We start from the raw sequence: 55,300 nt of genomic DNA, 5'->3' as shown, positions 1-55,300 counted from the left end.
CGCGACGCCTGGAGTATCTCGAGCACGGCGAGCCCGGAGGGGCGGCTCAACACCTCCCAGAGCATTTCCGGCCAGTCGGCGAGGCGCGCGCCGCGGCCGGTATCGGCCGCGATCCGTTCATAGGCGCGCTTCTCGCGCTCGTAGACTCTGCCGATCACATCGGCCATCAGCTGCACGCGCGTGCCGAAATGGTGATGCAGCGCGCCGCGGGTGACGCCGGCCTCTTCGGCGATCGCCTCGGTCGAGGTGCCGGCATAGCCCTTGCGATAGAGCAGCCGGATCGCGGCATCGAGCAGTGCCTCCCGCGTTTCCGCGGTACGCTCCGCCTGTGTCCGACGTTTCCTGCCCGCAGCTGCCTCCGCCACCTTGTCTTGTGTCCCTTCCGATCGCCGGTTCCGGCAAAGCAACCCATTTGGCGGGTCGCGGCAAGGTCCGTCAACACGCGCCACGCCATGACGCCCGGATGGCGAAGTTCGGCCGGGGGCTGTGCAGTTTCGGCCGCATCCGCTAAGGCGCGCGCTTCCGCAACCACTGGAACCGTGAATGACGCTCTACGCACGCTTCGCCGCGCATCTGAACCTTGCCCTGGATGCGCTCGTCCTCGCCGGTGACCTGCCTGCGGGGCTGGAGCGACGTGCGGTCACCGTCGAGCCGCCGCGCGACCCCTCGCACGGGGACCTGGCTACCAACGCCGCGATGGTGCTCGCCAAGCCGGCTGGGACCAATCCGCGCGCGCTGGCCGAGAAGATCGGCGCGGAGCTGGAAAAGCTGGACGAAGTCGCCTCGGTCTCCGTCGCGGGCCCTGGCTTCATCAACCTGACGCTCACCGACGCGACTTGGCGCGGCGAGCTGGTGGCGATCCTCGATGCCGGCGACGATTATGGCCGCTCCGCCGTGGGCGCGGGCACGACCGTGAACGTCGAATATGTCTCGGCCAACCCGACCGGCCCGATGCACATGGGCCATTGCCGGGGCGCGGTGGTGGGCGATGCGCTCGCCTCGCTGCTCGAATTCGCCGGGCACAAGGTGATCCGCGAATATTATGTCAACGACGCGGGCGGCCAGGTCGACGTGCTCGCCCGCTCGGCGCACCTTCGCTACCGGGAAGCGCTGGGCGAGACGATCGAGATTCCCGAGGGGCTCTATCCGGGCGAATATCTGAAGCCGGTCGGCGCGAAGCTCGCGGCGGAGTTCGGCGACAAATATGTCGGCGCGCCGGAGAGCGAATGGCTCGTGCTCTTCCGCAAGACCGCCGTCGCCGCGATGATGGACATGATCCGTGCCGATCTGGCGTTGCTCGGCATCCATCACGACCTGTTCTCGTCCGAGGCCGAGCTGCAGGCCGTCGGCAAGCCCGAGCAGGCCGAGGCGTGGCTGCGCGAGCGCGGCTTCGTCTATGACGGCGTGCTCGAAGCGCCCAAGGGCGAGACGCCGGAAGATTGGGAGCCGGTCGAGCTGCCGCTGTTCCGCTCGACGCAATTCGGGGATGATCAGGATCGCCCGATCAAGAAGTCGAACGGCGCCTGGACCTATTTCGGCGCCGATCTCGCCTATCACTTCCAGAAGGCGCAGTCGGCCGACCAGCTGATCGACATCTGGGGCGCCGATCATGCGGGCACCGTCAAGCGCATCGTCGCCGCGGTGCAGGCGCTGACCGGCGGCGAGACCAAGTTCGACGTCAAGCTGGTCCAGATGGTCCGGCTGCTGCGCGACGGCGAGCCGGTGAAGATGTCGAAGCGCGCCGGCAACTTCGTCACGCTCGCCGATGTGGTGAACGAAGTGGGCAAGGATGTGGTCCGCTTCACCATGCTGACCCGCAAGGCGGACGCCCAGATGGACTTCGATTTCGCTAAGGTGGTCGAGGCGTCGAAGGACAATCCGGTCTTCTACGTCCAATATGCGCACGCCCGTGTCGCGTCGCTCCAGCGGCGCACCGCGGAGGCGGGGATCGCCTGTGCCGATGCGGATCTGTCTCTGCTTGATACACAGGAGCTGCGGCTGGTTCAGGCCGCCGCGCAGTTCCCGCGGATCGTCGAGGCAGCGGCATCGGCGCGTGAGCCGCATCGAATTGCCTTTTATCTCTATGATTTGGCGGCTGAGCTCCATAGCCTGTGGAACCTGGGCAAGGACGATGCGAGCCGCCGCTTCCTGATTCCCGACCAGCCGGCGTTGACATGTGCACGGCTTTATTTGGCGCGTTCGATTGGGCAGATTGTACGTAACGGCCTCCGCATCATGGGCGTCGAGGCTGTCCAGGAGATGTGAGGAATGAACATGCGTGGGGGGGAGGCCGGATTCGGCGATGACGATCGCCTTCCCTGGCTGGAGACGGTGGAGGATGATTATCGCGAGGGGCCTTCCTTCGGCCGCCTCCTGCTGCTCGTCGTCCTGCTCCTGGCGGTGCTCGGCGCGGGGGCGTTCGGCTATTACTGGTACCAGAAGCAGAAGAGCCTGTCCGGCAATGGCGAGCTGATCGCGGCGCCGGAAGGCGATTACAAGGTCAAGCCCGACGAGCCGGGCGGGATGAAGGTGGATGGCGAGGGAGACACCGTCTTCGCCACCAGCCAGGGCGACAGCGGCAATTCGAGCATCGACACCAGCGCGCTGCCCGAGGCGCCGGTGGATGGCAAGAAGGTGGCGGAGAAGGCGCCGTCGCTGACGGGCGAGAAGAATGCCAAGGTCGCGATCCCGTCGAGCGCCGCCGCGGCGGAGGCCCAGCCCAGGCGCGTGCCGGTGATCGCCCCGCAGGCCGGGGGCTCGGGCGCGCTGATCCAGCTCGGCGCCTTTCCGGACGAGGGCGGCGCCAATGCCGCCTGGGCGCGCCTATCGAAGCGCTTTTCCTATCTGGCGCCGCTCGGCAAGTCGGTCGAGCGCGGCGAGAAGGATGGCAAGTCGGTGTTCCGCCTGCGCGTCAATGCGGGTTCGAACGGTCAGGCGAGGGAGCTGTGCGGCAAGCTCAAGGTGGCGGGCGAGAGCTGCTACGTGGCGAATTGATGGCCGGCCGCCGCAACCTTGCGATCGTGCTGGCCGTCCTGGCGATGGGCTTTGGGGTGGCCGTGACATGGGCGGGCCCGTTCATTGCGCGGGATCGCTGCCTCGATGCGGGCGGTGCGTGGCGGGATGGCCGGTGCGTGCGCTGATCCGCCGGGCCGGCTGACGGCAAGCCATGCCGCACGGGCATGGCCGATATCGGGGGAGGGGCTTATCCGGCGCCTTCCGCTCGGCTAAGACCGCAGGCATGAAGCCTGTAATCTTCGGTGTATCCGGCCTGTCGCTCACGGCCGAGGAGCGCGATTTCTTCCGTGACGCCGATCCGCTCGGCTACATCCTGTTCAAGCGCAATTGCGAGAGCCGCGATCAGATGCGCGCGCTCACCGAGAGCCTGCGCGAATTGAGCGGCCGGGCCGATCTGCCGATCCTGATCGACCAGGAAGGCGGCCGCGTCAGCCGGATGGTGCCGCCCGAATGGCCGGCCTTCCCGGCGGGCGAGGTGTTCGGCCGGCTCTACGACGTCGCGCCGGTCTCCGCGATCGAGGCGGCACGCGCCAATTACCATGCGCTGGGCATGATGCTGGCCGATGTGGGAGTCACCGTCGATTGCGCGCCGCTGCTCGACGTCGTCACGCCCGAGGTGACTCAGGCGATCGGCGACCGCGCCTTTGGCGGCGAGCCGATGCGGGTCGCGGCACTGGGACAGGCCTGTGTGGAGGGGTTGCGCCGGGGCGGCGTGGTCGGCGTGGTCAAGCACATGCCGGGCCATGGCCGCGCGCTGGTCGACAGCCATCTCGAGCTGCCGCGCGTCCGGGTCGACGCGGCGGCGCTGGAACAGGACATCGCGCCGTTCCACGCGCTCCGGCATGCGCCGATGGGCATGACCTGCCATGTGGTGTTCGAAGCCTGGGACGCCGAGCGCCCCGCCACGCTCTCGCCCCGGGTGATCGGCGAGATCATCCGCGATCGCATCGGCTTTGACGGCCTGTTGATGACCGACGACATCGACATGAAGGCGCTCTCCGGCACGCCGGGCGAAAAGGCGACGCAGGCGCTGGCGGCGGGCTGCGACGTGGTGCTCGACTGCTGGGCGCGGATGGAGGAGATGATCGAGATCTCCGCCCTGCTGCCCGACGCGACGCCCGCATGCATCGAGCGGCTTGACCGCGCGATGGCGACGACGGGCGCGGACGAGCCTGATGCGGACTTCGCGGAGTTGGTCGCCAGGCGCGACGCGTTGCTGGCGCTGGCGTAACTTCTCCCTCTCCCCGCAAGCGGAGAGAGGGAGTTGATGACACCACCCCTCCGACCTGCTTAACTCCTGCCATGGACGTCGAGACACCCGACACCCTGAAGATCGACATCGACGGCTGGGAAGGGCCGCTCGACCTGCTGCTCGCGCTCGCGCGCAACCAGAAGGTGGACCTGCGGCAGATATCGATCCTCCAGCTCGTCGAGCAATATCTCGATTTCGTGAACCAGGCGCGCGAGCTGAAGCTCGAGCTGGCCGCCGACTATCTCGTGATGGCTGCCTGGCTGGCCTATCTCAAGTCGGCGCTGCTGCTCCCGCGCAATCCCGAGGAGACGCCGAGCCCCGAGGAGCTGGCGCTGCGCCTGCAGCTGCGCCTCGAGCGGCTCAACGCGATGCGGGACGCCGGCGCGCGGCTGATGGCGCGCGACCGCACCGGGCGCGACAATTTCTTCCGCGGTGCGCCCGAGGGGCTCCGCGTGCTGCGCAAGGCGCGCTGGGAGGCCGAGATCTACGACCTGATCGCCGCCTATGGCCGGATCAGCGCGCGCACCCGGCCGGTGATGCACGTCGTCGCGCACCGCGACGTGATGACGCTGGAGGCGGCGATCGAGCGCGTCTCGGCCCTGATCGGCACGCGGATCGAATGGAGCACGCTCCAGTCCTTCCTGCCCGAAGGCGCGGCCGGGCCCTATGCCAAGTCGGCGCTCGCCTCGTCCTTCGTCGCCGCGCTGGAGCTGGCCAAGCAGGGCCGGGTGGAGCTGCGGCAGAAATCGGCCTTCGCGCCGCTCTATCTCAAGGCGGCCGGATGACGCCCGAAGACGCGGCTTCGCGCGCGGTGGAGGCCGTGCTGTTCGCTTCCGAGTCCCCGATGACGCTGGACGAGATCCGCGCGCATGTCGGCGCGGAGATCGACCTGCGCGGCGCGCTGGCAGCGCTGGAGGCGCTGTATGCGGGGCGCGGGATCGAGCTGGTCCGCCGCGGCGATCGCTGGCACTTCCAGACCGCCGCCGATCTGGCGCACCTGCTGCGCCGCGACCGGGAGGAAAGCCGCAAGCTCAGCCGCGCGGGTATCGAGACGCTGGCGATCATCGCCTATCACGAGCCGGTGACGCGCGCCGAGATCGAGGCGATCCGCGGCGTGCAGATATCCAAGGGCACGATCGACGTGCTGATGGAAGCGGGCTGGGTGCGCCCGGCCGGCCGCCGCGAAGTGCCCGGGCGGCCGCTGATGTATGCCACCACGGGCGGCTTCCTCACCCATTTCGGCCTTTCCAGCCGCCGCGACCTGCCGGGAATCGACGACCTCAAGGCCGCCGGCCTGCTCGATCCGGTCGATCTCGCCATGGAGGCGCTGGGCGAAAGCGACGGGGCCGAGGCGCCCGAAAGCGAAACTGTCACAGACGACGAATAGGGCGCTCCCGCGTTGGCCATTGCCGCTGCTGCGCGCGAGGCTTAGATAGAGATTGAATCAAGGAGATTTGTTATGGGTATGGGCAGCATCTGGCACTGGCTCGTGCTGGGCTTGATTGCGATCCTCCTGCTCGGCGGCGGTCGCTTCTCGAACATGATGGGCGACGTCGCCAAGGGCATCAAGCAGTTCAAGAAGGGCATGTCCGAGGAGGACGAGGACAAGCCGGCGACCCGCATCGAAGGCAAGGCGGCCCCGGAGCCGACCGTGCAGCGCGAGGCCGAGCCCGCGCGCGAAGAGAAGCTCTGAACTTCCGCGCCGCTCCCGGCTCAGGGCGCCGGGGGCCGCTTCTGGCGATTTGATCGATGCTTGATTTCAACGCGCCTGAATTCGTGGTCGTCGCCATTGTGGCGCTGATCGTGATCGGGCCCAAGGATCTGCCCAAGGCGATGCGCTTCGTGGGCAAATGGTTCGGCAAGGCGCGCGCCGTCGCGCGCCAGTTCCGCTCCGGGTTCGACAGCATGGTCCGCGAGGCGGAGCTTGCCGAGCTCGAGAAGCAATGGGCGGCCGAGAATGCGCGCATCATGTCGGAGCATCCGCCCGCGGCGCTTCCCGCGCCCGAGGCGGAGGTGCATGCTGTCGGCGAGGACGCGGCGCCCGTGATGGTCGAGCAGCCCGCGATCCTGGGCGAGACGCCGGGCGTGTCCGCGCAGGCGCCCACGCCGAAGCGGGCGCGCAAGCCGGCCGCTGTCGCCGCCGAGCCGGTGGCCGAGCCCGCCGCCAGGCCCGCGCCCAAGCCGCGCGCGCGCAAGGCTGCCGCGGCTTCGGCCGAGCCGGCGGCCAAGCCGCGCACCCGCAAAAAGGCCGCGCCGCCTGCCGAGGCGGCGGAATGAGGGACATCGACGATACCCAGCAGCCCCTGCTCGAGCATCTGATCGAACTGCGCCGCCGCCTGCTCTACTGCGTGGCGGCGCTGGTGGTGACGTTCTTCGCCTCCTTCTATTTCTCGAAGGAAATCTACGGTTTCCTCGTCCATCCGCTCGCGGTGGCGGGGCAGGACCAGGTGATCTTCACGCAGATATTCGGGGCGTTCTTCGTCCAGCTCAAGGTCGCCTTCTTCTCGGCGATGATGCTGTCCTTCCCGGTGATCGCGACACAGCTCTGGCAGTTCGTCGCGCCCGGGCTCTACCGGCAGGAGAAGAAGGCGTTGCTGCCCTTCCTGCTGGCGACGCCGGTGCTGTTCATCGCCGGCGCCGCGCTCGCCTATTTCATCGCCATCCCCACGGCGCTGCATTTCCTGCTCGGCTATCAGGGCGAGCTCGGCACCAGCGGCGTCAAGCAGGTCGCGATGCCCGATGCCGAGAAATATCTCGATTTCGTGATGCAGTTCCTCTTCGCCTTCGGCATCACCTTCCTGCTGCCGGTGCTGCTGATGCTGCTCGAGCGGGCGGGAATCGTCACCTATGAGCAGCTCAAGGGCGCCTGGCGCTATGCCGTGGTCGCCGCCTTCGCGATCGCCGCGGTGCTGACGCCGCCGGACGTCGGCTCGCAGCTGCTGCTCGCGATTCCGCTGGTCGGGCTCTATTTCCTGTCGCTGGCGGCGATCTGGTTCACTCGCCGCCGTCGCCCGGCGGCGACGGACGACAAGGACGAGGCCGAGACGGAGGCCGCCGAGGCCTGACGCGAAAAAGCCCTTCCCGCGCGTGCGGGAGGGGCTTTGCTTTCCGCCCGGCCTATTTGGCGTCGTTCGCGGTCTTGGCGACCGTGTCGCCGGCCGAGGACACGTCCCGGCCCATGCCTTCGATCGTGTTGCAGGCCGAGACCAGCATCGCGCCGGCAAGCGCGGCGCAGGCGATGATCTTACGCATACTCACTCTCCAGGATACCGGATCCCATCGGGATCATCGGACCAATGCCCAAGCTCGCGCAAACGTTCCGTTTGTACGACAAGTGCTTGTCAACGCTAGGGAAAGTGCAAGGGCCCCAAAATTTTTAGGCCCGGAAGCGTCACCGGGGGGGGGAGGGTTGACGCTTCCGGGCCCATGTCTTGGATAGCGAGAGCGGGGGGGCAAAAGGTCACTATCCGAAGAGCAGAACGGTCCATGCGATCCCGGGTTCCACGCCCCCCGATTTTTTTCGAACTTTTTTTATCCAGGTTATTGCTCAGGGGCGTCCGGTGATCGCGATGGCGGCTTCATAAGCGCCGCTGAGCGGGTCGTGGTGCAGCTTGGTGCGCAATTGCCGGGCAAGGCCGCCGATCACGCGGCCATAGCGATTCTCCACCAGCGTCTCGAGCGCGGGGCTCTCCACCAGGGCAGGCGAGGTGACGCGCAGGAGCGCCCGGTGCGCATCATCGTCGATCGGCTTGATCGAGATGCGGATCTGCGCGGCCGGATTGCAGTTCATCGCCAGCTCGACGATCTCGGTGAGCAGGAAGGCGACGGCGATCGCCACGTCCTGGTTGACCAGCACCGGCGAAATGTCGAGCGTCACGCCCAGTCCCTGGGCGCGCTCCGGAGCGGTGGCGCGGATATTGGCGGCGAGCTCGCCGATCACCGAGCGGAGGTCGAGCCCGCGATTCTCCTCCAGTTCGGCATAATGGTGGCGATGGACCACCGCGAGCGCGTCCACCCGCCGCTGGATCGAGGCATAGGCCTCGCTCGCTTCCTCGCTCCGGGCGCTGCGCGCGTGGAAGTTGATCAGGCTGGCGATCACCTGGAGATTGTTCTTCACCCGGTGATGGACCTCGCGGGTCAGCTTGGTCTGGCGCACCAGCCCCTCGGCCAGGTCGGCCTCATGCTCCTTCACGGTGCGGCTGATGTCGCGGAACGTGTCGCCCAGCTCGCGGATCTCCGCGGCGGGCATGTCGCCGAAGCGCTTGATGTCGATCACCTCGCCCGGCTTGTAGGCGCCGACGCTCGCGCGCAGGCGGCGCAGCGGCCGGATCAGGAGGATGTCGACGACGAACCAGCTGATGCCCGCGGCGGCGAGCCACATCAGCACCAGCACCACCGTGTTGATGATCATCGGCGAAGTGATCGGCGTGCCCAGCATCGACATTTCGAGCTCGAGCCCGTCGATGCCCAGATTGCTGGGAATGATCTCGCGGCGGTCGAGCGGCCCCGCGCCTTCCAGCCTGCGCAGCACCAGCCGCTCGCCATTCTGCATCAGCGCGGCGCCATATTCGGGAACGAAGCCGCTCGGCTGGATCAGCGCGGCGAGCGTGGTCTTCGAATAGAAGGCGGTCGCGGTGCTGCCCGTCCTGCCGCCGATGCGCAGCGTCATGCCGTCCGCCTCCAGCGTGGTCCGCACCTGGCGGTGCTGGAGCCTGGCCCTGTCCTCCGCGCGGAAGCGCTGGCCGCAGATGACGCGGCCCTCGCCGTCGGCGATCGAGAAACGCGCGCCCGCCGTGGTGGCGAAGGTGCCCGCCAGACGGGTGCAGGCCGGAACGTCGTGCGGATTGGCTTCCAGCGCGGCCAGCGCGTCGGCGAGCTGGCTCACATGGTTGACCAGGATGTCGCGCAGCACGCCCGAGCTTTCGCCGGCGGCGGCGCCCAGCCGGGCGCGGGCTTCGGTATCCGCGTTTCGCGTGCTCTGCAGCGTGGTGAACAGGGCGATCAATGCCAGCGGCAGCAGGCAGAGAATCAGGTAGAGGAAGACCTTGGCGCCGGTGGGCAATTGCACCAGCGCCGCGGCCGGACGGATCCTGGCGCGCGGTTCTTCGTCTGCGATGTCCATGGACTCCGGACTAGTCGAGCTTCTTCAGCAGGTCGAGCAGATCGTCGGGAACGGCTTCGCCCAGCGCCTCGTCATAGGCCTGGCGCAGCGCCACGCCGACATTGCGACCGGGGCGACCGGTTTCCTTCCCGCCATCGGATTTGGGCGGCTTTTTCATTTTCTCATCCGCGGAACGCACCAATTCCCCCCTGCGCCGTAGCGTTACCCACGGCCCGGACTAAAAGCGACCTGTTCCGGATGCAACTTCCGGAATTGAACGAAAGCCACCGGTCGCATGGGGCCGGCGGCTGAGCGGCAACATTACGCAGCATCTGCCATGAAACCAAATAGCGCCTCGTTTGTTCCACAGGCGATGCAATATCCGGGGAGGGGCTCCTTCGGGTGGCACGAAATGAGGATTGCAATAGCTCGGAACGGGGATGAAACAATCCGTTCCGCACTCGTAGGAGAATAGTTCGACCATGTCGCTTGGACAGCAACTCGCGCCGCACCTTCCGTTGCTTCGTCGCTATGCGCGCGCGCTCACCGGCAGCCAGGCCGATGGCGATCGCTATGTGCGCGCGGCGCTCGAGGCGATCGTCGCGGCGCCGGACCAGTTCCCCCGCGAAGTCGATCCCCGGCTGGGCCTGTACCGCACCTTCCAGGCGATCTGGCAGTCGACGCATCTCGAGGAAGAGGATGTCGTCGCCGATGCCGCCAACGAGAATGAGGCGATCGCCCGCAAGCGGCTCGCGCGCCTCACCCCATTGTCGCGCCAGGCGCTGCTGCTCACCACCGTCGAGGGCTTCAGCATCGAGGATGCCGGCTATCTGATCGAGGAGGATGCGGGACAGGTGCAGAAGCTGGTGGGTGAAGCCGTGGCCGAGATCGAGCGCCAGACGCGCACGCGGGTGATGATCATCGAGGACGAGCCGCTCATCGCGATGGATCTGGAGCAGATCGTGCGCGATCTGGGCCATGAGGTGACCGGCGTCGCCGTCACGCGCGACGAAGCGGTCGCGCTGGCGATGGAGGACCGGCCCGGGCTGGTCCTGGCCGACATCCAGCTCGCCGACGACAGCTCGGGCATCGACGCGGTGAAGGACATCCTTGCCGAATTCTCGGTGCCGGTGATCTTCATCACTGCCTTCCCGGAGCGGCTGCTCACCGGCGAGCGGCCCGAGCCGACCTTCCTGATCACCAAGCCGTTCCAGCGGGAAACCGTGAAGACGACGATCAGCCAGGCGCTGTTCTTCGACCAGGCGACCGTCCCGGCCTGAACCATTCGCGAAAAATCCGGCGCGGGTTCCACATGATACGGACCCAAAACGGTCTTCGCGGGTTGTAGATGGCATGGCTGAGAATGACGAATCCATCCATATCGACAGCGAACGGGCCCGCGCCGGCGCTACGCCGCATATGACGCGCTACGTACTGGGCTATGGCCTGGTGCTGGTCATCGTCGCGTTCGCCGTGATCCTTCTCTTCTGACCGCGCACGGCATGAATATGCTGGCAATCGCGGCCACCAAGCCTATCTCTGGAACAGGCCGCTTCCACGCGGCCCACGCAAAAAAGCGGGATCGAATGAGTCAGTCCGAACAGCCCGAGGACAAGGGGACCGAGGCGCCGCAGGAGCATGTCTCGCTCTCCGACCCCGAGTTCAAGAAACAGCTCGCGATGGTCATCCCGCATCTGCGCGCCTTTGGCCGCTCGCTTTCGGGCAGCCGCGACCTGGCCGACGATCTGGTGCAGGAGACGCTGCTCAAGGCCTGGGCGGCGCGCAAGCGCTTCCAGGCCGGCACCAACATGCGCGCCTGGACCTTCATCATCCTGCGCAACCTGTATCTCAGCCAGATGCGCCGCGCGCGCTTCAAGGGCGAATGGGACGATCTGGTCGCCGACCGGCTGCTCGCCGCGCCCGCCAGCCAGGACCGGCATGTCGAGCTCTCGGACATGCAGCGCGCGCTGCTCCACCTTCCCCAGCCGCAGCGCGAGGCGCTGATCCTGGTCGGGGCGGGGGGCTTCGCCTATGAGGAGGCGGCCGAGATCTGCCAGGTCGCCGTCGGCACGATCAAGAGCCGCGTCGCGCGTGGGCGGGTCGCGCTCGAACATCTGCTCAGCGAAGGGCAGCTGCCTTCGCGGCGGCTGGAACCGGGCACCGCCGAAGGCAAGACGGCGCTCGACACGATCATGGGCGAAGTGGAGGATCTCAGCCGCGATCGCGGCGATCTCTCGCCTAAATAGGCCGGGCCCACGCAAAATTCAGGCCGCGTTCCCCGAAGGAGCGCGGCCTTTTCCATGCCGGGAAAGCTCGAGGTTCAGCGGGGCCGGTTGAGCAGGCGAAGCATCGCCGCCATGTCGTCCGGCAGCCCCGTGTCCCGCGCATAGGCGTCGCGCAGCGCCAGGCCGATCGCATCGCTGGCGCGCGGCGCTTCGACCCGATATGCGGGCTGCCGGGCTTCGCTGGCCGGGGCTGAAGTCGTCTGGTTCATGTTGCTAGAACAATTCAATTCTCGTTTTGTTGCTTGACTTTTTGCAATGCACCGTTTCGCAGGTGACTGATTCCGTGACTGAAACCCCTTTGCCCGCCGATCTCGCCGACGCCGTCGCACGTGCTCGGGCCCATGCGCCCTTCCTCGACAATCTGCTCACGCGCGAGGCGGCGCTGGTCGCCGATCTCGACGCCGCCCTTGCGGATCCCCGTGCGGCCGCGCGGGCGATCGCGGGCGAAATGGGCGAGGGGGCGCGGCTGCGCATCGAGCGCCGCCGGCTCGCGCTCCTCGTCGCCCTAGGCGATCTTTCGGGCCGGTTCGATCTCACGCGGGTCACGCACCTCCTCACCGATTTCGCCGATGATGCGCTGGACCGTGCGATTCGCGCGGCGATCCTCGAGCGCACGCCCGATGCCGAGCCGCGCGGATTCGCCGCGATCGCGCTTGGCAAGCAGGGCAGCCGCGAGCTGAACTATTCGTCGGACATCGATCCGATCCTGCTCTTCGATCCCGAGACGCTGCCCTGCCGCCCGCGCGAGGACGTGCAGGAAGCGGCGGTGCGGATCGGCCGCCGCGTGGTCGAGCTGCTCCAGGCGCGCGACGGCGACGGCTATGTGCTGCGCGTCGACCTGCGGCTGCGCCCCTCGCCCGAAGTGACGCCGATCGTGCTGCCGGTCGAGGCGGCGATCTCCTATTATGAAAGCCAGGCGCTGCCCTGGGAGCGCGCGGCCTTTATCCGCGCCCGGGCCTGTGCCGGCGACCTGGCGCTCGGCGGCTATTTCCTCGACGCGATCCGTCCGTTCGTATGGCGCCGCGCGCTCGACTATGGGACGATCCGCGAGATCCGCGACATCAGCCGCCGCATCCGCGATCATTATTCGCAGGCCCAGGCGTTCGGCCCCGGCTATGACCTGAAGCGGGGGCGGGGCGGCATCCGCGAGGTCGAGTTCTTCGCCCAGATCCACCAGCTCATCCATGGCGGCCGCGAACCCTCGCTGCGTGCGCCCGCCACCCGCGACGCGCTCGCCGCGCTGGCGGAGGCGGGGCGGATCGAGTCCGACGAGGCGCGGGACCTCACCCGGGCCTATGTCGCGCTGCGCACGATCGAGCATCGGCTGCAGATGGTCGACGATCGCCAGACCCATCAGTTGCCGGAGAACCCCGACTCCCTCGACAATGTCGCCCGGCTGCACGGGCTGGCGGATGGCGCGGTGCTCACCGATCTGCTCCGGCCGCAGGTCACGCGCGTCGGCGCGATCTATGACAGCCTGGCGGGCGAGGAGGAGCAGCGGCTGCCGAACGAGAGCCTGCCGCTCGAGGCGAAGCTCGGCGCGGCGGGGTTCGAGCGGCCGGACGGCGCCGCGCGGATCGTCCAGGGCTGGCGGGCCGGCACTTATCCGGCGCTCCGCACCCCGGCCGCCCGGGAAGCGCTGGAATCGGTATTGCCCGGCCTGATCGACGCGTTCTCCCGCGCGCCGGACACGGTGCACGCGATCACCCGCTTCGATGCGATGCTCTCGCGCCTGCCCAGCGCGATCAACTTCTTCCGCCTGCTCGAAGCACAGCCCGGGCTCGCCCAGCTGCTCGGCGCGATCCTGGCGCTGGCGCCCACGCTGGCCGAGCAGCTGGGGCGGCGCGCCGAACTGCTCGACGGGCTGATCGACGCGACCGCGCTAGCGCCGGTTCCCGATATCGAGACGCTCGCCGCCGGCATGCGCCGCTGGGAGCCGGGCTCGGACTATCAGTTCCAGCTCGAGTTCGTCCGGCGCTTCGTCAACGAGAAGCGCTTCGCGCTCGGCGCCCAGATCGTCGCCGGGGCGAGCGATCCGCTGGAGGTCTCGACGGGCTATGCCCGGGTCGCCGAGGCGGCGATCGAGACATTGGCCAGCGCGACGGTCAGCGAATTCTCACGCAATCACGGCGTGGTGCCCGATAGCGAGCTGGTGATCCTCGCGCTGGGCCGGATGGGCGGGCAGGCGCTCACCCATGCCTCGGATCTCGACCTCGTCTACCTCTTCACCGGCGATTATGCGGCGGAGAGCGACGGCGCCAAGCCGCTCGGCGCGGTGATGTACTACAACCGGCTCGGCCAGCGCGTCACCGCCGCGCTCTCGGTGCCGACGCCCGCCGGGCCGCTCTACGAAGTCGACACCCGGCTGCGCCCCTCGGGTGCGCAGGGGCCGCTGGTCGTGTCGCTCGACGGCTTCGAGAAATATCAGCGCCAGGATGCCTGGACCTGGGAGCATATGGCGCTCACCCGTGCCCGCCCGGTCTTCGGCTCGCCATCGGCGCGCGCCAGGGTCCAGGCGATCATCGACACGGTGCTCCGGGGCGCGCGGCCGGAGCGCGACATCCGGGCCGAGGCCGTCAGGATGCGGGCCGACATGGCGGCGCACAAGCCGCCCAAGGGACCGCTCGACGCCAAGCTGCTCGATGGCGGGCTCGTCGACCTGGAGTTCGCGGTGCATGTGACCCAGCTCGTCCACCATGCCGGCTTCGAGCCGAGGCTGGGGGCGGCGATTGACCAGCTGGCGGAGCAGGGGCTGCTCCCCGCCGCCATGCGCCCGGCGCATGATTTCCTCACCCGGCTGCTCGTCACCATGCGGCTGGTCGCGCCCGACGCGCAGCCGCCGGGCTTCGCCACCCAGGCGCTGATCGCCCGCGCGCTCGAGCTCGGCAGCTGGGACGAGGTGGTTGCGCAGCTCGACCGGACCCGGCAGGAGGTTCGCGATTGCTGGGCGGCGGTGCGAGGCCCTGCCTGAGGAGAAGACGATGGCTATCGAGGAAGGCGACAAGATCCCCGCGGTCGATCTCGACGGAACCGAGGGAGAGGGGATCGCGCTCGCGGACAAAGTGGGGAAGCCCTTTGTCCTCTATTTCTATCCCAAGGACGACACGTCGGGCTGCACGCGCGAGGCGCAGGATTTCTCGGCATTGCTGCCGGAATTCGCGGCGCTCGGTGCCGAGGTGCTCGGCGTTTCCAAGGATCCGCCGATCAAGCACCAGAAGTTCATCAACAAATACGACCTAACCGTGCCGCTCGCGACCGATACCGAGGGCAAGGCGATGGAGGCGTTCGGCGTCTGGGTGGAGAAGCAGCTCTACGGCAAGCGCTATATGGGCATCGATCGCTCGACCTTCCTGTTCGACGATGAGGGCAGGCTGTTCCGCGCCTGGCGCCGCGTGCGCGTGCCCGGCCATGCGGTGGACGTCCTCGAATCGATCAAGGAAATGCAGGCGCGGTGAGAAGCGTTGCCGAGGCCTGTCGCGCGGTGCTCGCCGCGGCGGCGCCGGCCGACAAGGTAAAGGCGGCCCGCGCCGCCGCGCGCGACTGGCGGCTGGGACGGCTGGCCTTTGCGTTCGACGTGGCGATGCCCGATCGCCCCGCGCGCCCCGACAGGCCGGAGCTGCTGCCGCCCAACCGCATGCCCAAGCGCGGCAAGGGCGGCTCCGAGCGCGGGCGGATCGCGCTGATCCATGCGCTTGCGCATATCGAATTCGCCGCGATCGACCTTGCCTTCGATGCGGCGGGGCGCTTTGGCGGGCAGTTTCCGCGCGGCTTCACCGATGACTGGATGCAGGTCGGCGCCGACGAGGCGATGCATTTCGCCCTGCTCGACCGGCGGCTGCGGAAGCTGGGCAGCCAGTATGGCGCGATGCCCGCGCATGACGGATTGTGGGACGCGGCGGCCGAGACTGCGCATGATCCGCTTGCCCGGCTGGCGGTGGTGCCGATGGTGCTGGAGGCGCGCGGGCTCGATGTGACGCCCGCCACGATCGAGCGATTTCTGGCGGCGGATGATGCGGTTACGGCGCGCATTCTCACACGCATTCTGAACGACGAGGTGCGGCATGTCCGCGCCGGAACCCGCTGGTTCGAATCAGCCTGCCGCGAAAAGGGTTTCGTCCCCGAAACGGCCTGGCAGGCGCTGGTGACCCGACATTTCCGCGGCTTGCTTAAGCCTCCGTTCAACGACTCGGCGCGCGACTCAGCCGGTTTGTCCCGCGATTATTACCAACCTCTTGCCGTGGACTGATTCCTCGGGCCACAAGCCATCGTCCAGAGGCGGAGGGGCTGCTTCCTGCGACACGGGATAATTCGAAGTACGGCGGCCGGGTCGCGTTTCGGTGCTGGCTTCCATGAAACTGCCGGGGAATCATGGCTAAGGCGTCGAACACCAGAACCGCTACCGCAGCTCAGCGGTTCCGTGCTTTTTTCACTACCCGCGATTTTATTTTCCATGACGGCCGCGACCTGAAGCGTTTCAGCGTCGCCGGGCGCACCCAGGCGCTGCTCGCCGGCGTCGCCACCGTCACCGTGCTGTTCTCGGCCTATGGCGTAGCCCAGGCCGCGGTGGGCGCGATCGCGATCAGCGGCGTGACCGGTACCCCCGCTTCGCCGGAGGCGCAGGTCGCCCAGATGCGCGAGCAGGTCGAGAAGATGCAGGCCGATGTCACCGCCGCCAAGGAGGCCGCGCGCCTCCAGGCCGCGCGCGTCGAGCAGCACCAGGCGCTGATCAGCGCGACGCTCACCGGCAAGGGCGATCGCAAGGTGATCGAGCAGCCGCTGCCGGGCGCCTCGCAGCGCACCAGCGCCGTCGCCAACGAAGTCCTCGCCCCGCTCAAGCGGGTCGAGGCGCGCCAGATCGCGCTGGCCGGCAAGGCCCGCGCCGCCGGCGAGGCCCGGTATCAGCAGACCGCGGGCGAGCTTCGCCGCCTCGGCCTTTCGCCCGAGCGCTATGTGAAGGTGCCAGCGATGGGCGGCCCCTATGAGCCGATCGACAACGACAATGCGAGCGGCAGCGACGCCTCAGCCGAGGCGGCCGACGCCCAGTTCCGCGCACTGTTCGTCACTTGGAAGAAGCTCGACATGCTCGAGCAGACGGTGATTTCGATCCCGTCGATGCAGCCGGTCGACAAGCTCACCTTCACTTCGAATTACGGGGTCCGCTCGGATCCGTTCCGCGGCACCGCCGCGATGCACGCCGGCGTCGATATTCCAGGCGCGCTCGGCACGCCGATCTATGCGACGGCCGATGGCGTCATCAGCCATGCCGGCCGGCAGGGCGGCTATGGCAATCTCGTCCAGATCAACCATGGCCGCGGCATCGAGACCCGCTACGGCCATCTCTCGAAGATCCTCGTCGCCGACAATACCCGCGTGAAGCGCGGCCAGCTGATCGGCCTGATGGGCTCGACCGGCCGTTCGACCGGCAGCCACCTCCATTATGAAGTGCGCGTCGACGGCAAGGCGGTGAACCCGATCCCGTTCCTGCAGACCGGCGAGTATCTCGCTTCGGTGCAGGACCGCGTGGCGGGCGGCGTCGGCGGTCCGGCCACCAGCAAGTAACACCGGCTTTCAGAGTCAGGAGAGGAGAGGGGCTGCCCGTGTAGGCGGCCCCCTTTCCTATGTGCCTCCGCCGCTAATGCTAATCGTTCGCGGATCGAACGGGCTTGGACGGGGCGCGGGTTTGCGTCTAGGCTGAAGGCAGGATCGCTATCGGGGGAGCATATGCGCCGGCCGGAATTCCTGCTCCTATCGTTGTCGGCTCCAGGCGCGCGCGCCCATCGAGAAGCCGGCGGCCGATGAGTTTCCCTGCTGCCTGCCCGGAGATTCCGGTTTCCGATCTCGCCGCCGCGCTGGACTGGTACCGCACGCGCCTGGCCTTCACGATCGACTGGTCGGACGAGGCGCTCGGTCTTGCCGGCGTGTCGCGGGGGGCGAGCCGGATGTTCCTGAGCAACACCGCGTATCGCGCGCATCTCGGCAATGCTCCGCCCCTGGTCCTGTGGCTCAATCTGAACGGTCGGGCGGAAGTCGATACGCTCCATGCCGAATGGTCGGAACGGGGTGTCGCCATCGATGGTCCGCCCCGGGCCGAGCCCTGGAAGCTCTATGAATTCTTCGCCGCGGATCCGGATGGCAACCGCTTCCGCGTCTTCTACGATTTCGCCTGGGAAGAGCGTTAGGCGGGGAACGCCCATGGATCGCGGATCTGTCTGAAGATCCGGCCCGCATTTCGTCGCCCCCGCTTTCGCGGGGATGCCGGGGGAAGGAATGAGTATTGGCAGCGACGCCGCCTGTCCGCCGACGCGGCCTGGCGCATTGCCTCGCGGCGTCCGGGCCACTATCTCCACGCCATGGCTACGCTGACCCAGCCCGAAATCGGCCTGACTCCCGCTGCTGCCGCGCGCGTCGCGGCGATTGCGGCCAAGCAGGGCAAGCCCGCGATCCTGCGCCTCTCGGTAGAGGGTGGGGGTTGCTCGGGCTTCCAGTATAAATTCGGTTTCGCGGATGCCGTGGCGGGCGATGACGAGGTCGCGGAGCTGGACGGGGTCCGGCTGGTCGTCGATTCGATCAGCCTGGATCTCGTGCGTGGCGCGCATGTCGATTTCGTCGACAATCTCGGCGGTGCACATTTCACCGTGCAGAATCCCAACGCAGCGTCGGGCTGTGGTTGCGGCACCAGCTTCTCGGTCTGAGCGGAAGGCCCCCTTTGCCCAAGATCGTCACTTATAATGTCAACGGCATCAAGGCGCGCATGGAGCGCCTGCTGGAGTATCTCGCCGAGCAGCAGCCGGACGTGGTCTGCCTCCAGGAGCTGAAGGGCGCCGACGAGACGCTGCCGGTCAGAGAGATCGAAGCGGCGGGCTATGGCGCCGTGTGGCATGGGCAGAAGGGGTTCAACGGCGTTGCGGTGCTGGCCAGGGGCCAGCAGCCCGTGGAGCGCCAGCGCGGGCTGGCCGGCGATCCCGAGGATGTGCACAGCCGCTATATCGAAGCCGAGATCGGCGATCTCATCGTCGCGTCCATCTACCTGCCCAATGGCAATCCGCAGCCCGGCCCCAAGTTCGACTACAAGCTGAAATGGATGGAGCGCCTTGCCGATCGCGCGCGGGCGCTGCTCGCCGAGGAGCGGCCGGTGGTGCTGGCCGGCGACTATAACGTCATCCCCAATGACGACGACACCTTCTCGGTTCGCGCCATGGCGACCGATGCGCTGATGCAGCCCGAGAGCCGGGAGCGCTACCGCGCGCTGCTGGCCCAGGGCTGGACCGACTCGCTGCGCACCCGCTTCCCGGGGGGCGGCATCTGGACCTTCTGGGATTATCAGGCCGGCGCCTGGCAGCGCGATGCGGGCTTTCGCATCGATCATCTGCTGCTGAGCCCGATCGCGGCCGATCGATTCCTGGGTGCCGGCGTCGACAAGGAATATCGCGGCCGCGAGAAGGCCAGCGATCACGCGCCCTGCTGGGTCAGCCTCCGCTAGGTTGAGGACTCATATTCTTCCTTCGTCACCCCGGCCTTGAGTCGGGGCGCTGCTATCTCGCCAGCACAGGAAGAAGCGGGATCCCGGCGCAAGGCCGGATGACGGTGAAAGATCGGAAATGGACCCCCGCTTTTGGCGGGGATGACGGCTATCGGGCACTCCTGGCCCCAAGGGGATAGGCGCCTTCCTTCCTCAGCTGGATTTTCCTCGCCCGCCGCGTGCAAATGGGGGTGGCGATGTTCGCCGACCGAGCCATGCCCCGGGACTGGCCGTTTCCGAACAAGGCCGGTGTCCGCTTCCGGACGGGCGTCTTCGGTAAATCCCAAAATCTGGTGTGTATTGCTGTGTTATGGCACGTCACCACGCTGTCATAATCTGCTAAGTCATTGAACTTGCGTAACTCTCAAACTTGGCACGCGGATTGCGATGCATGGGGCACAGGCGGGAAGGAGCGCCTGTCATGTCTGCAAGTAGAGGAGTTGAGGATATGAACAGCAAGCCCATCCAGTCCGCTTTCCTGGCGATTGCCGCCACCGTCACGCTGGTCGCCGGCGCCGTGTCGCCGGCGCTCGCCCGCGCCAATGATCCGGCCAAGGAGGCCAAGGAGGCCAAGAAGGCCGACGACCAGTCGGACCCGGCGATGCAGAAGCGTTACTGCGTCCAGGGGACGTCGACCGGCACGCTGATGCCCAAGCGCGAGTGCCACACCCGTGCCGAGTGGATCGCCCGCACCGGCATCGATCCGATCAAGGAAGTCCAGAAGAACTGAGCAGACCGCTCCACCGCTCTCCGGCGGACGGGCCGCGCTCTCACCGCGCAGCGCCCTTCGCCGGCAAGCCCCCCAAGCATCGAGGAATTCCCGCAATGACCCGCAAGTCCATCTTCTCCGCCGCCGCCGTCATGCTGGCGGGCGCCGCCTTCGCGGCCGGCGCCGTCTCCCCCGCTGCCGCCGCCGGCAATGATCCGGCGAAGGCAAAGCAGGAGCAGGAACAGTCGCCGACCCGGGCGGCGAAGGCCGACACCCGCAAATACTGCATCGACACCGAGGCGACCGGCTCGCGCATTCTCAAGCGCGATTGCCGCACCCGCAGCGAGTGGCTCGATCTCGGCGTCGATCCCCTCGAGGTGATGAAGCAACGTTGAGGCCCCGGGAGGGCGCCTGCGACGGATTAGTGCAACCGTGCCGTCGCGGCGCGACCTCCTCTGGCCGGTTCCGGCCGGCACCGGCCCGCTCCCCCGTACCCTCGGGAGCGGGCCGGCTTGCCGCCCATGCCGCCCTCAGAGCGGCTTCTGGTAGATCGCATATTCGCGATTCACCCAGGAATCGATCGCATCGGCGATCGCGTTCATCCCCTGGTTGTCGTCCAGGATCCAGCCGATCTCGCCGCGGCTCGCCCCGTAATTGGCCACGGCCGCGCGGCGGATATATTCGATCATCATGAAGGCGAGCTGGCTCGCCATGCGGGAAGCCTGCAGCCGCTTCACCACGCCCATCAGCGGCACGCGCATCGTGCGCGCCTTGGGCCGCCGGAGCCACAGCAGCAGCTTGGCCCAGCCAAAGGGCAGGAGCGAGCCCTTGAGCGGCTTCAATACCTCGTTGAAGTCGGGCAGGGTGACCATGAACGCCACCGGCTCGCCGTCCAGTTCGGCGATCATGATGAGATCCTCGAACACCAGCGGCTTCAGCTTCTTGCCGACATCGTCGATCTCGGGCTGGGTCAGCGGGATGAAGCCCCAATTGTCCGACCATGCATCGTTCAGGATCGCGAGGATGATCGCGGCTTCCTCGGCGAACTTCGCCTTGTTGACCTTGCGGATGCGGATCCGCGGGTTCTTCTCGCCATTCTCGACGATGCGGTTGACCAGCGGCGGGAAGCGCTTGCTCACGTCGAGCTCATAGGTGAGCAGCTTCTTGGCTTCCGTGTAGCCGGCCGCCTCGATCCAGCCCTGATATTTCGCCGGGTGATGGCCCATCAGCACGGTGGGGGAGTGGTCGTGCCCCTTCACCAGCAGGCCGGGCTCCTCCCAGATCGACAGGCTGACCGGGCCGAGCGCCCGCGTCATGCCCTTGCCGCGCAGCCAGTCCTCGGCTGCGTTGATCAGCGCCTTGGCGGCATTCTGGTCCGCGGCCTCGAACATGCCCCAGAAGCCGGTGCCGGGGCCGAAGCCCTGCTCGGGCGGCATTTCGAGCGCCAGGAAATCGATGTGCGCCGAGATGCGGCCGACCGGCTCGCCGTCGCGCTCGGCGAGGAAGAGCTGCGCCTCGGCATGGCTGAACCAGCCATTCTTCTTCGGGCTGATCGTCCCGGCCACCTCGTCGCGCAGCGGGGCGACCCAGTTCGGGTCGTCGCCATTCAGGCGATAGGCGATCTCGATGAACTGCTTGATGTCGCGCTTGGACGAGACGGGACGGATGCTGAGGGGGCCGCTGGGCAAGGGAAAAGCCCTTCTGTTGGTTTGATTCAGCGCAATGCAGTCCTTCGCCACGGGGCCAGTGTCAAGCGCGGCAATTGCGGCGGGCAGGGCGCGTCCCAACCGCTGGAATGCCACCATAAAGCCACTATCTGAGGCCAATGGCGGACATCATGACGAAATCGCTTGCCCTCAAGGTTCAGGACGACGCGCCGGCGGCGGCGCCGGCCAGCGCGCGTATCAAGCTTTCCGGCGTGCCCGACGATCGCGCGATGCTGCGCGCCGCGGCCGAGCTCACGCGCGACCTCCATGCGCCCAATCCGCGCATCTACTGGACCGACATGCTGCTTTCCGCCGGCATCGGCTATGCCGCGCTCGCCGCGACCATCCTCGCCCCCTCGGCGCTGCTGGCGGTGCTCGCCGGCGCGGTGGCGGTGCTCGCCCTTTATCGCGCCAGCCTGTTCATCCACGAGCTGACGCATGTGAAGCACGCGCTGCTCCCCAATTTCCGGCTCGGCTGGAACCTGCTGGTCGGCATCCCGATCCTGGTGCCGAGCTTCACCTATGAAGGCGTGCACAATCTTCACCACGCGCGCACCCGCTACGGCACGGTCGAGGATCCCGAATATCTGCCGCTCGCGCTGATGAAGCCCTGGACGCTGCCGGTGTTCCTGCTCGCCGCGGTGCTGATGCCGGTCGCGATGCTGATCCGCTTCGCCGTGCTCGCGCCGCTTTCGGCGGTGTTCCCGAAGCTGCGCCGCGTCGTCGTCGCCAAATATTCGGGCCTCAAGATCAACCCGGCCTTCGAGCGCCGCGAGCCCGAGGGCGAGCTCAGGACCCAGTGGTTCTGGCAGGAGCTGGGCGCCAGCATCTTCTCGATCGCGCTGCTCGCTCTGGTCGCGACGGGCGTGATCCCGCTGCGCGACTTCGGCATCTATCTCGCGGTGATCGCGGGCGTGGCCGTAATCAACCAGGTCCGCACGCTGGTGGCGCATCTCTGGGAGAATGACGGCGAGCCGCTCACCGTGACCGCCCAGTATCTGGACAGCGTCAACGTGCCGACGCCGGGCTTCTTCGCCTATCTCTGGGCGCCGATCGGCCTGCGCTATCACGCGCTGCACCATCTGCTGCCGAGCCTGCCCTATCACGCGCTGAACGAGGCGCATCGCCGCCTGTCGGACGCGCTCGAGGAAGCCTCGGCCTATCACAAGGCCAATTATCCCACGCTGCGCGGACTGATGCACCGCCTTGCCGCCAGCACCATGGGCGCCCGCTGAACCGGCGGATGCGCTGAAACAGAAAAGGCCGGGCAGCGATGCCCGGCCTTTTTGTTCGATCTGCCATGGGCGACGAAGGTTATCTGGAGCCCCTCAGATCGGCGACCATTCGATCGCCTCCTCGCCTTCGTCGTCGTCGCTCACCTTGCCATGGTCGGTGCCGATCTCCTCGAGCAGCTTGTCGAGCACCCAGTCGACGCCGACGCCGCTTGCGCCGGAGATCGGGATCACCGCGCCGCCGCTCGCCTCTTCCAGCTCGGCGGAGAGCGCGGCGATCAGCTCGTCGTCGAGCGTGTCGATCTTGTTGAGCGCCACCACCACCGGCTTGTCGGCCAGGCCGGCGCCATAGGCTTCCAGCTCGCCACGCACCACGCGATAGCTCTCGGCCACGTCGGTGTCGTTGGCGTCGATCAGGTGGAGCAGCACGCGGCAGCGCTCGATATGCCCCAGGAAGCGGTCGCCGATGCCGGCGCCTTCCGCCGCGCCCTCGATCAGGCCGGGAATGTCGGCGACGACGAATTCGCGCTCCTTGTGCCGCACCACGCCCAGCTGCGGGCGCGTGGTGGTGAAGGCATAGGCGCCCACCTTGGCCTGGGCGTTGGTCACCTGGTTGATGAAGGTCGACTTGCCGGCATTGGGCAGCCCGACCAGCCCCGCATCGGCGAGGAGCTTGAGGCGCAGCCACACCCAGGCTTCCTCGTTCGGCCAGCCGGTGCCGTGCTGGCGCGGCGCGCGGTTGGTCGAGGTCTTGTAGCTGGCATTGCCGCGCCCGCCATCGCCGCCGCGCAGGAAGATGACGCGCTGGCCCTCTTCGGTGAGGTCCAGCAGCAGCGTGCGCTCCTCGTCGTCGGCGAGCACCTGGGTGCCGATCGGCACCTTGACCACCAGATCGTCGCCGCCCGCGCCCGTGCGGTTCGAGCCCGAGCCGCCCTGACCGCGCGGCGCCCGGAAATGCTGCGTGTAGCGGAAGTCGATGAGCGTGTTGAGGCCGGCGACGGCTTCGAAGACGATGTCGCCGCCCTTGCCGCCATTGCCGCCGTCCGGGCCGCCATATTCGATGAACTTCTCGCGCCGGAAGCTCACGGCACCGGGGCCGCCCGAGCCGGAGCGGACGAAGATCTTTGCCTGATCGAGGAAATGCATCGCAGCGCCATAGGCGAGTGTCGCAAATCCGTCACCCCATGGTGAGGGACTATTTACGGCGATGCGGGACAATCGCCCCGGCAACATCTGGGGGCACGGGGCAATGATTCGGACGGCGTTGATCGGCTGCGCGCTGCTGGGTGGCGGCGGCTATTATGTGGTGTCGACTCACAATAATGAGATCGTGCGGACGGTGAATGCCACGCCGCACGACACCTGGCGCAGCTTCGACCTGACGCTCAACGGCGCGAAGGACAGCTGGATCGGCTATGGTCCGGAAAGCGCCGCGCCCGGCAAGGGGATGAGCTGGCCGAAGGTGACCAGCATCGATTCGAAGGAGATCGATTATCGCGTGAGCCAGAACGGCGCCGAGGCCATTCACCTGAAGCTGCGCTTCGCGCCGCTCGAGGACGGCCGCAAGACCCGGCTGTCGTTCGACGCCGATTTCAAGGGCAGGGCCGCGCTGGCCCAATATGACCCGCGTGTCCGCAAGGGACTCGAGCGCCTGATCGATGAATTCATCGTCCTGATCGAGAAGGGCAAGGTGATCGGTTCGGCCAAACGGCTCCTCGATTTCGAGCGCGAGATGGAGGCCAGCCCGGGCTATGCCGAGGTGCAGCGCCACAACGAACAGGCGCGCCAGCACCGGGCACAGGCGGTGGCCGCGATGCCGATGGTCGATCCCGATCGGGAGCGGCTGGATCCCAAGGGGGCCGATGTGACGCCGCGGAATTCCCGCCTGCACTATTGACGCGCAACTTTCCTGCTGGCGCTGCCCGGAACCCGGAGTATAGGCTCTTGGTTCATTGAGGCGGCGCCGGACGCGCCGGCGAGAAGAAACCAAGGCAACCGTCGCGCGCAGATGAACTCGATCGATCGGTACATGGCGCGGCTGATCGCGGTGCCCCTGATCTCGACATTGCTCATATCGGCGATGCTGCTGGTGCTCGACCGCATGCTTCGCCTGTTCGAGTTCGTCGCGACCGAGGGGGGGCCGGTCAGCGTCGTCTGGCGGATGCTCGCCAATCTGCTTCCCGAATATCTGGGGCTCGGCATTCCGATCGGGCTGATGCTGGGCTGCCTGCTCGCCTTTCGTCGCCTCGCCACGTCGTCCGAGCTCGACGTGCTGCGCGCGGTGGGGATGAGCTATACGCGCCTGCTCAAGGTGCCTTTCATGTTCGCGATCGCGCTGGCGGCGCTGAACCTGGCCATTGTCGGCTTCATCCAGCCCTGGTCGCGCTACAATTACGAGCAGCTGCGCTTCGAGTTGCGCTCGGGCGCGCTCGGCGCCTCGATCAAGGTGGGCGAGTTCACCAGCTTCGGCGCGAAGATGACGATGCGCATCGAGGAGAGCAAGGACGAGGGCCGCCGGCTCTCGGGCATCTTCGTCCAGATGATGACCAAGGACGGCACGCCGGTGGCGGTCACGGCGCAGAGCGGCCAGTTCCTGCGCTCGGACGATCCGGACGTGATCATCTTCCGCCTGCAGAACGGCACGCTCGTCCATCACGACCGGAACTCGCCCGAGCCGCGGGTGCTGACCTTCACCACGCATAACCTGCCGATCCCGCTGCCCAAATACGAGCAGTTCCGGACCCGTGGCGGCAAGAATATCGAGCGGACCCTGCCCGAGCTCGCCGTGATCGGCCGCAATCCGCAGGCGAGCGACGAGGATCGCGAGGGCAGCCGCTCGGCCTTCCACTTCCGCCTGGCGGAAGTCGCGTCGATGTTCCTGCTGCCGTTCCTCGCCGTGGCGCTGGGCGTGCCGCCCAAGCGATCCACCTCGGCGCTGGGCGTGTTCCTCTCGATCGTGATGATCGTGACCTATCACAAGGTCAACGAATATGGGCAGTCGATCGGCGAGCTCGGCCGGGTCGATCCGCTGATCGCGCTCTGGGGGCCGTTCATGCTGTTCGCGGGGCTGGTGATCTGGATGTACTATCAGATCGCCTATGTGCCGGGCGGCCAGCCGATCGGCGGACTCGAAAAGGCTTTCTCCAAGATGGTCAAGGCGATCACGCGCCGCTTGCCGGGCCGCCGCCGCCGGCTCCGCCGAGAGGAAGAAGCCGCGGCATGACCTGGGCCAATTTCTTCCCGTCGCGGACCATGTCGCTCTACATGGCGCGCATGTTCCTGACGCGCACCTTCGCCATTCTCGGCGCGCTGGTGCTCATCCTCCAGTCGCTCGACCTGCTGACGGAGAGCGGCGCGATCCTCGCATATGCGGGCAATGGCGATGCGGAGATCTGGCGGTACGTCAGCCTGCGCGTGCCGCAGATCGCCTCGACCTTCCTGCCCTATTCGGTGCTGCTGGGCTCGATCCTGACGCTGTCCCAGCTCAATCAGAACAGCGAAGTGATCGCAATGAAGGCCTCGGGCCTGTCGGCGCACCAGGTGCTCGCGCCGCTGCTGCTCACCGGGATCGCCGTGGCGGCCATTTCCTTCACCTTCAACGATCGCATCGTATCGCGCGCCACCGCGACGCTCGAGCAGTGGAAGAAGGTGTCCTATGCACCGCTGCCCATCGATCGCGGCGATCGCGCCAATGTGTGGGTGAAGGGCGACAACAACCTGATCCAGGTGCAGCAGGTCCGCGGGCGCGGCAACGCGGCGCAGCTCTACGGCGTCACCGTATATGAGCGGCAGAACCGCTCGCTGATCAGCATCCTCACCGCGCCGCACGCGGTGCGCGCCGGCGATGCCTGGCGGGTCGACAATGCCGAGCGCTTCATCGTCGCCACCGGCCAGAAGACCAAGGTCGGCAGCCTGGTGATCGGCCACAACATCCGGCCCGACCAGTTCACCCTCGCGCATGTCGATGCCGATTCCCTGGCGTTCGGCGCGCTCTACCAGGCGATCGGCGACCTCAAGGTGGCCGGCCGCCAGACCGAGGCGCTCGAAGGCGCGCTGTGGCACAAGCTGGCGGGGCCGCTCTCGGCGATCCTGATGCCGTTGCTGGGCGCCGTCTCGGCTTTCGGCATCGCGCGCTCGGGCAAGCTGTTCGTCCGGGCGGTGATCGGCATGGCGCTCGGCTTCCTTTATTTCGTCGCCGACAATTTCGCGCTCGCGATGGGCAATCTCGGCGCCTATCCGCCCTTCCTGGCGGCGTGGGCACCGTTCCTGCTGTTCCTGATGATCGGCGAGGCGGTGCTGCTCAGGACCGAGGAATAGCCGCGCGACGGCGCGCCCAAGCGTTCCTGTCTGGCTAGGCGGGGCGGGGGACCATATAGCGGCGGCCATGTCGCTGTTCCCGCCCGCCTCCTGCCCGCGCATCGTCGTCAAGATCGGCTCGGCCCTGCTCGTCGATCCGGACGGCGGCGTCCGCCGTGCCTGGCTGGAGGGCATCGCCGCCGACATCGCGGCGCGTGCCGGCGCGGGGCAGCAGGTCGCGGTGGTCTCTTCCGGCGCGATCGCGCTGGGGGCGCGGCGCCTCAAGCTCGCCAGGGGCGGCCGGGCCAGCCTCGAGGATGCGCAGGCCGCCGCCGCCACCGGCCAGATCGAGCTGAGCCGCGTCTGGGCCGATGTGCTCGCCGCCAACGGGCTTGTCGCGGCGCAGATGCTGGTCACGCTGGGCGACCTGGAGGACCGTCGCCGCTATCTCAACGCCGCCGCCACGCTCGATCGCCTGCTCGGCCTGGGCGTCGTCCCCGTGCTCAACGAGAATGACAGCGTCGCCACCGAAGAGATTCGCTTTGGCGACAATGACCGGCTCGCCGCGCGCGTGGCCCAGGCCGCCGGGGCGGGCGGGGTGGTGCTGCTTTCCGACGTCGACGGGCTCTACGACCGCAACCCCGCGCTGCCCGGCGCGGTGCACATCCCCCGTGTCGAGCGGATCGACGGCGCGGTCGAGGGCATGGCCGACAGGGGCTCCGCCTCCGGCATGGGCTCGGGCGGCATGGTCTCGAAGATCGCGGCGGCGCGCATCGCCAACGCCGCCGGCGCCCATCTCGCGATCGCCTCGGGCCGGATCGAGCGACCGCTGGGGTCGGAGGCGAAGCACACGCTGTTCGTGGCGGAGAAGACGGCCCCGGCGCGCAAGGCCTGGCTGGCCGGCGGCATCACCGCGCACGGCACCATCCATGTCGATGCCGGCGCGGCCAGGGCGCTGGGGCAGGGCCGCAGCCTGCTCGCCGCGGGCGCCACCCGGATCGATGGCGATTTCACGCGCGGCGACCTGGTCGTGATCGCCGGGCCGGACGGCAGGCCGCTCGCGCGCGGCCTGGCCGAATATCCCAGCGAGGACGCTGCCCGCATCCTCGGCCGCCGCAACGAGGAGCAGGCCGAGCTGCTCGGCTATGCCCCGCGCTCGACACTGGTGCACCGGAGCCATATGGCGCTGCTGTGACCACCATCGCCCTTACCGGCGGCACCGGCTTTGTCGGCACCCGCCTGATCGCCCTCGCGCTCGAAGCCGGCCACCAGGTCCGCGCCCTCACGCGCCGTCCGCAGGCCGGGCATGCGCATATCGCCTGGATCCAGGGCGACCTGGGCAATGCGCAGGCGCTCGCCGAACTGTGCGAAGGCGCCGATGCCGTCATCCACGTTGCCGGCGTGGTCAACGCGCCCGACCGCGCGGGCTTCGCCGCCGGCAACATCGACGGCGTGCGCAACATGCTGGCGGCCGCCGAGGCGAAGGGCGTGCGCCGCTTCGTCCATGTCTCCTCGCTCGCCGCGCGCGAGCCGGAGCTCTCCACCTATGGCTGGTCCAAGGCCGAGGGCGACCGGCTGGTCATGGCCTCGGGCCTCGACTGGGCCATCGTCCGGCCGCCCGCCATCTACGGCCCCGGCGACCTCGAGATGCTCGAGCTGTTCAAGCTGGCCAGCAAGGGGCTGGCGCTGATGCCGCGCGGCGGGCGCATCTCGCTGCTCGAAGTGAGCGACCTCGGCCGCCTCCTCCTCGCGCTCGCCGCCACCGACGGCTGCAACCAGATCCTCGACGCGGACGACGGCACCGAGCATGGCTGGAGCCACAAGCAGTTCGCCCAGGCGATCGGCGCGGCGCTCGGCAAGCGCGTCGTTTCCTTCGCGCTCCCCCAGCCGCTGCTCCTGGCCGGCGCGCATCTCGATCGGCTGGTGCGCGGCGGGAATGCCAAGCTCACGCCGGACCGCGTCGCCTATTTCTGCCATCAGGACTGGGTGATCGATCCGGCGCGGCGGCCGCCCGCCAATCTGTGGACGCCGCAGGTGGAGACTGCCGCCGGCCTAGCCGCGACCGCCGCCTGGTATCGCGGGCAGGGGCTGCTCTAGGGGCAAGGCTCGATCAAGGCTTTGATTTCTTTTGACCATCTCCGCGACTCCCTTCGTCATCCCCGCGCAGGCGGGGATCCAGGGCCAAGGGCGGGTTGCGGGCAGTCGAGTCCCGCGCGCTCCGGAAAGAGGCTCACCTGGTGGCATCACTGTCCTGCGCTACCCTGGATCCCCGCCTTCGCGGGGATGACGGGTGTGGTTTCAAGGGCTTGTTCTGGTTCTCAACCAGGTTGAGGACTCATATTCTTGCTTCGTCACCCCGCCTTGAGCCGGGGTCCCGCCGTCTCGCGAGCACAGGAAGAAGCGGGATCCCGGCTCAAGGCCGGGATGACGTTGGAAAATCAAATCCTTGCTTGGGTTTTCAACCTAGGGAATGACGATGCTCGTATCGGTCTTCACTCGGTCGAGCGCGATCAGCGAGCGATAGCTGGCGATGCAGTCGTTCTCGGCGAACAGCCGGCGGGTCAGCGCCGAATAGGCGCGCATGTCTGACGTGACGATCACCAGCATGAAGCTCACGCCGCCGGTGACGTAATAGCATTGCTGCACCTCGGGCGTGGCGAGGAACAGCTGCCGGGCCCGTTCTACCGTAGGCGTGCGCTCGTCGATCAGCTGCACCTCGACGATGGAAGTGATGGTGAGCGGCACCGCATCGGGATCGACGATCGCCACGTTGCGCGCGATGACGCCGGCCGCCTCCATCGCGGCGATCCGCCGCTGCACCGCCGCCGCGGAGAGGTTCACCGCCTCGGCGATCCGCCGCTGCGGCAGCTTGTTGTCCGCCTGCACGATTCGCAGGATCGCCCGATCGAAGCTGTCGAGTATCCGCGCGGATTTGCCCTGTTCGCTGGCCATGGTGCGAGTTTTTGTTGCATTCCGCCGGCCAATCAAGAGCACACGGCCCATCGGTGCGATGATATTTCTCGCCACGAAGGGAAAAGGACATGTCGGGCGAACGCGGATCGATGGTGCTGGGCGTGATGTGCGGCGCGGCCGCCGGCGCGTTCTGGGGGCTGGTGTTCCTCGCGCCCGAGCTCGCGCGCGCCTTCGGGCCGCTCGAGCTGACCATCGGCCGCTATCTTGCCTATGGCCTGATCTCCGCCGCGCTGATCGCCCCGCGCTGGCGCGGGCTTGCCGGGCAGCTCGGGGCAGGCGAGTGGCGCGCGCTGGCGCTGCTCGCGCTGGCCGGCAACACCTTCTACTATCTGCTGCTCGCCGGCGCCGTGCAGCTTGGCGGCGCCGCGATCACCGCGCTGGTGATCGGCTTCCTTCCCGTCGTCGTCACCATCGCGGGCAGCCGCGCCCGCGACGCCGTGCCGCTCGCCCGGCTCGCGCCGTCGTTGCTGCTCTGCGTGGGCGGCGCGGTCTGCATCGGCTGGCAGGCGCTGTTCCTGCCTTCGGCCCGTCCCGTCGCCGCGCAGCTCGCCGGGCTGGTCTGCGCGATCGGCGCGCTGGCGTCCTGGAGCGCCTATGCCGTGGGCAACAACCATATGCTCGGCCGGGTGAAGGCGATCTCGTCGCACGACTGGAGCCTGTTGATCGGCATCGTCACCGGCGCCCAGAGCCTGGCGCTGGTCCCGCTGGCGCTGCTGCTCGGCGTGCGGAGCCATGGAGCGGGGGATTGGGCGCTGTTCGTCGCGGTCTCGGCCGGAGTGGCGATCTTCGCCTCGATCGTCGGCAATGCGCTGTGGAACAAGATGAGCCGCCTGCTGCCGCTCACCCTGGCCGGGCAGATGATCACTTTCGAGACGCTGTTCGCCCTGCTCTATGCCTTTGCCTGGGAGCATCGCGGCCCGACGCTGCCGGAGATGCTGGCCTTTGTGCTGGTGGTGGCGAGCGTGATCTCCTGCCTGGCCGCGCATCGGCGGCCCCCGGCACAGCCGGTGCCTGCCTAGGGTCAGGATTCAGCCGGCAAGCCCCGTCATGCTGCGTGCCACCGCCTCGGCGGTCTTGATCCCGTCGATCGCCGCCGAGAGGATGCCGCCCGCATAACCCGCGCCTTCGCCCGCCGGGAACAGCCGCGCCACGTTCAGGCTCTGGTGATCCTTGCCGCGCGTGATCCGCACCGGCGAGGAGGTGCGCGTCTCCACCCCGGTCATCACCGCGTCGGGATGGTCGTAATTGGCGATCTGGCGGCCGAACACCGGCAGCGCCTCGCGGAACGCCTCGATCGCGAAGCCGGGCAGGCATTCGGACAGGTCGGTCATCTTCACGCCCGGCTTGTAGGAGGGGATGACTTCGCCCAGCGCGGTGGAAGCCCGGCCCGCGAGCAGGTCGCCCACGCGCTGTCCCGGCGCGTGATAGTTGGAGCCCCCGGCGACATAGGCCAGGTCTTCCCAATGCCGCTGCAGCGCGATCCCCGCCAGCGGCCCGTCCGGATAGTCGCGCGCGGGATCGATCGCCACGACGAGCCCGGAGTTCGCATTGAACTCCGCGCGCGAATATTGGCTCATCCCGTTGGTGACGACGCGGCCCTCCTCGCTGGTCGCCGCGACCACGCGCCCGCCCGGGCACATGCAGAAGCTGTAGACGCTGCGCCCGTTCGCGCAGTGATGGACCAGGCTATAGGCCGCCGCGCCCAGGTCCGGATGCCCGGCGCACTTGCCGAAGCGCGCCCGGTCGATCCAGCTCTGCGGATGCTCGATCCGCACGCCGATCGCGAAGGGCTTGGCCTCGACATGCACGCCGCGCCGGTGGAGCATCTCGAAGGTCGGCCGGGCGCTGTGCCCCACCGCGAGCACGACATGGTCGGCCTCGAGAAAGCTGCCGTCATGCAGGTGCAGCCCGCGCATCCGCTGGTTCCCGTCCGGCGTGCGCTCGAGCTCGAGATCGTCGACTCGCGTCTCCCAGCGATATTCGCCGCCCAGCGCCTCGATCGTGGCCCGCATGCTCTCGACCATGGTGACGAGGCGGAAGGTGCCGATATGCGGATGCGCCTCCCACAATATGTCGTCGGGCGCGCCGGCCTTGACGAACTCCTCCAGCACCTTGCGGCCCAGGAAGCGCGGGTCCTTCACCCGGCAATAGAGCTTGCCGTCGGAGAAGGTGCCGGCGCCGCCTTCGCCGAACTGCACATTGCTGTCCGGGTTCAGTTCGGCGCGGCGCCACAGGCCCCAGGTATCCTTGGTGCGCTGGCGCACCACCTTGCCGCGATCGAGGATGATCGGCCGGAAGCCCATCTGCGCCAGGATCAGCCCGGCGAACAGGCCGCACGGTCCCGCGCCGATCACCACGGGGCGCAGGCCGTCCCAGCCGCTCGGCGCCGTCACCGGGAAGCGATATGCCATGTCCGGGGTGGGGCGCAGGTCCTTGTCGTCCGGGAAGCGCGCGAGCACCGCCGCTTCGTCGGCCAGCTCGACATCGACGGTATAGACCAGCTGGATCGCGTTGCGCCGGCGCGCGTCGTTGCCGCGGCGATAAAGGGTATGGCGCTTGAGCTCGGCGGGCTCGATGCCCAGCCGCCTGGCGATCGCTTCGGGCAGGGCCTCGGGCGCATGGTCGAGCGGCAGATATAGTCCGGACAGGCGAAGCATCCCGGGCCTCTAGCGGGGAATGCGGCGCGCCTCAAATCCCGCGTTTGGCTTGTCATGTCCGTCGATTAGGACGGGCTCGGCAACAGGGGGGACAGATGCACGTGAAGCGCGAAATGGTGATGATCGCCGTTGCGGGGTTGCTGATCGGCGTGGCGGGTGCGATGTCGGCATGGTTGCTGTGGAAGCCGGTGATGCCGGATATCGTCGTTGCGTTGAAGGTGAGGCAAGCCAAGGCGCCCTATTTGTTGCTCATCTATGACCAGCAGGGCCGGGATCCTTTCGTGATCCGCCATTCGTTGCTGCCTGGCCAGCGCATCGGCGGCTGCGCCACTGCGGGCCAACTCTGCGTCATGCCGCACGCCCGCTACGAGTTCCGCAAGGAAGCGCCGCGCCGCCAGAGCATTCAGATCCTCCGGATGCAGGAGGGCGGCAACCAACTCGTCGGCGGCGCGACCTGGGCCGGCTCCTCTTACCCCCGGAGGCTCGAGATCAACTGCGACCTTACCGTCGCCGATCCCCGCCGGGCCTGCGCAATCAAGCGAGTCACGAACTGACCCATACCCTCACGCGCTCGCAATGTCGGATATCGTCTTCCCCTGCGCCGATGGATGCCGCCCGCCTCTCCCCGCCATCGCCGAGGCCCGGGCGGCTTCACGGGGCGGGGAATCGGGGCCGCGCAGCGTATGTTTCGTAAACTTGCGCGCCGCCCGCGCCCTCCCAGCGGCCCGTTTCCGCCGCAATCGCTTGGCACTGCCTGTCGATACCACTAGAGGGACCCCATGACCGACCGCGCCACCGTCTTCGAGACCGTCACAGCCCAGATCGAGCCCTTCAACAAGAAGGGCGTCGCCCTCACCGATGCAACCACCTTCGCCGGTGACCTCGAATGGGACAGCCTCACCGTGATGGATTTCGTCGCCGCGATCGAGGACGAGTTCGACATCATCATCACGATGAACATGCAGGCGGAGATCGAGAATGTCGGCCAGCTGGTCGACGCGGTGCAGAAGCTCAAGGGCTGACGGGCACGTGACCGACAGCCTGAACACCGCCGACGCGCTGGCCGCAAACCCCGCCACGATCCCGCCCGAGCGGGACCTGATGTCGAAGTTCGACGGCCTGATCGCCGAGCGCCAGGCGCTGCTCGACAGCGGCGTCACCGATCCCTTCGCGATCGTGATGGAGCAGGTGAAGTCGCCCACCGAGGCGGTGATCAAGGGCAAGGACACGATCCTGCTCGGCACCTATAATTACATGGGCATGACCTTCGACCCGGACGTGATCCAGGCCGGCAAGGACGCGCTCGACAAGTTCGGCTCCGGCACCAATGGCAGCCGCATGCTCAACGGCACCTTCCGCGATCACATGGAAGTCGAGCAGGCGCTGCGCGAATTCTACGGCGTCTCGGGCGCGATCGTCTTCTCGACCGGCTATATGGCCAATCTCGGCATGATCTCCACGCTGGTGGGGAAGGGCGAGTATGTCATCCTCGACGCCGACAGCCACGCCTCGATCTATGACGGCTGCAAGCAGGGCAATGCCGAGATCGTCCGCTTCCGCCACAATGACGTGGAGGATCTCGACAAGCGCCTGGGCCGCCTGCCCAGGGAGGCCGGCAAGCTGGTGGTGCTCGAGGGCGTCTATTCGATGCTCGGCGACATCGCGCCGCTGAAGGAAATGGTCGCCGTCGCCAAGAAGCATGGCTGCATGGTCCTGTCGGACGAGGCGCATTCGATGGGCTTTTTCGGCCCCAACGGGCGCGGCGTCTATGAGGACCAGGGGCTCGAGGGCCAGGTCGATTTCGTCGTCGGCACCTTCTCCAAGTCGGTCGGCACCGTCGGCGGCTTCTGCATCTCGGACCATCCCAAGTTCGAGGCGATCCGCCTGGCCTGCCGCCCCTATATCTTCACCGCTTCGCTGCCGCCCTCGGTGGTGGCGACCGCGGCAATGTCGATCCGCAAGCTGATGCACGCCCACAACAAGCGCGCGCATCTGTGGGAGAATGCCCGCGCGCTGCACGGCGGCCTCAAGGCGATGGGCTTCCGGCTCGGCACCGAGGCGCCGGACAGCGCGATCATCGCGGTGATCCTGGAGGATCAGGAACAGGCGGTGATGATGTGGCAGGCGCTGCTCGACGGCGGCGTCTACGTCAACATGGCCCGCCCGCCCGCGACTCCGGCCGGCACCTATCTGCTGCGCTGCTCGCTGTGCGCCGAGCATTCGGCCGAGCAGATCGAGCGCGTGCTGGGCCTGTTCCGGGCCGCGGGCCAGGCAGTGGGGGTCATCGGCTGAGGGCGCTTTTCAGCGCCTGTCGGCTCGACTAAAATCGAGCCCGTAATGAGTGAGATCAACAACGCCCTGGAGCGTGCTGTCCGGGCGACGAACTGGCGGTTCATGCTGCTCGGCGCGCTCGCGCTGCTTGGCATCGCCGTGCTTGCGGCGGTGGCGGTCATCCAGCAGCGCACCGATGCGGAGCGCGATCGCGCGATCGCGCGCCAGCAGCATACCTTCGACGTGATCATGCGCGCCAACCAGCTTTCCGGCGCGATCGCCGGGGCAGAGGCCGCGCTGGGCCGCTATGTCGTCAGCGCGGATCGCAAGCTCGGCCAGCAATATGGCGCGCAATGGGACCGGGCGACCGAGCAGCTCACGCGGCTCCAGCAGCTCACCGCCGGCAGCGGCGATCAGCGCGCGCGGATGATCCGCCTGAAGCGGGCGTTCGACGCGCGCGGGAAGGAACTGGCCACCACGGCCCTCTATTCGGCCTATAAGCGGCACAGCGATGCCTGGGGCAGCTATTACCAGGTCCGCTCGAGCCCCGCGCGCAGCGAACTGGAGCAAGTGCTCAACGAAGTGGTCGATTCGGAGCGAGTCACGCTCCACGGCCGCAGCAAGGCGGCCGCGGACCTGCTCGCCAATTCGGGCTTCGCCTCGCGGCTGCTCACCGGCTTCGGCATCCTGATCGTGCTCGGCGCGGTGCTCCTGGGCTGGATGGCGATCGAGGCGCAGGGCGAGCGCGCGGTTGCCGATGCCATGGCCGATGCCGAGCGCGAGCGCGCCGCCGAGCTGCAGGAAGCGGTGGCCGAGGCCACCGAGCAGCTGCGCACCGAGGCAAGCGAGCGCGAGGCCGCGCAGGAGCAGCTTCGCCAGGCGCAGAAAATGGAAGCGGTCGGCCAGCTCACCGGCGGGATCGCGCACGATTTCAACAACATGCTCGCCGTGGTTCTCGGCGGGCTCGAGCTTGCCAAGCGTCACCTCCACACTGGCGGGCCCGATGCGCAGAAACATATCGAGAATGCGATGGAAGGCGCGAATCGCGCCGCCGCGCTCACCCGCCGGCTGCTCGCCTTCTCGCGGGCGGAGCCGCTGCTGCCCGAAGCGGTGGAGGCGGGGGCGCTGATCGACGGCATGACGGAGCTGCTCGATCGCACCCTGGGCGACGGCATCGCGGTGGAGACGGACGATGCGGGCATGGGCTGGCGGATCTGGGTGGACCGCCACCAGCTCGAGAACGCGCTGCTCAATCTCGCCGTCAATGCGCGCGATGCGATGGAGGGGCAGGGGACGCTGAGCTTCGTCACCGGCGGCATCACCCTCACCGAGAACGAAGTCGGCGAGTGCGCCGCGGGCGATTATGTCACGATCGAAGTGGGCGATACCGGCATGGGGATGACGCCCGAAGTGCTGGAGCGCGTGTTCGAGCCCTTCTTCACCACCAAGCCGGTGGGCAAGGGCACGGGGCTGGGCCTCAGCCAGATCTTCGGCTTTGTTCGCCAGTCGGGGGGCGAGATCGGGATCGACACGGCGCCGGGCAAGGGCACGCAGGTGATGCTGTACCTGCCGCGCCATGTCGGGGAAGGCGCGGCTCCCGCAGCGGCTCCCATCGCCGAGAATGCTTCGGATATTGGCGGGCGGGCACTCGACATCCTGGTGGTGGAAGATGATCCGCGCGTGCTCGCCGCGACGCTGGGGGCGCTGGGAGAGCTTGGCCATCGTGCGACCGGCTGCGACGATCCGCTGGCGGTGCCCGCGGCGATCGCGGCCTTGCCGTCGCTCGATCTGATCGTGTCCGACGTGCTGATGCCCGGCCGGACCGGTCCCGAGATGATCGCCGCGCTGGGCGATCGGATCGAAGGAGTCGCGGTGCTCTTCGTCACCGGCTTTGCCGGCGAGGCGGATGCGGCGATCTTCAAGGGGCGCACCGTGCTGCGCAAGCCGTTCACCATCGCCGGCCTTGCCGCCGCGGTGACCGAGGCGATGGGGCAGGAGGCGCGCCGCGGCGGAGCAAGGACGGGCTAGGGTGGGAAACTATTTAAGCCGTTGTTTTATATAGCTAGCGCCACCCATTTCCGTCGTCCCCGCTATCCCTTCCTCGTCATCCCCGCGCAGGCGGGGATCCACGGCCAAGGGCAAGGGGCGCGAGGCTCGCTTTGCCGGTGCCGGCAGATATGCGCGTGATTGCTTCGATCATCCCGAACTACCCTGGATCCCCGCCTGTGCGGGGATGACGGGTGGAGTTTCAAGGGCTTGTTTGGGTTCTCAGCCTAGGTTGAGAACCCAAACAAGTATCTGATCTTTCACCGTCATCCTGGCCTTGAGCCGGGATCCCGCTTCTTCCTGTGCTGGCGAGATAGCGGGACCCCGGCTCAAGGCCGGGGTGACGAAGCAAGAATATGAGTCCTCAGCCTAGTTGGACGGAATGGCCCTGGGCGGGCTCGCCAGTGGCGGGGCGGGGCGATAGCTCACCACGCACCAGTCCGGCGCGCAATTTGCGGCGGCCTCGATGATCGCGGCATAGCGCTCGACCACCGCGCAATCGGTGTCGGCCGCATAGAGGATGATCGGCCGGTGCGGCGTCTCGCGGCCGGCACCGCTGGCGAAATCCTCGAGCGCGGTGTCGCTGGCGCGGATGAAGCCCCATAGCGCCTCGCCGCCATTGTCGCGCACGGCATAGGCATCGGCGCTCTTCCTGGGCAGCTTTGTGCCCCATTGCGCCGAGAGATTGCAGGTCTTGTCCGGCAGGGCGAGCACGGTCAATGCCAGCGAGAACAGGATCATTGCGGCTTCTCCACGTCGCCATGATGCTCGGCCATGGTGCGCGAGAGCTGCGCGACCGCCATCTGGCGGGCCTTGTCGCGCGGCAGGCCCAGCGCCCGCGCCATCGGGGCGCCGAGCAGCGCATCGCCAACCGCCATGAGGACCAGCTGGAGCGTCTCCTCGCGCAGCGAATGCGCCTTGTCGTCATGCCCTTCGGCAAGCTCGTCCATCAGCCCGTGTATGGCTTCCAGGATCGGGTCCAGCGCATCCTGATTGCCGGTCAGGATCATCCAGCTGGCGAGCGCGCCGGCACCGCCCTTGTCGAACGCGTCGAAGGTGAGGTTCACCACTTCGTGATCGTCATGGTCGCCGGCGCGGGCGCGCATCACGGCGGCGCTGATCTTGCTGGTGACGCCACAGGCGATATTGGCGGCGAGGGCCTTTTGCAGCCCGGCGGCCGAGCCGAAATGGTGCAGCAGATTGGCATGGGTGCGCCCGATCCGCGCGGCGACCGCCTTCAGCGTCACGGCCTGGGGTCCGGCCTCCAGCAGCAGCGCGCGCGCCGCCTCCAGCGCGGCGTCGCGGGATTCTTCGGGAGAAAGGCGTTTGCGTGGTGCGGCGGTCATCTTGTGCGGTGTCGTCCCCAGAAACCCCCGGCTTAGGCCATGATTTCCAAGGGGGAAAGCACAGACATCAAGCGATCCTCCCCGAGACGGGCCCGGGGAGGGTCGATCATGCCGCCATTCGATCGTCCGCGTCGCCGCCGCAATCGCCCTCGGAAAGGTCGATTTCGTACCGGGCACTTGCCACGTCGCAGCCGCGGCCGCGCGAATACATGGTGACGAGCTGGCTCGTCGGGCGGAAACCCAGCTTGCGCAACACCCGGCCCGAGGCGGGATTGTCGATGAAGTGGCCCGCGGTGATGCGGCGGACGCCGCGCGCCCGCGCCGCCTGCAGCACGGCGCGCCCCGCCTCGGTCGCGAAACCATGGCCCCAGGCGTCCGGGGTCAGCCAATAGCCGAGCTCGTTGGGCTCGTCCTTCCACGCGCCCACCGCCATGCCGCCGATCAGGCGCGTCACGCCGCCCCGATGCTCGAACATCAGGAACTTGGGTTCGGCCGGGTTGCCGAAGCCGGCGAGAAACGTTTCGGCCGCCTCGATCGGATAGGGCCAGGGCGGCAAAGCGAGGTTGCGCACCACGCTCTCATGCCCGATCGCCTGGGCCAGGGCGGCGGCATCCTCGGGCCAGCCGGGCCGTAATGTCAGTCTTTGCGTTCGCACGAACATGACCATCTCCTTGGTCCTGCGACGCCCCACGCCACGCTAGTGTGACGAGGTTGTTGCGCCGTGGTGTCAGGGAGGAAATAAAAAAGGGAGCCGGGGCGACCCGTCTCCCTTTTCAGCTGGTTCGTTCGTCGAACCCGGGTCGTCCTGGTGGACAACCCGGTCGGTTGCCCGATGTTACTCGGCAGCCTCCGCAATCATGTCTACCGAACAGAACTTGCGGCCAAGCTTGCCTTCCTTGAACGACACGCGGCCGTCCACGAGCGCGAAAAGGGTATGGTCCTTGCCCATGCCCACGTTCACGCCCGGATAGAATTTGGTGCCGCGCTGACGCACGAGGATGTTGCCCGCGACCGCGAGCTCGCCACCGAACTTCTTCACGCCGAGACGACGGCCGGCCGAATCACGACCGTTACGCGAAGAGCCGCCTGCCTTCTTATGTGCCATGGTCTATACTCCTCGTATTCTGCTTACGCTTCCGCGGCCGGGGTCTCGCCCTCGGCAGCAGCGGCCTTCTTCGCCTTCGGCGCGGCCTTCTTCTTCTCTTCCTGCGCACCGATGGCGGTGATCTTCAGGATGGTGTGGTTCTGGCGGTGGCCGTTGCGGCGACGATAATTGTGCCGGCGGCGCTTCTTGAAGACGATGACCTTCTCGCCCTTCGCCTGCGCGACGATCTCGGCCGAGACGGTGAGGCCCTCGGTGGACTTCAGCTCGCCACCTTCGCCGGCGAGCAGCACGTCGCCCAGCGTGACCGTCGAACCGGCCTCGCCGTCGAGCTTCTCGACCACGATCTTGTCTCCCGCGGCAACGCGATACTGCTTGCCGCCCGTGCGCACGATAGCGAACATCGGTCTCTTCTCTGGTTCAAATGCTTGTGCCCGCCAAGGTTGCACCCCGGCAGGAGGAAGGGCGCAGCTAAGGTAGGCTCGACCAGAAGTCAACCGGTAACTACCCGAAACGGGCAGTTAATGCCGGTGCGTGCGCTTCAAGGTGTAGCGTCCGGCCGCATAGCCGTCGAAAAGCCCGTTGATCGCGGGATGATCGACCGGCTCCTCGCTATCGTCGGCCACCAGATTCTGCTGGCTGACATAGGCGACATAGCTCGATTCGTCGTTCTCGGCGAGCAGATGGTAGAAGGGCTGGTCCTTGCGCGGGCGCACGTCCTCGGGAATTGCCTCATACCATTCGTCGCTGTTGGCGAAGACGGGGTCGACGTCGAAGATCACGCCGCGGAACTCGAACTGCCGGTGACGCACCACCTCGCCGATGGCGAAGCGGGCGGTGGCGACCGGCGGCATCGGAATTCCGGGTTCATAGGGAATCGGGGCGCCGGGGGTCTGAGTCATGCCTTTAATCTAATATCTCTGCGCGCAGGTACAAGGATGCGCTTGCAGTATCCGAAACGCTGCGCTAGGGGCCCCCGCTCACAGCGACCGACGTGGAATGCTTCCGCGCACAATCGCCTCGCGGAGAGGTGGCAGAGTGGTCGAATGCGCCGCACTCGAAATGCGGTTTACGGGAGACCGTAACGAGGGTTCGAATCCCTCCCTCTCCGCCACTATTCACAACCGATCCGGTTCCGGGGGATACCCCGAATGCCGGGGCGCGGTCCTCCCGGATCGAAGCGCTCACCCCTGTGGCGTGCTTCCCGTGGCCCTGTGCTCGAACAATGCCGCCGCCGCCGCCGCGTCGAGGGGCGGGCCGAGCAGGTCGCCCTGACCCTGTTCGCACCCGGTGCCCAGCAGCGCGCCTTCCTGGTCGCTCGCTTCGATGCCTTCCGCGGCGATGGTGAGCCCCAGGCCGTGGCCGAGGCCGACCAGCGCCTGCACGATCCCGGCGCTTTCGCGCTCGCGCGTCATCGCCTGCACGAAGCTGCGGTCGATCTTCACCTTGTCCAGCCGGAAGCTGCGCAGGTGATAGAGGCTCGAATAGCCGGTGCCGAAATTGTCGAGCGCGATGCGCACGCCCGACGCCCTGAGGTTGCCGAGCACCGAGCGCGCATTGTCCAGGTCGGCGACGAACGCGCTTTCGGTCACGTCGACCTCGAGGCGGGCGGGCGCGATGCCCGCCTCGCCCAGGATGCGCATGATTCGCGCGCCGAGGAGATTGTCCCTCAGCTGGCTCGCATGGATGTCGACCGAAAGCGTTATGTGGGCGGGCCAGGAGCGCGCGGCGGCGCAGGCCAGGCGGAGCACGCGTTCGCCCAGCGCGTGGATGAGGCCGACCTCGTCGGCGATCGCCAGGAACCGCTCGATCGGGATCTCGCCATGCTCGGGATCGATCCAGCGCGGCGCCGCCTCGAACCCGACCACCCCGCGCGTGCGGAGGTCGAAGGTCGGCCGGTAGACGATGTCGATCCGCTCCTCGTCGAGCGCCCGGCGCAGCGCCGCCTCCATCGCGGCGCGCTCGCGGATGCGCACGTCCATCTGCGGCTCGAAGAAGCGGAGCGCCGAGCGCCGCTCGGCCTTGGCGCGGTAGAGCGCGACATCGGCCTTGCGCATCGCTTCCTCGATGCTCGTGGCGTCGGCCGGGAGCAGCGCGATCCCGATGCCGGCGCCGACGCGATGCGTGGCGCCCGCCGCGTGGACGGGGGTGTCGAGCGCATCGATCACGCGCAGCGCGATGGTGGTCGCGACCTCGGGATCGGCGAGATGGGTGGCCAGGATCGCGAATTCGTCCCCCCCGAAGCGCGCGACCAGGTCGCCGTCGCGAATCGCGCCGAGCAGGCGCTGGGCGACAACGATCAGCAGCTCGTCGCCGGCCGCATGTCCGTGGACGTCGTTGATGGCCTTGAAGCCGTTGAGGTCGAGCAGGAGCACGGCGTGCGACGCGCCGGCCCGCGGCGGGGCGCCCAGGGCCGCGGCAAGCGCGTCGTCGAACCGGCGCCGGTTGGGCAGGCCGGTCAGCACGTCCTGATAGGCGAGCTTGCGGACTTCCCCCTCCGCGGAGAGGCGGCGGGCCATCTCGCGTTTCTGGCGCAGATACTGGCGCGCGCCGAAGAGCAGCAGGCCCAGCGCCAGCACCACGCCCAGCAGCAGCGCCTCGTCGAGCTCGATCTCGGCCTTGTGGACGGTGAGGCCGTCTTCGTTCTCGAACAGATCGAAGGCGAACGCGCAATAAGCGAGCGCCGCTACCGCTGCCAGCACCAGCCCCAGGTCGCGAATGGCGAAACGGTGGCGAATGATGAAACTCCGGATCGCGGGCCAATCCATGCGAAACCTCTCGGGGCGGACAATATCAGCCATTGCTTGTCAAAGCATTGCCGCGATTCGCGGCGCTTCAAGGCATCGCCGCGATCGGCGGCGCTTGCCGGGCGCCGGTGTCGATGCCCCGGCATATCGGGCATATATGCGGGCATGTTCGAAACGGGTGGGTTCCCCATGCAATGGAAATCATGGCTGCAGGCGGCGGCGATCGCGGCGCTCATGGCCGGCATTTTCATCGCCGACACGGTCACCGACCTCGAGATCGCCGCGGCGGTCTTCTACATCGCCATCATCCTGCTGGCGGTCGGCCGCTTTCCCCGCCGCAACGTCATCGCGCTCGCGGGGCTGTGCATCCTGCTCACCTTGGCCAGCTCCACGCTGACGGTCGGCGGCGCGCGCGAGGCCGGCATCGTCAACCTGGCGATCAGCACCGCCGCGATCGGCGTCACCGCCTGGCTCGCGCTCCGCGTGGTGGCCGCCGAAGCCGCGGCGCATGCGGCGCGGGCGCAGCTCGTCAGGCTCGCGCGCGTGACCAGTCTCGGCGAGCTCACCGCTTCGATCGCGCATGAGGTCAACCAGCCGCTGGCCGGGATCGCGAGCAGCGCCAATGCCTGCCTCCGGTGGCTGGGCCAGGATCCCCCCAATCTCGAACGGGCGCGCGCCTCGGCGGAACGGGCGCTGCGCGATGCCAACCGCGCCGGCATGGTGATCCAGCGCGTGCGGAGCCTTGCCCGGCACGAGGCGCCCAGGCGCGAACGGGTGGATCTCAACGCGGTCGTCGACGAAGCGCTCCAGCTGGCGCGGGGCGAGCTGGAGCGCAACGGCATCGGCCTGGAGCTGGCGCTGGCCGAGGCGCTGCCGGCCGTGCTGGCCGACCGGGTGCAGCTGCACCAGGTTATCGGCAACCTTCTGCTCAACGCGATCGAGGCGATGGCGTGCGTGCCGGAAGCCGGGCGGCGGATCGCGATCGCCACCGCGCGCGAGGAACAGTCGGTGATCCTCGCGGTCGCGGACTCCGGCATCGGCTTCGCGGCGGGCGCGCAGGAGCGTCTGTTCGAGGCGTTCTGGACCACCCGGGAAGGGGGCACCGGCATCGGCCTGACGATCAGCCGGGCTATCGTCGAGGCGCATGGCGGGCGTATCTGGGCCGTGGCGAACGCGCCTTCCGGCGCCATTTTCCGCGTGAGCCTGCCAATCTCGGGAGCGAGGCGATGACGATCGAAGCGACTGTCCCGGCCGATGACGGCGCGCTGCCGATCGTCTACATCGTCGACGACGATGCCTCGGTCCGCGCGGGCCTCGAGGATCTGCTCGCGTCCGTCGGCATCGCGTGCCGGGCGTTCTCCTCCACGCAGGCGTTTCTCGCGCACAGCCTGTCCGAAGCGCCCGGCTGCCTCGTGCTCGATGTTCGCATGCCCGGGCAGAGCGGCCTCGATTTCCAGCGCCAGATGAAGGATCTCGGCATCGGGCTGCCCGTGATCTTCGTCACCGGCCATGGCGATATCGCGATGACCGCGCGCGCGATGAAGGCCGGCGCGATCGAGTTCCTGGCCAAGCCGTTCGACGAGCAGGCGCTGCTCGACGCCATCAACGAGGGAATCGCCAGGGATCGGGTCCGGCGCCGCGAGGCGGCCGGCCTGGCGCATCTGCGCGCGCTCCATCGCACGCTCACGCCCGGGGAGCGGGAAGTGATGGAGCTGGTCGCGCGCGGGCTGCTCAACAAGCAGATCGCGGCGGAGCTTGGGGTGCGCGAGATCACCGTCAAGGTGCGCCGGGGCCAGGTCATGCGCAAGATGCACGCGCAATCGGTGCCCGATCTGGTGCGCATCCATGACCGGCTGTTCCCGCCCCCGGAATAGGGCCGGCGGGCGATTTCGATATACCAAGGTATATACCGGCTATCCATTTGCTTCGGTGCGCCGCACAATTCCCTACTGGCGGGCCCGATCCCGGCTTGGTATCCGCCCGCCACGCCTTTCCCCGCTTCCGCGGGGCCGAGGCTATTCGAGGAACGCTAGCAAATGCCGAGCGACAGTAGTCGATCTAACGCGCCGTCGAGGGCGCCCGGCCGGGCCTAGTTCGTAGCGCTCGCCCGTGGCGGCCGAGACGGCCGGTCATGAGGTGAGCCTATGGTCTTCATTTTCGAAGATGCCAGGGGCGGACGCCCGTTGGCGCGCTGGGTGCGCGCGGGCGGAGCGCCATCCTGGGCGGATCTGATCGTTTTCATCCTGCTCGCGGCAGGTGCGGTGCTCGTGTTCCACGGCGCCGGCGAGATGGGTGCGCCGCTGGCCGAGTTGCGCGGCGCGCCGGTGGTGCTCGACCCGGCGATGCTGCCCGAATATGCGCTGCGCACCACGTTGCGCATGTTCGCCGCGCTCGGCGCGTCCCTGCTGTTCACCTTCGTCGCCGCCACGCTCGCCGCCAAGAGCCGCAAGGCGGGGCTCATCATCGTGCCCGCCCTCGACATCCTCCAGTCGGTGCCGGTGCTGGGCTTCCTCACCTTCACCGTCACGCTGTTCCTGGGGCTGTTTCCCGGCAGCCAGCTGGGCGCGGAATGCGCGGCGATCTTCGCGATCTTCACTGCCCAGGCCTGGAACATGGCGTTCAGCTTCTATCAGTCGCTGCGCACCGTGCCCGGCGACCTGGACGAGGTCTCGCGCCAGTTCGGCTTCTCGGCATGGCGGCGTTTCGTCCGGCTCGAACTGCCCTTCGCGCTGCCGGCGCTCGTCTGGAACATGATGATGTCGATGTCGGGAGCCTGGTTCTTCGTCGTCGCGTCCGAGGCGATCACGGTGGGGAACACCACCATCACGCTGCCCGGCATCGGATCCTGGCTCGCGGTTGCGATCGATCGCGAGGATTTCGGCGCGATCGGCATGGCGGTGGGGGCGATGGCGGTCGTCATCCTGCTCTATGACCAGCTCGTCTTCCGTCCGATCGTCGCCTGGGCCGACAAGTTCCGCTTCGAGCAGACCGCCTCGCAGCAGCAGCCGCGTTCCTGGCTCTACGATCTCCTCCGCCGCACCCGCTGGCTGGGCCGGCTCGGCACGGCGCTCGCCGCGCCGCTGCGCTGGCTGGGCAACATTCCGTTGCCGCGCGCGCCGGCGCTGCCGCCGCCGCGCATCGCGCCCGCCGCGGGCCGGGTGCTGGACGGGCTATGGATCGCGCTGGTCGCCCTCGTCACCCTGGCGGCGGCCTGGACGCTCGCCCGGTATATCGCGCACAGCCTCACATGGCAGGACGGCGTCACCGTCTTCGGGCTCGGCCTGCTTACCCTGGCGCGGGTGGCGCTGCTGATCGCGATCGCGAGCCTGATCTGGGTGCCGATCGGGGTGTGGATCGGCCTCAGGCCCGTCTGGGCCGAGCGGCTGCAGCCGGTGGCGCAGTTCCTGGCGGCCTTTCCGGCGAACGTGATGTTTCCCTTCGCGGTGATCGCCATTCTCGGCCTCCATCTCGATCCGAACATCTGGCTGTCGCCGCTGATGGTGCTCGGCACCCAATGGTATATCCTGTTCAACGTCATCGCGGGCGCGAGCGCGATCCCGACGGACATGAAGGAAGCCTCGGCGATGTTCGGCATCCGCGGCTGGCAATGGTGGCGCCGGGTCGCGATCCCCGCGATCTTCCCATATTATGTGACCGGCGCGCTCACCGCCTCGGGCGGCTCGTGGAACGCCAGCATCGTCGCCGAGTCGGTGAGTTGGGGCGACAGGCATCTCGAGGCCGCGGGGCTGGGGGCGTTCATCGCCAAAGCCACCCAGGCGGGCGACTATCCGCGCGTCGCCCTTGGCATCGCGGTGATGAGCATCTTCGTCATCGCCTTTAACCGCATGCTGTGGCGGCCGATGTACCGGTATGCCGAGCGCCGTCTTCGCCTCGATTGAGCATCGGGAGTATCGTCATGAACACGCTCACTGAAACCCCGCCGCTGGTCGAGGTCCGCGACGTCCGCCATGTCTATGGCAAATCGGGCGGCGCCGGCCTGCTCGTGCTCGACGATGTCCACCTGACCCTGGGCGAGGGCGAGATCGTCGGCCTGCTCGGCCGCTCCGGCTCGGGCAAGTCGACGCTGCTGCGTTCGATCGCGGGACTGATCCAGCCGACTTCGGGCGAAGTGCGCTTCGCGCATGCCGATACGCGCGTCTCGATGGTCTTCCAGACCTTCGCGCTGTTCCCCTGGCTCACCGTGCTCCAGAATGTCGAGGTGGGGCTCGAGGCGCAGGGCGTCGCCGCCGAGGAGCGGCGCCGGCGTGCCCTCAAGGCGATCGACCTGATCGGCCTGGACGGCTTCGAGAGCGCCTATCCGAAGGAATTGTCGGGCGGCATGCGCCAGCGCGTCGGCCTGGCGCGCGCGCTGGTGGTCGATCCGGACATCCTGCTGATGGACGAGCCCTTCTCGGCGCTCGACGTGCTCACCGCCGAGACGCTGCGCACCGACCTGCTCGACCTGTGGTCGGAGGGGCGGATGCCGATCAAGTCGATCCTGATCGTCACGCACAATATCGAGGAAGCGGTGCTGATGTGCGATCGCATCCTCGTCTTCTCGTCCAATCCCGGGCGCGTGGTCACCGAGATCGGCGTGACGCTGCCGCAGCCGCGGAACCGGCAGGACCCGGCGTTTCAGGCGCTGGTCGACGAGATCTATGCCAGGATGACCGTGCGGACCGAGGCGGAGCATGCGCGCGAGGGCGTGTTCCCGGGCACCGGCATCGGCATGGCGCTGCCGCGTGTCTCGACCAACACGCTCGCCGGGTTGATGGAGGCGGTGGCGGCCGAGCCCTATCTCGGCAGCGCGCCGCTGTCGGACCTGGCCAGCGAGCTGCAATATGAGGCGGACGAGCTGTTCCCGATCGCGGAAGTGCTGCAGCTGCTGCGCTTCGCCGAGCTGGGCGACGGCGACCTGAGGCTGCTGCCGGCGGCGCGGCGCTATGTCGATGCCGAGGTGGATGCGCGCAAGCAGCTCTTCGCCCAGCATCTGCTGCGCCATGTGCCGCTTGCCGGACACATTCGCCGCATCCTCGACGACCGGGCCAGCCACGAGGCGCCGGCGAGCCGCTTTCGCGACGAGATCGAGGATTTCATGTCCGAGGAATATGCCGAGCAGACGCTGAAATCGGTGATCCAATGGGGCCGCTATGCCGAGGTCTTCGCCTATGACGAGGCGGCGGACCGTTTCAGCCTCGACGATCCTTCCTAGGGCCGCGATGCCGGGGCGGCCGGCTTCAGAACAGGCCGGTCGACGATTCGAAGGAGGAAGGCATCTCGGCGGGGCGCTCGGAACCGCGGGCGCGTCTCTCCGGGATGGAGGAGCCGTCATGGGGGAAGAGGCTGTGCAGCATGGCGCGCATGGCCTCGTCGCCCTTGCTGGTCAGCGTCACCGCCATCCGCCGGTGATCGTCGGGATCGTGGGAACGGTTGAGCAGCCCGGCCGCCTCGAGGCGATCGATCCGGCGCAGCGCGCTCGTCGACGTCTCGCCCGAGACGAAAATGAGCTCCTTCACGCAGATGACCCGGTTCTCCTGCCCGGCGATGAACAGCTCGAGCACCATGTCCCATGCGGAATCGCGGAAGACGTCGCGCGGGAAAAGTTTTGCCGCCTTCGCGCGCATGTGTTGCAACTGGCGCGCGAGGTCGAGCAGGGATCTGTCCCAGGTGATTACGCTATTCGCCACTATACTACCCGAACTTATGAAGGAATGACGCTACTCATATAATAGATCATATCCTTCCTTATAAATAAATCATAGTAAAATCGAATTGTCAAAATCGCGTAAATCAAAATGATAGCGCAATTTACGTATTATATGATTTAACGTTCTCGAAGGGCTTCTTGGGCGCGGTTCAGTGGTTTCAAGAGGTATTGGAGTATTGTTTTGCTTCCCGTGTGGATGTCGGCGGTGGCGATCATCCCGGGTACGATCGGAAAGCGTCGGCCCGCCTTGTTGACCAGGGCGTCCGAGCGGGTGCGGACGAATACGCGGTAATAATAGATGTCGGGGTTCACTTCGTCGCGGATCGTGTCGGGTGAGATGCTGCTGACCTCGCCCTCGAGCCCGCCGAAGATCGAATAGTCATAGGCGGTGATCTTCACGCTGGCGCGCTGGCCGGGCCGGATGAACGCGATGTCGCGGGGCGAGATGCGCGCCTCGATGAGCAGCCGGTCGTCGAGCGGGACGATTTCCATCACCTTGCCGTTGGGCGGCACGACGCCGCCGATCGTCGACACTTCGATATTCTTGACCACGCCGCGCACGGGCGAGCGCAAGGTGAGCCGCTGCAGCGTGTCCGACCGGCCCCGCACCACCGGGGCGAGCGCCTCGACTTCCTCGCTCACCTTTGCGAGGTCCTGCCGGGCCTCGACCAGATATTGCGAGCGCAGATCGGCTTTCTTGAGATCGAGGTCGGCGCGCTGGCGCTTGAGCCGCAGCACCTCGACATTGCTCGCCGCGCCGGTGGCGATCAGCGATTCGCCGATGCCGACCTCGCGGTTGATCAGTGCCAGCGATTCGTCGATCAGGCTGGTCGAGCCGGCCAGGCTGCGGCGGCGCGTGTCGTAGAGCCGCTGCTGCTCGGCCTTGAGCGCGGGATAGCCGTCGAGTTCCCTGGAGAACCGTATCGGGGTGTCGTCCACTTCGGCCTGGAGTCGCGCCTGGGCGGCGAGCGCGGCGCGATATTTGGCGGCGCTTTCTTCCACCGTCGAGCCTGCCAGGGTGGGATCGAGCTGGGCGAGAACCTGGCCGGGCTTGACGATATCGTCCTGGTGCACGTGCAGCTTGGCGAGGATGCCGCCTTCCAGCGACTGGAGTATCTGCTCATGGCTGGTCGGCACCACCTTGCCGGTGCCGGTCGCCACTTCGTCGAGCCTGGCGAGCCAGGCCCAGGCCAGGAAGGTGACGACCATCGCCGCCAGTACCCACAGCATGCGCGTCGCATCGCGCAGCCGGCCGCGACCCTCTTCGTCGAACAGCCGGTCGTCGGCGCTGAACGCCGCGCTCATGCCGCCTGGGTCCTGGTGGCGGCGCCGCGCATCGCGGCAAGCGCGGCTTCCCTGGGCTGGTCGAGGACCACTCTGCCATGGTCGATGACGATCACCCGGTCGACAAGCTCGAGCACGCGCATGCGGTGGGTCGCCACGACGACGGTGCGCTGCCGGCTCCATTCGCGGAAGCTCGTGATGAAGTGGCGCTCGGCCAGCTCGTCCATTGCCGCGGTGGGCTCGTCGAGCAGCGCCACCATGGGGCGCCGGAGCAGCAGGCGGGCGAGGAGCAGCGACTGGACCTGCCCGCCCGAGAGACCCAGCCCGCCTTCGAGCACGACATGCTCGAGCCCGTCGCGGAGCCGCCGCACGAAATCCTGCGCGCAGACCATTTCGAGAGCCGCCAGTATCTCGGCATTGCCGGCATGCGGCGCCCCCATCGTCAGGTTCTCGCGCAGCGTGCCGTGGAAGAGCCGGCTGTTCTGGGTGAGCAGGCAGACGTCCCGGCGCACATCGGCGGGGTCGATCTGGTGCAGCGCCAGATCGTCGAGCAGGACTTCGCCGGAAACCGGCTGGAGCATGCCCGACAGGCCCTGCAGCAAGGTCGACTTGCCGGCGCCGTTGCGGCCGAGCAGCGCCACTTTCTCGCCGGCGGCGATCTCGAGGTTCGGCACGGTCAGCGCGGGCGGCGCATTGGGATCCGCATAGGAAAATACCGCCGAGCGCAGCGCGAAGCTGCCGGTGACCGCGGGGAGGGGAATGCGGTGCTCGGCGTCGGGGCTGTCCGTGGGCAGCCCCATTATCTGGTTGAGGCTCTGCGTCGCCAGCTTGGCATGCTGCCAGCGGCCGAGCAGGCCGGAGACCTGGGCCATCGGCGCGATCATGCGCGAGGCGAGCATGGAGGTGGCGACGAGCGTGCCGGTAGTGATGTCGCCGGCGATCACCATGGGCGCGCCGACGAAGATCACCGCGGCATAGACGCCATTCTGCACGCTCTGCGACCAGGTGGAGAGGCTGGCGGTGAGGCCGCGCAGGCGAAGCTGGGCCTCGCCGGCGACACTGTTGTAGTGATTCCACTGGCGCTGGAAGCGCTCCTCCGCCTGCAGCGCCTTGATGTCCTCTATCCCCTGCACCGCCTCGACCAGCAGTGCGTTGCGCAGCGAGCTTTCCCGCATCGATTCGGTGGCGAGGACGCGCAGGCGCCGCTGCGCGAGCAGGCTGGGCACGAGCAGCAATATCACCGCGGCGAGGGGCACCAGCGCCAGCACCCCGCCGATAAAGGCCAGGATGGCGAGGAAGAGCAGGAAGAAGGGCAGGTCGGCCACCGCGGAGACGGTGGTCGAGGTCAGCATGTCGCGGACCTGGTCGAGGTCGCGCAACTGGGAGATGAAGGTGCCGGTGGAAGTCGGCCGTTCCCGGTTGCGGACGCGCAGCGCATGGCCGAAGACCAGATCGGAGAGCCTCAGATCGGCCCGCTTGCCCAGCACGTCGGTGATCGCCACGCGCAGCTTGCGCAGCAGGAAGTCGAAGGCGATCGCCAGCAGCACGCCGAGGAACAGGATGACGAGCGTCGGCATCGACTGGGCCGGAATGACGCGGTCATAGACCTGCATCGAGAACAGGATGCCGGCGAGCCCGAGCAGGTTGGTCACGATCGAGGCGACCGCGACATGGCCATAGGCGCGGGCGTCCTGGAGCAGGATGCGGCGAAGCCAATGCTCCTCATAGGGCCGGATATAGGTGTCGACCCGGGCATCGGCGGCGGAGCGGGCGGGGCGGGGCACGACGACCAGAGTGGCGGCGGCGAGCAGTTCGGCGAGCGGACGGCGCGCGGGCATGTCGCTCTCGCCGGCGACGGTGAACATCGCCTCGCCGTCGCCGTCCAGCGCGGTGATCAGGGCAAGCTCGCCATCGGCGAGGCAGGCGATCACCGGCAGGCGCCAACTCGTCAGCCGTATGGCGGCGGGGTCGGCGAAGCGAAGAGCCAGGCCCAGGGGGCGAGCGAGCGCGCGCACGCGATTCTGCTCGGGGGAAGCGATGTCCCAGAGCCCCGCCAGGCGAGCGCGCTGCTCGGAGACGGGCAGGCGATAGTGGCGCGCGGCCTGGCAGAGAATGTCGAGCCAGGTCTCGGCCGATGCCGCGCTCACAGCGTAACTCCCCGCAGGCGCGTGCCGGTCAGGCCGAACGCATCGCGCGAGCGGCCCGAATAATAGAGGCAGTCGAGCTGGAGCCGGCGCAGGTCATGCTCGGTATTGACCGCATCGAACCGCGCCTGGTGCAGTTCCTGTTCGGCATTGAGCAGGTCGACCAGCGTTCGCGTGCCCATTTCGAGATATTGCGCGCGGTAGAGTTGCCCGGTCTCCGCCATGTCCGCCTCGCGCAGGTTGAGCGTGTCGAGCAGCCGGGTAAGGCTGCCGATCTGCTGCCGGGCCTCGGCGAGCCGCTGGCTCGCTTCGTTGCGCGCCTGGCGCGAGGCGGCGTCGGCGGCGGCCAGCGAATAGTCCGCGCTGCGGACGCGGGCGCGGGTGGCGTTGCCGCCGAATATGTTGCTCGAGACGCTGAGCCCGAAGCTGTAGGCGCTGCGATCGGAGAAGGGCGACCCGATATCCGCCGCCGCGTCGCCGGCCAGCGACACGGTGGGCAAGCGATCGGCGCGGCTGCGGCGAAGCTGGGCCGCGGCCTGCTCGCGCTGGGCGTCGGCGCGCATCACGGCCGGCACCGCATTCCAGTCCGCCAGGCCGGTGGCGCAGCTGCGCATCAGCCAGTCGGGCATGTCGGCGCTGACCGACGCCTTGGCCCGTTCCTCGCCGAGCAGAAAGGCGAGATTGCTGGTCCAGCGACGCTGCTCGGCATCGATCTGCGCCAGTGTCGCCTTGGCCGCGGCGACGCGCGATTCCGCCTGAAGCCCGTCCGAGCGCGTCGACGCGCCCTTGGCGACCCGATCGGCGACCAGCCCGCTGATCTCGCGGATCCGGGCCAGCTGCTCCTCGGCGATGTCGCGGAGCGCCGCGTTGCGCTGCAGCTCGACGATCGCATAGCCGGTGTCGTGGATGAGCCCGTCGATCGCGAGCAGCAGATCGGCACGGCCGACCCGGGTGCCCGCCTGCGCATAATCCACCGCGCTGCGGACCTTGCCGAAATCATAGAGCATCTGCGAGGCGGAGACCTGGGGACGCGGGCGCCAGTTCGAGCCGAGGCGATTGTCGTAGCCGGTGCCGATGCCCGCGCTCACCTGGGGCAGATAGCCGGTCCGCGCGACATCGACATCCGCGTCGCGCGCATCGAGCGTGGCCGCGGCGGCGACGACGTTCGGATGCCATGCCACGGCCTGTCGGACCGCTGCCTCGAGCGAGAGCCCGGCGCTGTCCTGCGCGTATCCGGTGCCGGCCAGGAAGGCCGCCAGCGATCCGATCGCGATGATACCGATCGGACCGCCGCGCCGGCCCCGTCGCAACCCTTTTCCCAAGCGACAGCCTCCCTGTCCGCATTGCGTGTCGTCTTATGGTGTAGGTTAATCACCCTTTTGAAATCATGGATGATTTTTGGAAATCGACTCCGAGTTCGGAGTGATTTCTCACACCATATGGGTCAGCTGGTGGCGATCCTGCTCCAGGTCGCTTGGCGTGACGAGATAATGTAGCGGATCGTCGGGCGCTGGAGCGGCGGCGATGTCCGGCGCGGCGGGCGCGGGGCTGGCGGCCGCGGGCGGGCCGGAGGCATCGGACGCGGCCTGGCGGTCATGGAGGAACTGGCCGAGCAGATCCTCGACGCTGCCCTGATTGTCGTTCAGGCTGTATGCGATCGGCGCGTGATCCGTTGCCGGCGCGGTCGGCGCCGCCACGGTCTCGGCCGAGAACATCGCGAGCGGCACGGTATCCGCCAGCGAAGTCGACTCGACCACCATCGCCGCCGAGGGCGTGACGCCGTTGTTGATGTCGACGGTCACGTCGAGATGCGCCGTCGCGACGGTGCCATTGGGCTGGACCAGCTGATAGGTGAAGCTATCGACCGGATCGGTGCCCGAATAGGTCAGCGAAGCGCTCGGCTGGTAGGTGTAGTGGCCGGTATCGGTGACGGTCAGCGTGCCATAGGCGCCGGTGATGGTCAGCGGCGTATCGCCCACCTGGACGAAGTTGCCGCCCGTCTGGACGCGCACCACCGGGAAGTCCGTGCCCAGCGTGTCGTTGGCGAGCAGCTCGCCGGATATCGCCGTGGTGCCGGTGAGGCTGTACTGGTCGAGATGGGTCACCGTCTCGCCGACATAGACGTTCGTGCCATAGCCGGTGCCCAATATGTTCGTGCTCGACACGGTGTAGTTGTAGGTGCCGGACGGCAGGTCGTGCAGCACCAGCGCGACGCCGGTGCCGAGCCCGAGATTGGCGACCGAGGTCTGGGTAACCGTGCCGACCACGGTGCCCTGCGAATTGGTGACCGTGATCGTGTAGGTGGGCAGCACGCTTAGCCCGCTCGACTGGATCGCCGAGAGCGTCACGTCGGCGGTGCTGTTCGCGCCTACCGTGAAGCTGTCGTGCACCGAGCCGGTCTGCGCGCCGGTGATGATCAGCGCCGTGGGCGTGGCGAAGCTCGAGTCGATCGCCGCCGGAATGGTGGTGACGACATGCTCGAAGGTCGCGGTGGCGATCGCCGCATCGTCGACGGCCAGTGGCGCGCCGGTGATGTCCGGGCTGCCGATCGTCACGGCCAGCGTCGCGCTCTCCAGCTCGCCGCTGGTCGGATTGACCAGCGTATAGGTGAAGGTGTCGACATGGCCGATCGCGGCGGCATTGGCATCGGGCGTGTAGGTGTAGCTGCCATTGGGATTGATGACGAGCGTGCCCCAGTCGCCGTGGATCGAGGTGCCGCCGGCGGCCACCGCGGTGGTGACGCCGTTCACGGTGACGCTCTGCACGACGGTCTGCGGGCTGACGATATCGACCGCGCCACCGGGGCCCGGATCGGTGATTACATTGCCCGCGGCCGTGCTCGGCTGCACCGCGCCGACATGGGTATAGTCGCTGTTGACGCCCGTGACCGCGAGGCCGCCGAGCAGCCCCACGCCGGCGGCGCCATCGAAAGTGACGAAGGCGCGATACTCGCCCGGGCCGAGCGTGTCGGTCGCGACGAGATTGCCGTTGAGCAGCGAGAGCTGGAGCAGCGAGCTGTTGCCGGTGCCGCTCACCGCGACCCAATTGGTCCCGTCGAAGCGCTGGACCACCACGCTGTAGCCGCTCAGCACGCCGATCGCGAGCGTCGCGTCATAGGTGAAGCTCGCGGCAAGCGAATTGCCGGCGGCGACGGTGAACTGGACATTGGGGGTCGCCAGCACCTGCGCATCGAGATTGAGCAGGCCGAGCGAGACCAGGGCGAGATAGTTGGCCGTGCCGAGATTCTCGTTGGTCGTGACGGGCACGAGATCGATCGAAGCGTTGGCGGTGTTGTTGAACGCCTCGATGTCGAACGGCGCGATGAGGGGAACCGCGCCGGAGAGGTTTCCGGCATGATCGCGCAGCGTGACGCTGAGCGTCTCGCCCGCGGTCTGGGGATCGTTCAGCGAGACGGAGAAGCTGCCGTTCGCGGCGACCGTGCCGGTGCCGAGCAGCGTGCCTCCCGTATCGCGCACCTCGACGGAGGCGCCTGCTTCACCCGTGCCGGTGACCACGGTGCCAGCGCCATTGATCGCCAGCCCGGCGGGCGGCGCGGGCGGAGTAATGTCGGGCGCGATCGCCACCGTGGCGGGGGAGAGGTTACCGGCCGGATCGCTCTGGGTGACGGTCACCGTCTCGCCATTGGCCTGGGGCGTGGTGAGCGTGGCGGTGTAGCTGCCGTTGCCGGCGACGGTGGCGGTGCCGATCTCGGTGCCGGCGCCGTTGTATATGTGCACGGTCGCACCGGGCTCGCCAGTGCCGGTAACGGCGGTGCCATTGGCGTTCACCGCCGCGACGGGGGCGGCGGGCGGCGTGAAGTCGGGCGCCAGCGCCGAGGTGGCCGGCGAGACATTGCCCGCGGCATCGGCCTGGGTGACGTGGAGCGTCTGGCCATTGCCCTCCGTGGT

General features: G+C 67.8%; 56 protein-coding genes and 1 tRNA gene (1 of these 57 only partly in view). 36 read left to right on the top strand and 21 right to left on the bottom strand.

The features are described from left to right. A protein-coding gene (locus tag OMP43_RS10425; RefSeq protein WP_280279660.1) for a TetR/AcrR family transcriptional regulator crosses the window boundary here: on the bottom strand, nt 1–365 show its 5' portion. Its footprint begins 289 nt before the window's first position; only the first 365 of its 654 coding nucleotides appear in the window; it begins with the start codon at nt 363–365; its stop codon lies beyond the left edge, outside the window. Nucleotides 366–543: 178 nt separating this feature from the next. Between OMP43_RS10425 and argS the strand changes: the two genes are divergently transcribed. The 8 genes from argS (at nt 544) to tatC (ending at nt 7,332) form a co-directional block, all read left to right on the top strand. Next, nucleotides 544–2,265 (top strand): arginine--tRNA ligase, encoded by a 1,722-nt coding sequence (gene argS, locus OMP43_RS10420; RefSeq protein WP_280279659.1) that lies wholly within the window; start codon nt 544–546, stop codon nt 2,263–2,265. Nucleotides 2,266–2,268: 3 nt separating this feature from the next. Beyond that, entirely contained in the window at nt 2,269–2,994 is a 726-nt protein-coding gene (locus OMP43_RS10415) for an SPOR domain-containing protein (protein WP_280279658.1), read from the top strand. A 244-nt stretch (nt 2,995–3,238) separates the two neighbouring features. After that, nucleotides 3,239–4,246: a beta-N-acetylhexosaminidase gene (nagZ, locus tag OMP43_RS10410; protein WP_280279657.1), complete on the top strand. Its 1,008-nt coding sequence runs from the start codon at nt 3,239–3,241 to the stop codon at nt 4,244–4,246. 71 nt (nt 4,247–4,317) lie between these two features. Continuing rightward, nucleotides 4,318–5,052: a ScpA family protein gene (locus OMP43_RS10405; RefSeq protein WP_280279656.1), complete on the top strand. Its 735-nt coding sequence runs from the start codon at nt 4,318–4,320 to the stop codon at nt 5,050–5,052. Continuing rightward, nucleotides 5,049–5,654, top strand: coding sequence for an SMC-Scp complex subunit ScpB (scpB, locus tag OMP43_RS10400; protein ID WP_280279655.1), 606 nt, complete (start codon nt 5,049–5,051; stop codon nt 5,652–5,654). The genes OMP43_RS10405 and scpB overlap by 4 nt, the downstream gene beginning before the upstream one ends. A 72-nt stretch (nt 5,655–5,726) precedes the next feature. After that, nucleotides 5,727–5,960 (top strand): twin-arginine translocase TatA/TatE family subunit, encoded by a 234-nt coding sequence (locus tag OMP43_RS10395; protein ID WP_280279654.1) that lies wholly within the window; start codon nt 5,727–5,729, stop codon nt 5,958–5,960. A gap of 56 nt (nt 5,961–6,016) precedes the next feature. After that, the gene (gene tatB / locus OMP43_RS10390; RefSeq protein WP_280279653.1) at nt 6,017–6,544 is read left to right on the top strand and encodes a Sec-independent protein translocase protein TatB; all 528 of its coding nucleotides are present in this window, start codon (nt 6,017–6,019) and stop codon (nt 6,542–6,544) included. Beyond that, nucleotides 6,541–7,332, top strand: coding sequence for a twin-arginine translocase subunit TatC (gene tatC / locus OMP43_RS10385; protein ID WP_280279652.1), 792 nt, complete (start codon nt 6,541–6,543; stop codon nt 7,330–7,332). The genes tatB and tatC overlap by 4 nt, the downstream gene beginning before the upstream one ends. A gap of 52 nt (nt 7,333–7,384) precedes the next feature. Here the strand turns inward: tatC and OMP43_RS10380 are convergent, their stop codons facing one another. The 3 genes from OMP43_RS10380 to OMP43_RS10370 form a co-directional block, all read right to left on the bottom strand. Continuing rightward, complete coding sequence (locus OMP43_RS10380) at nt 7,385–7,519, bottom strand: entericidin A/B family lipoprotein (RefSeq protein WP_280279651.1); 135 nt, start codon at nt 7,517–7,519, stop codon at nt 7,385–7,387. A gap of 295 nt (nt 7,520–7,814) precedes the next feature. Then, nucleotides 7,815–9,389 carry a histidine kinase dimerization/phosphoacceptor domain -containing protein gene (locus tag OMP43_RS10375; RefSeq protein WP_280279650.1) on the bottom strand — a complete coding sequence of 525 codons (1,575 nt, stop codon included), beginning with the start codon at nt 9,387–9,389 and terminating at the stop codon, nt 7,815–7,817. 10 nt (nt 9,390–9,399) lie between these two features. Continuing rightward, a complete protein-coding gene (locus tag OMP43_RS10370; protein WP_167300909.1) occupies nt 9,400–9,546 on the bottom strand; it encodes a NepR family anti-sigma factor in 147 nt (48 codons plus the stop codon). Nucleotides 9,547–9,850: 304 nt separating this feature from the next. Between OMP43_RS10370 and OMP43_RS10365 the strand changes: the two genes are divergently transcribed. The 3 genes from OMP43_RS10365 to OMP43_RS10355 all read left to right on the top strand — a co-directional run bounded on the left by OMP43_RS10365 (nt 9,851) and on the right by OMP43_RS10355 (nt 11,614). Further along, on the top strand, nt 9,851–10,648 hold the full coding sequence (locus tag OMP43_RS10365; protein WP_280279649.1) for a response regulator: 798 nt from the start codon (nt 9,851–9,853) through the stop codon (nt 10,646–10,648). Between the two features lie 73 nt (nt 10,649–10,721). Next, the gene (locus tag OMP43_RS10360) at nt 10,722–10,859 is read left to right on the top strand and encodes a hypothetical protein (RefSeq protein ID WP_280279648.1); all 138 of its coding nucleotides are present in this window, start codon (nt 10,722–10,724) and stop codon (nt 10,857–10,859) included. Between the two features lie 95 nt (nt 10,860–10,954). Next, the gene (locus OMP43_RS10355) at nt 10,955–11,614 is read left to right on the top strand and encodes a sigma-70 family RNA polymerase sigma factor (protein ID WP_280279647.1); all 660 of its coding nucleotides are present in this window, start codon (nt 10,955–10,957) and stop codon (nt 11,612–11,614) included. Between the two features lie 74 nt (nt 11,615–11,688). Here OMP43_RS10355 and OMP43_RS10350 read toward each other — a convergent pair whose 3' ends face one another. Next, a complete protein-coding gene (locus tag OMP43_RS10350; protein ID WP_280279646.1) occupies nt 11,689–11,862 on the bottom strand; it encodes a hypothetical protein in 174 nt (57 codons plus the stop codon). A 74-nt stretch (nt 11,863–11,936) separates the two neighbouring features. Between OMP43_RS10350 and OMP43_RS10345 the strand changes: the two genes are divergently transcribed. The 9 genes from OMP43_RS10345 to OMP43_RS10305 all read left to right on the top strand — a co-directional run bounded on the left by OMP43_RS10345 (nt 11,937) and on the right by OMP43_RS10305 (nt 20,276). Then, nucleotides 11,937–14,624 carry a bifunctional [glutamine synthetase] adenylyltransferase/[glutamine synthetase]-adenylyl-L-tyrosine phosphorylase gene (locus OMP43_RS10345; RefSeq protein ID WP_280279645.1) on the top strand — a complete coding sequence of 896 codons (2,688 nt, stop codon included), beginning with the start codon at nt 11,937–11,939 and terminating at the stop codon, nt 14,622–14,624. Between the two features lie 10 nt (nt 14,625–14,634). Then, on the top strand, nt 14,635–15,108 hold the full coding sequence (locus OMP43_RS10340; RefSeq protein WP_280279644.1) for a peroxiredoxin: 474 nt from the start codon (nt 14,635–14,637) through the stop codon (nt 15,106–15,108). Further along, nucleotides 15,105–15,899: a ferritin-like domain-containing protein gene (locus tag OMP43_RS10335; RefSeq protein ID WP_280279643.1), complete on the top strand. Its 795-nt coding sequence runs from the start codon at nt 15,105–15,107 to the stop codon at nt 15,897–15,899. Before OMP43_RS10340 ends, OMP43_RS10335 begins: the two co-directional genes overlap by 4 nt. A 122-nt stretch (nt 15,900–16,021) precedes the next feature. Beyond that, nucleotides 16,022–17,212 carry a M23 family metallopeptidase gene (locus OMP43_RS10330; protein WP_280279642.1) on the top strand — a complete coding sequence of 397 codons (1,191 nt, stop codon included), beginning with the start codon at nt 16,022–16,024 and terminating at the stop codon, nt 17,210–17,212. A 236-nt stretch (nt 17,213–17,448) separates the two neighbouring features. Further along, complete coding sequence (locus OMP43_RS10325; RefSeq protein ID WP_280279641.1) at nt 17,449–17,832, top strand: VOC family protein; 384 nt, start codon at nt 17,449–17,451, stop codon at nt 17,830–17,832. 171 nt (nt 17,833–18,003) lie between these two features. Then, nucleotides 18,004–18,345: an iron-sulfur cluster insertion protein ErpA gene (erpA, locus tag OMP43_RS10320; protein WP_280279640.1), complete on the top strand. Its 342-nt coding sequence runs from the start codon at nt 18,004–18,006 to the stop codon at nt 18,343–18,345. A 14-nt stretch (nt 18,346–18,359) separates the two neighbouring features. After that, nucleotides 18,360–19,133: an exodeoxyribonuclease III gene (gene xth, locus OMP43_RS10315; RefSeq protein ID WP_280279639.1), complete on the top strand. Its 774-nt coding sequence runs from the start codon at nt 18,360–18,362 to the stop codon at nt 19,131–19,133. Nucleotides 19,134–19,620: 487 nt separating this feature from the next. Then, nucleotides 19,621–19,902, top strand: a complete 282-nt coding sequence (locus OMP43_RS10310) for a hypothetical protein (RefSeq protein ID WP_280279638.1) — start codon at nt 19,621–19,623, stop codon at nt 19,900–19,902. A gap of 95 nt (nt 19,903–19,997) precedes the next feature. Continuing rightward, the gene (locus tag OMP43_RS10305; RefSeq protein ID WP_280279637.1) at nt 19,998–20,276 is read left to right on the top strand and encodes a hypothetical protein; all 279 of its coding nucleotides are present in this window, start codon (nt 19,998–20,000) and stop codon (nt 20,274–20,276) included. A 135-nt stretch (nt 20,277–20,411) separates the two neighbouring features. Here OMP43_RS10305 and OMP43_RS10300 read toward each other — a convergent pair whose 3' ends face one another. Next, complete coding sequence (locus tag OMP43_RS10300; protein WP_280279636.1) at nt 20,412–21,569, bottom strand: GNAT family N-acetyltransferase; 1,158 nt, start codon at nt 21,567–21,569, stop codon at nt 20,412–20,414. Nucleotides 21,570–21,718: 149 nt separating this feature from the next. Between OMP43_RS10300 and OMP43_RS10295 the strand changes: the two genes are divergently transcribed. Then, nucleotides 21,719–22,822, top strand: coding sequence for a fatty acid desaturase (locus OMP43_RS10295; protein ID WP_280279635.1), 1,104 nt, complete (start codon nt 21,719–21,721; stop codon nt 22,820–22,822). Between the two features lie 93 nt (nt 22,823–22,915). Here the strand turns inward: OMP43_RS10295 and obgE are convergent, their stop codons facing one another. Then, complete coding sequence (gene obgE, locus OMP43_RS10290) at nt 22,916–23,965, bottom strand: GTPase ObgE (RefSeq protein WP_280279634.1); 1,050 nt, start codon at nt 23,963–23,965, stop codon at nt 22,916–22,918. A 103-nt stretch (nt 23,966–24,068) separates the two neighbouring features. Here obgE and OMP43_RS10285 point away from each other — a divergent pair, with 103 nt between their 5' ends. From OMP43_RS10285 to OMP43_RS10265, 5 genes are all read left to right on the top strand, one after another. Then, the gene (locus OMP43_RS10285) at nt 24,069–24,716 is read left to right on the top strand and encodes a hypothetical protein (protein WP_280279633.1); all 648 of its coding nucleotides are present in this window, start codon (nt 24,069–24,071) and stop codon (nt 24,714–24,716) included. Between the two features lie 111 nt (nt 24,717–24,827). After that, nucleotides 24,828–26,042 (top strand): LPS export ABC transporter permease LptF, encoded by a 1,215-nt coding sequence (gene lptF, locus OMP43_RS10280; RefSeq protein ID WP_280279632.1) that lies wholly within the window; start codon nt 24,828–24,830, stop codon nt 26,040–26,042. Beyond that, a complete protein-coding gene (gene lptG, locus OMP43_RS10275; RefSeq protein ID WP_280279631.1) occupies nt 26,039–27,136 on the top strand; it encodes an LPS export ABC transporter permease LptG in 1,098 nt (365 codons plus the stop codon). Before lptF ends, lptG begins: the two co-directional genes overlap by 4 nt. Before the next feature lie 67 nt (nt 27,137–27,203). After that, nucleotides 27,204–28,310: a glutamate 5-kinase gene (gene proB, locus OMP43_RS10270; RefSeq protein ID WP_280279630.1), complete on the top strand. Its 1,107-nt coding sequence runs from the start codon at nt 27,204–27,206 to the stop codon at nt 28,308–28,310. After that, nucleotides 28,307–29,212, top strand: a complete 906-nt coding sequence (locus OMP43_RS10265; protein ID WP_280279629.1) for an NAD(P)H-binding protein — start codon at nt 28,307–28,309, stop codon at nt 29,210–29,212. The genes proB and OMP43_RS10265 overlap by 4 nt, the downstream gene beginning before the upstream one ends. 366 nt (nt 29,213–29,578) lie before the next feature. Here OMP43_RS10265 and OMP43_RS10260 read toward each other — a convergent pair whose 3' ends face one another. Next, on the bottom strand, nt 29,579–30,067 hold the full coding sequence (locus tag OMP43_RS10260) for an Lrp/AsnC family transcriptional regulator (protein ID WP_280279628.1): 489 nt from the start codon (nt 30,065–30,067) through the stop codon (nt 29,579–29,581). An 89-nt stretch (nt 30,068–30,156) separates the two neighbouring features. Here OMP43_RS10260 and OMP43_RS10255 point away from each other — a divergent pair, with 89 nt between their 5' ends. Beyond that, nucleotides 30,157–31,107 (top strand): DMT family transporter, encoded by a 951-nt coding sequence (locus OMP43_RS10255; protein WP_280279627.1) that lies wholly within the window; start codon nt 30,157–30,159, stop codon nt 31,105–31,107. A 9-nt stretch (nt 31,108–31,116) separates the two neighbouring features. On the opposite strand, the gene OMP43_RS10250 is transcribed toward OMP43_RS10255, so the two are convergent. Then, complete coding sequence (locus tag OMP43_RS10250) at nt 31,117–32,745, bottom strand: NAD(P)/FAD-dependent oxidoreductase (protein WP_280279626.1); 1,629 nt, start codon at nt 32,743–32,745, stop codon at nt 31,117–31,119. 95 nt (nt 32,746–32,840) lie between these two features. On the opposite strand from OMP43_RS10250, the gene OMP43_RS10245 reads away from it, so the two are divergent. From OMP43_RS10245 to OMP43_RS10230, 4 genes are all read left to right on the top strand, one after another. Then, the gene (locus tag OMP43_RS10245) at nt 32,841–33,299 is read left to right on the top strand and encodes a hypothetical protein (protein WP_280279625.1); all 459 of its coding nucleotides are present in this window, start codon (nt 32,841–32,843) and stop codon (nt 33,297–33,299) included. Between the two features lie 225 nt (nt 33,300–33,524). Then, nucleotides 33,525–33,767 carry an acyl carrier protein gene (locus OMP43_RS10240; RefSeq protein WP_086130408.1) on the top strand — a complete coding sequence of 81 codons (243 nt, stop codon included), beginning with the start codon at nt 33,525–33,527 and terminating at the stop codon, nt 33,765–33,767. A 7-nt stretch (nt 33,768–33,774) separates the two neighbouring features. Beyond that, nucleotides 33,775–35,037, top strand: coding sequence for an aminotransferase class I/II-fold pyridoxal phosphate-dependent enzyme (locus OMP43_RS10235; protein WP_280279624.1), 1,263 nt, complete (start codon nt 33,775–33,777; stop codon nt 35,035–35,037). A 45-nt stretch (nt 35,038–35,082) separates the two neighbouring features. Further along, on the top strand, nt 35,083–37,044 hold the full coding sequence (locus OMP43_RS10230; protein WP_280279623.1) for an ATP-binding protein: 1,962 nt from the start codon (nt 35,083–35,085) through the stop codon (nt 37,042–37,044). A gap of 387 nt (nt 37,045–37,431) precedes the next feature. Here the strand turns inward: OMP43_RS10230 and OMP43_RS10225 are convergent, their stop codons facing one another. From OMP43_RS10225 to hspQ, 6 genes are all read right to left on the bottom strand, one after another. After that, the gene (locus OMP43_RS10225; RefSeq protein WP_280279622.1) at nt 37,432–37,803 is read right to left on the bottom strand and encodes a hypothetical protein; all 372 of its coding nucleotides are present in this window, start codon (nt 37,801–37,803) and stop codon (nt 37,432–37,434) included. After that, entirely contained in the window at nt 37,800–38,408 is a 609-nt protein-coding gene (locus OMP43_RS10220; protein ID WP_280279621.1) for a TetR family transcriptional regulator, read from the bottom strand. Before OMP43_RS10220 ends, OMP43_RS10225 begins: the two co-directional genes overlap by 4 nt. A gap of 106 nt (nt 38,409–38,514) precedes the next feature. Further along, entirely contained in the window at nt 38,515–39,069 is a 555-nt protein-coding gene (locus OMP43_RS10215; RefSeq protein WP_280279620.1) for a GNAT family N-acetyltransferase, read from the bottom strand. 174 nt (nt 39,070–39,243) lie between these two features. Continuing rightward, complete coding sequence (gene rpmA / locus OMP43_RS10210) at nt 39,244–39,513, bottom strand: 50S ribosomal protein L27 (RefSeq protein WP_086130412.1); 270 nt, start codon at nt 39,511–39,513, stop codon at nt 39,244–39,246. 23 nt (nt 39,514–39,536) lie between these two features. Beyond that, entirely contained in the window at nt 39,537–39,914 is a 378-nt protein-coding gene (gene rplU, locus OMP43_RS10205; protein ID WP_137861181.1) for a 50S ribosomal protein L21, read from the bottom strand. Between the two features lie 117 nt (nt 39,915–40,031). Beyond that, nucleotides 40,032–40,412, bottom strand: coding sequence for a heat shock protein HspQ (gene hspQ / locus OMP43_RS10200; protein WP_280279619.1), 381 nt, complete (start codon nt 40,410–40,412; stop codon nt 40,032–40,034). A 122-nt stretch (nt 40,413–40,534) separates the two neighbouring features. Here hspQ and OMP43_RS10195 point away from each other — a divergent pair. Continuing rightward, nucleotides 40,535–40,624, top strand: a tRNA-Ser gene (locus OMP43_RS10195). Nucleotides 40,625–40,694: 70 nt separating this feature from the next. Here the strand turns inward: OMP43_RS10195 and OMP43_RS10190 are convergent. Beyond that, complete coding sequence (locus OMP43_RS10190; protein WP_280279618.1) at nt 40,695–42,278, bottom strand: EAL domain-containing protein; 1,584 nt, start codon at nt 42,276–42,278, stop codon at nt 40,695–40,697. Nucleotides 42,279–42,446: 168 nt separating this feature from the next. Between OMP43_RS10190 and OMP43_RS10185 the strand changes: the two genes are divergently transcribed. From OMP43_RS10185 to OMP43_RS10170, 4 genes are all read left to right on the top strand, one after another. Then, nucleotides 42,447–43,487 carry an ATP-binding protein gene (locus OMP43_RS10185; RefSeq protein ID WP_280279617.1) on the top strand — a complete coding sequence of 347 codons (1,041 nt, stop codon included), beginning with the start codon at nt 42,447–42,449 and terminating at the stop codon, nt 43,485–43,487. Further along, nucleotides 43,484–44,131 (top strand): response regulator transcription factor, encoded by a 648-nt coding sequence (locus tag OMP43_RS10180; RefSeq protein WP_280279616.1) that lies wholly within the window; start codon nt 43,484–43,486, stop codon nt 44,129–44,131. The genes OMP43_RS10185 and OMP43_RS10180 overlap by 4 nt, the downstream gene beginning before the upstream one ends. A gap of 270 nt (nt 44,132–44,401) precedes the next feature. After that, complete coding sequence (locus OMP43_RS10175; RefSeq protein ID WP_280279615.1) at nt 44,402–46,156, top strand: ABC transporter permease subunit; 1,755 nt, start codon at nt 44,402–44,404, stop codon at nt 46,154–46,156. Between the two features lie 17 nt (nt 46,157–46,173). Then, nucleotides 46,174–47,469: a nitrate/sulfonate/bicarbonate ABC transporter ATP-binding protein gene (locus OMP43_RS10170; protein ID WP_280279614.1), complete on the top strand. Its 1,296-nt coding sequence runs from the start codon at nt 46,174–46,176 to the stop codon at nt 47,467–47,469. A 25-nt stretch (nt 47,470–47,494) separates the two neighbouring features. Here the strand turns inward: OMP43_RS10170 and OMP43_RS10165 are convergent, their stop codons facing one another. The 5 genes from OMP43_RS10165 to OMP43_RS10145 form a co-directional block, all read right to left on the bottom strand. Further along, nucleotides 47,495–47,944, bottom strand: coding sequence for a winged helix DNA-binding protein (locus OMP43_RS10165; protein WP_280279613.1), 450 nt, complete (start codon nt 47,942–47,944; stop codon nt 47,495–47,497). A gap of 137 nt (nt 47,945–48,081) precedes the next feature. Continuing rightward, nucleotides 48,082–49,269: an HlyD family efflux transporter periplasmic adaptor subunit gene (locus tag OMP43_RS10160; RefSeq protein WP_280279612.1), complete on the bottom strand. Its 1,188-nt coding sequence runs from the start codon at nt 49,267–49,269 to the stop codon at nt 48,082–48,084. After that, nucleotides 49,266–51,395: a type I secretion system permease/ATPase gene (locus OMP43_RS10155; RefSeq protein WP_280279611.1), complete on the bottom strand. Its 2,130-nt coding sequence runs from the start codon at nt 51,393–51,395 to the stop codon at nt 49,266–49,268. The genes OMP43_RS10160 and OMP43_RS10155 overlap by 4 nt, the downstream gene beginning before the upstream one ends. Continuing rightward, nucleotides 51,392–52,702 carry a TolC family protein gene (locus tag OMP43_RS10150; protein ID WP_280279610.1) on the bottom strand — a complete coding sequence of 437 codons (1,311 nt, stop codon included), beginning with the start codon at nt 52,700–52,702 and terminating at the stop codon, nt 51,392–51,394. The genes OMP43_RS10155 and OMP43_RS10150 overlap by 4 nt, the downstream gene beginning before the upstream one ends. A gap of 120 nt (nt 52,703–52,822) precedes the next feature. Beyond that, the coding region (locus OMP43_RS10145) for a BapA/Bap/LapF family large adhesin (RefSeq protein WP_280279609.1) at nt 52,823–55,300 on the bottom strand (2,478 nt) is incomplete at its 5' end.

This window comes from Sphingomonas sp. CBMAI 2297 (assembly GCF_029870595.1).
Lineage (GTDB): Bacteria > Pseudomonadota > Alphaproteobacteria > Sphingomonadales > Sphingomonadaceae > Sphingomonas.
Note: the sequence above shows the minus strand (reverse complement) of the source record. Positions and strands in the feature narration are given on the sequence as shown.

Excerpts from the sequence above, each read along its gene's own strand:
- OMP43_RS10365 (WP_280279649.1), top strand. The coding sequence starts at position 9,851 with ATGTCGCTTGGACAGCAACTCGCGCCGCACCTTCCGTTGCTTCGTCGC.
- OMP43_RS10395 (WP_280279654.1), top strand. The coding sequence starts at position 5,727 with ATGGGTATGGGCAGCATCTGGCACTGGCTCGTGCTGGGCTTGATTGCG.
- tatB (WP_280279653.1), top strand. The coding sequence starts at position 6,017 with ATGCTTGATTTCAACGCGCCTGAATTCGTGGTCGTCGCCATTGTGGCG.
- OMP43_RS10225 (WP_280279622.1), bottom strand. The coding sequence starts at position 37,803 with ATGATCCTGTTCTCGCTGGCATTGACCGTGCTCGCCCTGCCGGACAAG.
- lptF (WP_280279632.1), top strand. The coding sequence starts at position 24,828 with ATGAACTCGATCGATCGGTACATGGCGCGGCTGATCGCGGTGCCCCTG.
- nagZ (WP_280279657.1), top strand. The coding sequence starts at position 3,239 with ATGAAGCCTGTAATCTTCGGTGTATCCGGCCTGTCGCTCACGGCCGAG.
- OMP43_RS10160 (WP_280279612.1), bottom strand. The coding sequence starts at position 49,269 with ATGAGCGCGGCGTTCAGCGCCGACGACCGGCTGTTCGACGAAGAGGGT.
- OMP43_RS10250 (WP_280279626.1), bottom strand. The coding sequence starts at position 32,745 with ATGCTTCGCCTGTCCGGACTATATCTGCCGCTCGACCATGCGCCCGAG.
- rpmA (WP_086130412.1), bottom strand. The coding sequence starts at position 39,513 with ATGGCACATAAGAAGGCAGGCGGCTCTTCGCGTAACGGTCGTGATTCG.
- OMP43_RS10175 (WP_280279615.1), top strand. The coding sequence starts at position 44,402 with ATGGTCTTCATTTTCGAAGATGCCAGGGGCGGACGCCCGTTGGCGCGC.
- tatC (WP_280279652.1), top strand. The coding sequence starts at position 6,541 with ATGAGGGACATCGACGATACCCAGCAGCCCCTGCTCGAGCATCTGATC.
- OMP43_RS10325 (WP_280279641.1), top strand. The coding sequence starts at position 17,449 with ATGAGTTTCCCTGCTGCCTGCCCGGAGATTCCGGTTTCCGATCTCGCC.
- OMP43_RS10170 (WP_280279614.1), top strand. The coding sequence starts at position 46,174 with ATGAACACGCTCACTGAAACCCCGCCGCTGGTCGAGGTCCGCGACGTC.
- hspQ (WP_280279619.1), bottom strand. The coding sequence starts at position 40,412 with ATGACTCAGACCCCCGGCGCCCCGATTCCCTATGAACCCGGAATTCCG.
- OMP43_RS10240 (WP_086130408.1), top strand. The coding sequence starts at position 33,525 with ATGACCGACCGCGCCACCGTCTTCGAGACCGTCACAGCCCAGATCGAG.
- OMP43_RS10375 (WP_280279650.1), bottom strand. The coding sequence starts at position 9,389 with ATGGACATCGCAGACGAAGAACCGCGCGCCAGGATCCGTCCGGCCGCG.
- OMP43_RS10190 (WP_280279618.1), bottom strand. The coding sequence starts at position 42,278 with ATGGATTGGCCCGCGATCCGGAGTTTCATCATTCGCCACCGTTTCGCC.
- OMP43_RS10245 (WP_280279625.1), top strand. The coding sequence starts at position 32,841 with ATGCACGTGAAGCGCGAAATGGTGATGATCGCCGTTGCGGGGTTGCTG.
- OMP43_RS10360 (WP_280279648.1), top strand. The coding sequence starts at position 10,722 with ATGGCTGAGAATGACGAATCCATCCATATCGACAGCGAACGGGCCCGC.
- OMP43_RS10380 (WP_280279651.1), bottom strand. The coding sequence starts at position 7,519 with ATGCGTAAGATCATCGCCTGCGCCGCGCTTGCCGGCGCGATGCTGGTC.
- OMP43_RS10405 (WP_280279656.1), top strand. The coding sequence starts at position 4,318 with ATGGACGTCGAGACACCCGACACCCTGAAGATCGACATCGACGGCTGG.
- OMP43_RS10230 (WP_280279623.1), top strand. The coding sequence starts at position 35,083 with ATGAGTGAGATCAACAACGCCCTGGAGCGTGCTGTCCGGGCGACGAAC.
- OMP43_RS10220 (WP_280279621.1), bottom strand. The coding sequence starts at position 38,408 with ATGACCGCCGCACCACGCAAACGCCTTTCTCCCGAAGAATCCCGCGAC.
- OMP43_RS10215 (WP_280279620.1), bottom strand. The coding sequence starts at position 39,069 with ATGTTCGTGCGAACGCAAAGACTGACATTACGGCCCGGCTGGCCCGAG.
- OMP43_RS10255 (WP_280279627.1), top strand. The coding sequence starts at position 30,157 with ATGTCGGGCGAACGCGGATCGATGGTGCTGGGCGTGATGTGCGGCGCG.
- obgE (WP_280279634.1), bottom strand. The coding sequence starts at position 23,965 with ATGCATTTCCTCGATCAGGCAAAGATCTTCGTCCGCTCCGGCTCGGGC.
- rplU (WP_137861181.1), bottom strand. The coding sequence starts at position 39,914 with ATGTTCGCTATCGTGCGCACGGGCGGCAAGCAGTATCGCGTTGCCGCG.
- proB (WP_280279630.1), top strand. The coding sequence starts at position 27,204 with ATGTCGCTGTTCCCGCCCGCCTCCTGCCCGCGCATCGTCGTCAAGATC.
- OMP43_RS10370 (WP_167300909.1), bottom strand. The coding sequence starts at position 9,546 with ATGAAAAAGCCGCCCAAATCCGATGGCGGGAAGGAAACCGGTCGCCCC.
- argS (WP_280279659.1), top strand. The coding sequence starts at position 544 with ATGACGCTCTACGCACGCTTCGCCGCGCATCTGAACCTTGCCCTGGAT.
- OMP43_RS10350 (WP_280279646.1), bottom strand. The coding sequence starts at position 11,862 with ATGAACCAGACGACTTCAGCCCCGGCCAGCGAAGCCCGGCAGCCCGCA.
- OMP43_RS10260 (WP_280279628.1), bottom strand. The coding sequence starts at position 30,067 with ATGGCCAGCGAACAGGGCAAATCCGCGCGGATACTCGACAGCTTCGAT.
- OMP43_RS10355 (WP_280279647.1), top strand. The coding sequence starts at position 10,955 with ATGAGTCAGTCCGAACAGCCCGAGGACAAGGGGACCGAGGCGCCGCAG.
- OMP43_RS10180 (WP_280279616.1), top strand. The coding sequence starts at position 43,484 with ATGACGATCGAAGCGACTGTCCCGGCCGATGACGGCGCGCTGCCGATC.
- OMP43_RS10295 (WP_280279635.1), top strand. The coding sequence starts at position 21,719 with ATGACGAAATCGCTTGCCCTCAAGGTTCAGGACGACGCGCCGGCGGCG.
- scpB (WP_280279655.1), top strand. The coding sequence starts at position 5,049 with ATGACGCCCGAAGACGCGGCTTCGCGCGCGGTGGAGGCCGTGCTGTTC.
- lptG (WP_280279631.1), top strand. The coding sequence starts at position 26,039 with ATGACCTGGGCCAATTTCTTCCCGTCGCGGACCATGTCGCTCTACATG.
- erpA (WP_280279640.1), top strand. The coding sequence starts at position 18,004 with ATGGCTACGCTGACCCAGCCCGAAATCGGCCTGACTCCCGCTGCTGCC.
- OMP43_RS10185 (WP_280279617.1), top strand. The coding sequence starts at position 42,447 with ATGCAATGGAAATCATGGCTGCAGGCGGCGGCGATCGCGGCGCTCATG.
- OMP43_RS10305 (WP_280279637.1), top strand. The coding sequence starts at position 19,998 with ATGACCCGCAAGTCCATCTTCTCCGCCGCCGCCGTCATGCTGGCGGGC.
- OMP43_RS10285 (WP_280279633.1), top strand. The coding sequence starts at position 24,069 with ATGATTCGGACGGCGTTGATCGGCTGCGCGCTGCTGGGTGGCGGCGGC.
- OMP43_RS10340 (WP_280279644.1), top strand. The coding sequence starts at position 14,635 with ATGGCTATCGAGGAAGGCGACAAGATCCCCGCGGTCGATCTCGACGGA.
- OMP43_RS10330 (WP_280279642.1), top strand. The coding sequence starts at position 16,022 with ATGGCTAAGGCGTCGAACACCAGAACCGCTACCGCAGCTCAGCGGTTC.
- OMP43_RS10310 (WP_280279638.1), top strand. The coding sequence starts at position 19,621 with ATGAACAGCAAGCCCATCCAGTCCGCTTTCCTGGCGATTGCCGCCACC.
- OMP43_RS10415 (WP_280279658.1), top strand. The coding sequence starts at position 2,269 with ATGAACATGCGTGGGGGGGAGGCCGGATTCGGCGATGACGATCGCCTT.